The sequence below is a fragment of the Modicisalibacter sp. 'Wilcox' genome, assembly GCF_010993675.1.
GTDB classification, from domain to species: Bacteria; Pseudomonadota; Gammaproteobacteria; order Pseudomonadales; family Halomonadaceae; genus Modicisalibacter; species Modicisalibacter tunisiensis.
Genome location: NZ_WNXF01000008.1, coordinates 55,734 through 112,022, shown reverse-complemented (window position 1 = coordinate 112,022; position 56,289 = coordinate 55,734). Strand labels below are relative to the sequence as shown.

General features: G+C 67.2%; 50 protein-coding genes and 4 tRNA genes (2 of these 54 running past the window's edge). 18 read left to right on the top strand and 36 right to left on the bottom strand.

The window, feature by feature from the left end; all coding sequences use genetic code 11:
* Window positions 1-182 carry the beginning of an SRPBCC family protein gene (locus G7A98_RS09415; protein ID WP_163649410.1) on the bottom strand. 229 nt of this gene lie to the left of the window's left edge, so 182 of the gene's 411 nt are visible here — the first part of the coding sequence; the start codon lies at window positions 180-182; the stop codon falls past the left edge of the window.
* 376 nt (window positions 183-558) lie between these two features.
* Here G7A98_RS09415 and queC point away from each other — a divergent pair, with 376 nt between their 5' ends.
* Genes queC through G7A98_RS09395 form a run of 4 tightly spaced genes read left to right on the top strand, consistent with a single transcriptional unit; the run spans window position 559 to window position 3,093 of the window.
* The gene (gene queC, locus G7A98_RS09410; RefSeq protein ID WP_163649409.1) at window positions 559-1,254 is read left to right on the top strand and encodes a 7-cyano-7-deazaguanine synthase QueC; all 696 of its coding nucleotides are present in this window, start codon (window positions 559-561) and stop codon (window positions 1,252-1,254) included.
* A 2-nt stretch (window positions 1,255-1,256) separates the two neighbouring features.
* Window positions 1,257-1,907 (top strand): 7-carboxy-7-deazaguanine synthase, encoded by a 651-nt coding sequence (queE, locus tag G7A98_RS09405; protein WP_163649408.1) that lies wholly within the window; start codon window positions 1,257-1,259, stop codon window positions 1,905-1,907.
* A complete protein-coding gene (locus tag G7A98_RS09400; protein ID WP_163649407.1) occupies window positions 1,907-2,800 on the top strand; it encodes a 6-carboxytetrahydropterin synthase in 894 nt (297 codons plus the stop codon). The genes queE and G7A98_RS09400 overlap by 1 nt, the downstream gene beginning before the upstream one ends.
* A complete protein-coding gene (locus tag G7A98_RS09395; protein WP_163649406.1) occupies window positions 2,797-3,093 on the top strand; it encodes a YkgJ family cysteine cluster protein in 297 nt (98 codons plus the stop codon). The genes G7A98_RS09400 and G7A98_RS09395 overlap by 4 nt, the downstream gene beginning before the upstream one ends.
* Window positions 3,094-3,215: 122 nt before the next feature.
* On the opposite strand, the gene G7A98_RS09390 is transcribed toward G7A98_RS09395, so the two are convergent.
* The 10 genes from G7A98_RS09390 to G7A98_RS09345 all read right to left on the bottom strand — a co-directional run bounded on the left by G7A98_RS09390 (window position 3,216) and on the right by G7A98_RS09345 (window position 12,411).
* Window positions 3,216-5,051, bottom strand: coding sequence for a SurA N-terminal domain-containing protein (locus tag G7A98_RS09390; protein WP_163649405.1), 1,836 nt, complete (start codon window positions 5,049-5,051; stop codon window positions 3,216-3,218).
* Window positions 5,052-5,238: 187 nt separating this feature from the next.
* Entirely contained in the window at window positions 5,239-5,511 is a 273-nt protein-coding gene (gene hupB, locus G7A98_RS09385; protein WP_163649404.1) for a nucleoid-associated protein HU-beta, read from the bottom strand.
* Window positions 5,512-5,689: 178 nt separating this feature from the next.
* Window positions 5,690-8,098, bottom strand: a complete 2,409-nt coding sequence (gene lon / locus G7A98_RS09380; RefSeq protein WP_163649403.1) for an endopeptidase La — start codon at window positions 8,096-8,098, stop codon at window positions 5,690-5,692.
* A gap of 164 nt (window positions 8,099-8,262) precedes the next feature.
* On the bottom strand, window positions 8,263-9,540 hold the full coding sequence (gene clpX, locus G7A98_RS09375) for an ATP-dependent Clp protease ATP-binding subunit ClpX (protein ID WP_163649402.1): 1,278 nt from the start codon (window positions 9,538-9,540) through the stop codon (window positions 8,263-8,265).
* Window positions 9,541-9,607: 67 nt separating this feature from the next.
* Window positions 9,608-10,228: an ATP-dependent Clp endopeptidase proteolytic subunit ClpP gene (gene clpP / locus G7A98_RS09370; RefSeq protein ID WP_163649401.1), complete on the bottom strand. Its 621-nt coding sequence runs from the start codon at window positions 10,226-10,228 to the stop codon at window positions 9,608-9,610.
* A 112-nt stretch (window positions 10,229-10,340) separates the two neighbouring features.
* Window positions 10,341-11,693, bottom strand: coding sequence for a trigger factor (gene tig / locus G7A98_RS09365; protein WP_163649400.1), 1,353 nt, complete (start codon window positions 11,691-11,693; stop codon window positions 10,341-10,343).
* A gap of 250 nt (window positions 11,694-11,943) precedes the next feature.
* Window positions 11,944-12,018: transfer RNA gene (locus G7A98_RS09360), tRNA-His, on the bottom strand.
* A gap of 31 nt (window positions 12,019-12,049) precedes the next feature.
* Window positions 12,050-12,124, bottom strand: a tRNA-His gene (locus tag G7A98_RS09355).
* 58 nt (window positions 12,125-12,182) lie between these two features.
* A tRNA-Arg gene (locus G7A98_RS09350) sits at window positions 12,183-12,259 on the bottom strand.
* 75 nt (window positions 12,260-12,334) lie between these two features.
* Window positions 12,335-12,411 (bottom strand) — tRNA-Pro (locus G7A98_RS09345).
* Window positions 12,412-12,608: 197 nt separating this feature from the next.
* Between G7A98_RS09345 and folD the strand changes: the two genes are divergently transcribed.
* From folD to mtnN, 3 genes are read left to right on the top strand one after another with little or no spacing between them, the layout of a single operon-like run.
* Window positions 12,609-13,478, top strand: coding sequence for a bifunctional methylenetetrahydrofolate dehydrogenase/methenyltetrahydrofolate cyclohydrolase FolD (folD, locus tag G7A98_RS09340; RefSeq protein ID WP_163649399.1), 870 nt, complete (start codon window positions 12,609-12,611; stop codon window positions 13,476-13,478).
* 56 nt (window positions 13,479-13,534) lie between these two features.
* Window positions 13,535-14,002, top strand: coding sequence for an S-ribosylhomocysteine lyase (locus G7A98_RS09335; protein WP_163649398.1), 468 nt, complete (start codon window positions 13,535-13,537; stop codon window positions 14,000-14,002).
* A 25-nt stretch (window positions 14,003-14,027) separates the two neighbouring features.
* Window positions 14,028-14,753 carry a 5'-methylthioadenosine/S-adenosylhomocysteine nucleosidase gene (gene mtnN / locus G7A98_RS09330; protein WP_163649397.1) on the top strand — a complete coding sequence of 242 codons (726 nt, stop codon included), beginning with the start codon at window positions 14,028-14,030 and terminating at the stop codon, window positions 14,751-14,753.
* Between the two features lie 107 nt (window positions 14,754-14,860).
* On the opposite strand, the gene cysS is transcribed toward mtnN, so the two are convergent.
* Both cysS and G7A98_RS09320 read right to left on the bottom strand, forming a co-directional pair.
* Window positions 14,861-16,240, bottom strand: a complete 1,380-nt coding sequence (gene cysS, locus G7A98_RS09325) for a cysteine--tRNA ligase (RefSeq protein ID WP_163649396.1) — start codon at window positions 16,238-16,240, stop codon at window positions 14,861-14,863.
* Window positions 16,241-16,242: 2 nt separating this feature from the next.
* Entirely contained in the window at window positions 16,243-17,922 is a 1,680-nt protein-coding gene (locus tag G7A98_RS09320; RefSeq protein ID WP_163649395.1) for a glutamine--tRNA ligase/YqeY domain fusion protein, read from the bottom strand.
* A 144-nt stretch (window positions 17,923-18,066) separates the two neighbouring features.
* Between G7A98_RS09320 and G7A98_RS09315 the strand changes: the two genes are divergently transcribed.
* Complete coding sequence (locus tag G7A98_RS09315; protein WP_163649394.1) at window positions 18,067-18,561, top strand: peptidylprolyl isomerase; 495 nt, start codon at window positions 18,067-18,069, stop codon at window positions 18,559-18,561.
* Window positions 18,562-18,637: 76 nt separating this feature from the next.
* Window positions 18,638-19,372 carry a UDP-2,3-diacylglucosamine diphosphatase gene (locus G7A98_RS09310; RefSeq protein ID WP_163649393.1) on the top strand — a complete coding sequence of 245 codons (735 nt, stop codon included), beginning with the start codon at window positions 18,638-18,640 and terminating at the stop codon, window positions 19,370-19,372.
* Between the two features lie 24 nt (window positions 19,373-19,396).
* Here G7A98_RS09310 and G7A98_RS09305 read toward each other — a convergent pair whose 3' ends face one another.
* The 3 genes from G7A98_RS09305 to G7A98_RS09295 all read right to left on the bottom strand — a co-directional run bounded on the left by G7A98_RS09305 (window position 19,397) and on the right by G7A98_RS09295 (window position 24,449).
* On the bottom strand, window positions 19,397-23,299 hold the full coding sequence (locus G7A98_RS09305; protein ID WP_163649392.1) for an AAA family ATPase: 3,903 nt from the start codon (window positions 23,297-23,299) through the stop codon (window positions 19,397-19,399).
* A gap of 65 nt (window positions 23,300-23,364) precedes the next feature.
* Window positions 23,365-23,991: a tRNA-(ms[2]io[6]A)-hydroxylase gene (locus G7A98_RS09300; protein WP_163649391.1), complete on the bottom strand. Its 627-nt coding sequence runs from the start codon at window positions 23,989-23,991 to the stop codon at window positions 23,365-23,367.
* 5 nt (window positions 23,992-23,996) lie between these two features.
* Window positions 23,997-24,449: a DUF1289 domain-containing protein gene (locus G7A98_RS09295; protein WP_163649390.1), complete on the bottom strand. Its 453-nt coding sequence runs from the start codon at window positions 24,447-24,449 to the stop codon at window positions 23,997-23,999.
* Window positions 24,450-24,714: 265 nt separating this feature from the next.
* Between G7A98_RS09295 and acnB the strand changes: the two genes are divergently transcribed.
* The 3 genes from acnB (at window position 24,715) to G7A98_RS09280 (ending at window position 29,883) form a co-directional block, all read left to right on the top strand.
* Window positions 24,715-27,318 (top strand): bifunctional aconitate hydratase 2/2-methylisocitrate dehydratase, encoded by a 2,604-nt coding sequence (gene acnB, locus G7A98_RS09290; RefSeq protein ID WP_163649461.1) that lies wholly within the window; start codon window positions 24,715-24,717, stop codon window positions 27,316-27,318.
* 191 nt (window positions 27,319-27,509) lie between these two features.
* Complete coding sequence (gene rraA / locus G7A98_RS09285) at window positions 27,510-27,995, top strand: ribonuclease E activity regulator RraA (protein ID WP_163649389.1); 486 nt, start codon at window positions 27,510-27,512, stop codon at window positions 27,993-27,995.
* 55 nt (window positions 27,996-28,050) lie between these two features.
* Window positions 28,051-29,883, top strand: a complete 1,833-nt coding sequence (locus tag G7A98_RS09280; RefSeq protein WP_163649388.1) for a glycerophosphodiester phosphodiesterase family protein — start codon at window positions 28,051-28,053, stop codon at window positions 29,881-29,883.
* A gap of 205 nt (window positions 29,884-30,088) precedes the next feature.
* Here the strand turns inward: G7A98_RS09280 and ppsA are convergent, their stop codons facing one another.
* Window positions 30,089-32,461: a phosphoenolpyruvate synthase gene (gene ppsA / locus G7A98_RS09275; protein ID WP_163649387.1), complete on the bottom strand. Its 2,373-nt coding sequence runs from the start codon at window positions 32,459-32,461 to the stop codon at window positions 30,089-30,091.
* 238 nt (window positions 32,462-32,699) lie between these two features.
* On the opposite strand from ppsA, the gene G7A98_RS09270 reads away from it, so the two are divergent.
* Window positions 32,700-33,533: a pyruvate, water dikinase regulatory protein gene (locus tag G7A98_RS09270; RefSeq protein WP_163649386.1), complete on the top strand. Its 834-nt coding sequence runs from the start codon at window positions 32,700-32,702 to the stop codon at window positions 33,531-33,533.
* Here the strand turns inward: G7A98_RS09270 and G7A98_RS09265 are convergent.
* From G7A98_RS09265 to G7A98_RS09240, 6 genes are all read right to left on the bottom strand, one after another.
* Complete coding sequence (locus tag G7A98_RS09265) at window positions 33,520-34,902, bottom strand: MATE family efflux transporter (RefSeq protein ID WP_163649385.1); 1,383 nt, start codon at window positions 34,900-34,902, stop codon at window positions 33,520-33,522. The two genes, G7A98_RS09270 and G7A98_RS09265, sit on opposite strands and share 14 nt — an antisense overlap.
* Window positions 34,903-34,974: 72 nt before the next feature.
* Window positions 34,975-35,547 (bottom strand): DJ-1 family glyoxalase III, encoded by a 573-nt coding sequence (locus G7A98_RS09260; protein ID WP_163649384.1) that lies wholly within the window; start codon window positions 35,545-35,547, stop codon window positions 34,975-34,977.
* Between the two features lie 60 nt (window positions 35,548-35,607).
* Window positions 35,608-36,003 (bottom strand): rhodanese-like domain-containing protein, encoded by a 396-nt coding sequence (locus G7A98_RS09255; RefSeq protein WP_163649383.1) that lies wholly within the window; start codon window positions 36,001-36,003, stop codon window positions 35,608-35,610.
* The gene (mmsB, locus tag G7A98_RS09250) at window positions 36,000-36,902 is read right to left on the bottom strand and encodes a 3-hydroxyisobutyrate dehydrogenase (RefSeq protein WP_163649382.1); all 903 of its coding nucleotides are present in this window, start codon (window positions 36,900-36,902) and stop codon (window positions 36,000-36,002) included. Before mmsB ends, G7A98_RS09255 begins: the two co-directional genes overlap by 4 nt.
* 186 nt (window positions 36,903-37,088) lie before the next feature.
* Window positions 37,089-38,189: an enoyl-CoA hydratase/isomerase family protein gene (locus G7A98_RS09245; RefSeq protein ID WP_163649381.1), complete on the bottom strand. Its 1,101-nt coding sequence runs from the start codon at window positions 38,187-38,189 to the stop codon at window positions 37,089-37,091.
* 39 nt (window positions 38,190-38,228) lie between these two features.
* Window positions 38,229-39,395: an acyl-CoA dehydrogenase family protein gene (locus G7A98_RS09240; protein WP_163649380.1), complete on the bottom strand. Its 1,167-nt coding sequence runs from the start codon at window positions 39,393-39,395 to the stop codon at window positions 38,229-38,231.
* Window positions 39,396-39,557: 162 nt separating this feature from the next.
* Here G7A98_RS09240 and G7A98_RS09235 point away from each other — a divergent pair, with 162 nt between their 5' ends.
* Both G7A98_RS09235 and G7A98_RS09230 read left to right on the top strand, forming a co-directional pair.
* Window positions 39,558-39,992: a MerR family DNA-binding transcriptional regulator gene (locus G7A98_RS09235; RefSeq protein ID WP_163649379.1), complete on the top strand. Its 435-nt coding sequence runs from the start codon at window positions 39,558-39,560 to the stop codon at window positions 39,990-39,992.
* A gap of 43 nt (window positions 39,993-40,035) precedes the next feature.
* On the top strand, window positions 40,036-41,748 hold the full coding sequence (locus G7A98_RS09230; RefSeq protein WP_163649378.1) for an AMP-binding protein: 1,713 nt from the start codon (window positions 40,036-40,038) through the stop codon (window positions 41,746-41,748).
* 42 nt (window positions 41,749-41,790) lie between these two features.
* Here the strand turns inward: G7A98_RS09230 and G7A98_RS09225 are convergent, their stop codons facing one another.
* The 5 genes from G7A98_RS09225 to G7A98_RS09205 all read right to left on the bottom strand — a co-directional run bounded on the left by G7A98_RS09225 (window position 41,791) and on the right by G7A98_RS09205 (window position 45,885).
* Window positions 41,791-42,369 carry a hypoxanthine-guanine phosphoribosyltransferase gene (locus G7A98_RS09225; protein WP_163649377.1) on the bottom strand — a complete coding sequence of 193 codons (579 nt, stop codon included), beginning with the start codon at window positions 42,367-42,369 and terminating at the stop codon, window positions 41,791-41,793.
* Window positions 42,362-43,597 (bottom strand): mechanosensitive ion channel family protein, encoded by a 1,236-nt coding sequence (locus tag G7A98_RS09220; protein ID WP_163649376.1) that lies wholly within the window; start codon window positions 43,595-43,597, stop codon window positions 42,362-42,364. The genes G7A98_RS09225 and G7A98_RS09220 overlap by 8 nt, the downstream gene beginning before the upstream one ends.
* Window position 43,598: 1 nt before the next feature.
* On the bottom strand, window positions 43,599-44,633 hold the full coding sequence (nagZ, locus tag G7A98_RS09215; RefSeq protein WP_163649375.1) for a beta-N-acetylhexosaminidase: 1,035 nt from the start codon (window positions 44,631-44,633) through the stop codon (window positions 43,599-43,601).
* Window positions 44,634-44,704: 71 nt separating this feature from the next.
* The gene (locus tag G7A98_RS09210; RefSeq protein ID WP_163649374.1) at window positions 44,705-45,229 is read right to left on the bottom strand and encodes a L,D-transpeptidase; all 525 of its coding nucleotides are present in this window, start codon (window positions 45,227-45,229) and stop codon (window positions 44,705-44,707) included.
* A complete protein-coding gene (locus G7A98_RS09205) occupies window positions 45,226-45,885 on the bottom strand; it encodes a TetR/AcrR family transcriptional regulator (RefSeq protein ID WP_163649373.1) in 660 nt (219 codons plus the stop codon). Before G7A98_RS09205 ends, G7A98_RS09210 begins: the two co-directional genes overlap by 4 nt.
* Before the next feature lie 196 nt (window positions 45,886-46,081).
* On the opposite strand from G7A98_RS09205, the gene lexA reads away from it, so the two are divergent.
* Window positions 46,082-46,723: a transcriptional repressor LexA gene (gene lexA / locus G7A98_RS09200; protein WP_163649372.1), complete on the top strand. Its 642-nt coding sequence runs from the start codon at window positions 46,082-46,084 to the stop codon at window positions 46,721-46,723.
* Between the two features lie 16 nt (window positions 46,724-46,739).
* Window positions 46,740-47,786, top strand: a complete 1,047-nt coding sequence (gene dinB / locus G7A98_RS09195) for a DNA polymerase IV (protein WP_163649371.1) — start codon at window positions 46,740-46,742, stop codon at window positions 47,784-47,786.
* Between the two features lie 6 nt (window positions 47,787-47,792).
* Here the strand turns inward: dinB and purU are convergent, their stop codons facing one another.
* Complete coding sequence (gene purU, locus G7A98_RS09190) at window positions 47,793-48,644, bottom strand: formyltetrahydrofolate deformylase (protein ID WP_163649370.1); 852 nt, start codon at window positions 48,642-48,644, stop codon at window positions 47,793-47,795.
* Window positions 48,645-48,866: 222 nt separating this feature from the next.
* Here purU and G7A98_RS09185 point away from each other — a divergent pair, with 222 nt between their 5' ends.
* The gene (locus tag G7A98_RS09185; protein WP_163649460.1) at window positions 48,867-50,450 is read left to right on the top strand and encodes a ribonuclease J; all 1,584 of its coding nucleotides are present in this window, start codon (window positions 48,867-48,869) and stop codon (window positions 50,448-50,450) included.
* 157 nt (window positions 50,451-50,607) lie between these two features.
* On the opposite strand, the gene G7A98_RS09180 is transcribed toward G7A98_RS09185, so the two are convergent.
* From G7A98_RS09180 to ung, 7 genes are all read right to left on the bottom strand, one after another.
* Window positions 50,608-50,901 carry an H-NS histone family protein gene (locus tag G7A98_RS09180; protein ID WP_163649369.1) on the bottom strand — a complete coding sequence of 98 codons (294 nt, stop codon included), beginning with the start codon at window positions 50,899-50,901 and terminating at the stop codon, window positions 50,608-50,610.
* A 164-nt stretch (window positions 50,902-51,065) separates the two neighbouring features.
* Window positions 51,066-52,058, bottom strand: a complete 993-nt coding sequence (gene moaA, locus G7A98_RS09175) for a GTP 3',8-cyclase MoaA (RefSeq protein ID WP_163649368.1) — start codon at window positions 52,056-52,058, stop codon at window positions 51,066-51,068.
* Window positions 52,055-52,507 carry a molybdopterin synthase catalytic subunit MoaE gene (gene moaE / locus G7A98_RS09170; RefSeq protein ID WP_163649367.1) on the bottom strand — a complete coding sequence of 151 codons (453 nt, stop codon included), beginning with the start codon at window positions 52,505-52,507 and terminating at the stop codon, window positions 52,055-52,057. The genes moaA and moaE overlap by 4 nt, the downstream gene beginning before the upstream one ends.
* A gap of 2 nt (window positions 52,508-52,509) precedes the next feature.
* Window positions 52,510-53,316: a cyclic pyranopterin monophosphate synthase MoaC gene (gene moaC / locus G7A98_RS09165; protein ID WP_163649366.1), complete on the bottom strand. Its 807-nt coding sequence runs from the start codon at window positions 53,314-53,316 to the stop codon at window positions 52,510-52,512.
* A 165-nt stretch (window positions 53,317-53,481) separates the two neighbouring features.
* Window positions 53,482-54,726, bottom strand: a complete 1,245-nt coding sequence (locus tag G7A98_RS09160; protein ID WP_163649365.1) for a uracil-xanthine permease family protein — start codon at window positions 54,724-54,726, stop codon at window positions 53,482-53,484.
* 137 nt (window positions 54,727-54,863) lie between these two features.
* Entirely contained in the window at window positions 54,864-55,493 is a 630-nt protein-coding gene (gene upp / locus G7A98_RS09155; RefSeq protein ID WP_163649364.1) for a uracil phosphoribosyltransferase, read from the bottom strand.
* A gap of 121 nt (window positions 55,494-55,614) precedes the next feature.
* Window positions 55,615-56,289 carry the 3' portion of a uracil-DNA glycosylase gene (gene ung / locus G7A98_RS09150; protein WP_163649363.1) on the bottom strand. It continues 18 nt past the right edge of the window, so 675 of the gene's 693 nt are visible here — the last part of the coding sequence; the start codon falls outside the window, past its right edge; its stop codon occupies window positions 55,615-55,617.

The following is a 56,289-nucleotide window of genomic DNA, read 5'->3' as shown; positions in this document are numbered from 1 at the left end:
TGCACGTCGAATTGCCAGTCACGCCCGATGACGTGAAGCTGCCAGCGATAGCGGTCGTCGCCAAGCGGCTCGATCGCGGTGATCATGTCGGAATAGTCGACGAAGTTCTCGACCCGGGCGAGCAGCGGATAGACGCGCTCCGGCGGCGCCGGCAACACGGCGCTGTGTTCGATGATCGGCATGCCTGTCCCTGTTTCCGGTTGAAATCCTCGCCCGAGGGTACGCATTGCCGGTGGCCAGTGCCAGCCCGACGCCCACGGCTGCAAGGCTATCGCAGTTAGGCAGGGCGAGGAGCGCCGGGGGCAGGTCGAAGAGGGGGGCCGACGCCACGGATGGCGTCGGTAGCGCCCAGGGAGGGGTTCACAGCGCCTCCTCGCAGGCCTGCCCACGGGTCAGTCCCGAGCCGACGACGCTCTAACTGCGATAGCCCTGCCCACGGCTGGAGCCGCGAGCGCCCTGCCGTTACAATGCCGCCCTGCCGCCCCTGGGCGGCCCATCCGGACGCCCGGACCCCGGAACCGTGACTCACGGCCATAAATTCTCCGGCAGGACCCTCACATGACCCGAACCATCTCCTCGACGCCCGCCAGGGCCGTCGTCATCTATTCCGGCGGCATGGACTCCTACACCGTGCTGCACCACGCCCTGCGCCGCGGCTACGAACTTCACGCGCTCTCCTTCCACTACGGCCAGCGCCATGCCCGGGAGCTGGACGCGGCACGGCGCGTCTGCGAGCAGCTGGGCATCACCCACCAGGTCGTCGACATCCAGGCCATTCACCCGCTGATCGACAACTCGGCGCTGACCGATGCCGATCGCACCCTGCCCGATGGCGACTACGCCGAGGACAACCTGACCGCCACCGTGGTGCCCAACCGCAACATGATCCTGCTGTCGCTGGCCATCGCCAAGGCGGTCAACATCGGTGCCGAGGTGTGCTTCTACGGCGCCCACGGCGGCGATCACGTGCTCTACCCCGATTGCCGCCCCGAGTTCCTTCAGCGCATGAACGATGTCGCCGCCATCGCCAACTTCTCGCCGGTGACGATCGAGGCGCCCTACCTGCATGCCGGCAAGGCCGACATCCTCGCCGACGGGCTGGCCATGGGGCTGGACTACGCCGAGACCTGGACCTGCTACCAGGGTGGCGAGACGGCCTGCGGCGAGTGCGGCAGCTGCCGGGAACGCCTGGCGGCCTTCGCCGCGCACGGCCGGACCGACCCGCTGCCCTACGCCATCGCCGGGGAGCGCTGAGCATGTACAGCGTCAAGGAAGCCTTCTATTCGCTGCAGGGCGAAGGCGCCCGCACGGGGCGCCCCAGCGTGTTCTGCCGCTTCACCGGCTGCAACCTCTGGTCGGGGCGGGAGCGCGATCGCGCCGCCAGCCTCTGTCGCTTCTGCGACACCGACTTCATCGGTACCGACGGCCAGCACGGCGGGCGCTTTGCCGACGCCGAGCGCCTGGCGACGCACCTGGCCGAGCTGTGGCCCGGCGGCACCGAGCGTGCCGTGCCGTATGTCGTCTTCACCGGCGGCGAGCCGCTGCTGCAGCTCGATACCGCCCTGATCGCTGCCATGCACGCCCGGGGGTTCGAGGTCGCCGTGGAAACCAACGGCACCCTGCCGGCCCCCGAGGGCATCGACTGGCTGTGCGTCAGTCCCAAGGGCCGGGCCGAACTGACGATCACCCGGGGCGACGAGCTCAAGCTGGTCTATCCGCAGCCGGACGCGCCACCGGGGCGCTTCGCCGCCCTCGAGTTTCGCCACTTCTATCTGCAGCCAATGGATACCCGGCCTGCGGCCATCACGGATGGCGAGCCGCCGCTGGCGGCCAGCCTGGCCTTCTGCCTCGCCCATCCACAGTGGCATCTGTCGCTGCAGACTCACAAGCAACTGGGAATCGACTGATGACCCTGTTCGTCAACGGCCTGAGCCACCTGGATGCCTCGCTGTGGAGCCCCGAGCGCGGTCTGATCGGCGTCAGCTGGCACATCGACGCCGCCCTCCACGGCACGCTCGGCGAGGATGGCATGCTCTTCGACTTCGGCGCCGTCAAGCCCTGGATCAAGGCCGTCATCGATGATGGCCCCGACCATACCCTGCTGATACCGACCGCCGCCGCGGGCGTCACGGTGAGCGACTGCCGCGAGGGGCTCATGGTCCGCACCACCACGCCCTATCCGATGGAGATCCGCGCGCCGCGCCAGGCCTACACCCTGCTCCCCTGGGCCCGCATCGATCGCGAGCGACTGGCCGCCCACCTGAGTGAATACCTGACGCGACACGCCCCGCCCCGCGTCGACGGCGTGGAAATCACGCTGCGCGACGAGGCGATCGAGGCGGCCGGCGCCTACACCTACAGCCACGGGCTCAAGCACCACGACGGCAACTGCCAGCGCATCGCCCACGGCCATCGCTCGCGCCTGCACATCTGGTGCGACGGCCGGCGGCGCCCGGACCTGGAACGCCACTGGAGCGAACGCCTCGACGATCGCTACCTGCTGCATGCGGACGACCGCGAGCCCGACGACGCGCCGAACAGCGGGTCGAACGGCAAGCCAAATGGTGAGCCAATTGGCGAGCCCGAAACCACGGTGATCCGCTATACCTCGCGCCAGGGGCACTTTCGCCTGCGCCTGCCCGCCGAACGCTGCGAGATCCTGCCGACCCCGACCACCGTCGAGCATATCGCCCGCTGGCTGGCCGAGCAGGTCGCCCGGCATCATGCCCCCGGCCAGCGCGTGCGCGTGCAGGCCTTCGAGGGGATCGACAAGGGCGCCCTGGCGGAGGCCGGGCCTTGAGTCGCTCGACAGTCACAACGCCCGGCGAGCAGGCCGAGCGGAGCACCGGCTGTCGCCCCGGCTGCGGCGCCTGCTGCATCGCCCCGTCGATCAGCTCGCCGATCCCCGGCATGCCCGACGGCAAGCCGGCCGGGGTACGCTGCGTGCAGCTGGACGAGCACAACCTGTGCCGGCTGTTCGGCGACCCCCGGCGCCCGGCAGTCTGCCGGGACTTCGCCTTCGATGTCGACGTCTGCGGCAATGACCGCCGCGACGCCCTCGAGCGCATCACGTTACTGGAAACGCTCACCTGAGCACGCCCGCCAGCAAGAAGCCCATTCACAAAAAACCCCGGCGATAACGCCGGGGTCGAATGGTGGTCAGGCGCGAGCGAGCTCAGCGCACCGCCCGGGTGACGACGCGGACAGGGCGCCAATCAGAGACGCTCGACATCCGCCTTGCCCTGCAGGGATTCCAGCAGCCCCTGGATCGCCGCCTGGGCCCGCAGGCGCTCGGCCAGTCGCGCCGCCAGGGCGGACTGACGATCCGAGCTGTCCTGGCTCTCCGGCGTGGTCACCTGATCCAGGGCGATCAGTGCCACGTCCGAATCGAGCATCGCTCGACCATAGACAGGCTGGCCGGCCTCGCTCGGCCGCGGCAGGCGGAACGCCTGATCGATGATCGCCTGCGGCACTTCCCCCTTCCGGGGCTGGCGCGTCACCGCCTCGGCCTTCTGCCAGTCCAGCGCCGGTGCCTTGCCGGACTCGAGCGCACTCGCCAGCTGGGCGGCACGCTCGCTCAGGGCCTTGCGGGTCTTTTCCGCGGTCACCGCGCTGCGCACCTTGTCGCGAACGTCATCCAGCGGCAACGTCGTCGCCGGGCGGTGGTCGGTCACGCGCAGCACCAGGCGGCGCTGGTCGTCCAGCTCGATCACGTCGCTGTTGTAGCCCTGCTCGAGTACCTCGGGCTTGAAGGCCGCCTTCATCACGCCCGGCTCGGCCAGCACGCCATCGGCCGAATCGCGCGACACCCAGTCGCTGTGCTGCACCTCGAGCCCCAGATCCTTGGCCACGCCGGCCAGATCATCGGCGGAGAAGCTCTCGTCGATCAGCCGCTGGGCCTTGTCATTGAAGCGCTCCTCGGCCTTCTGCATGGCCAGCTTCTGGCGCAGCGAGTCACGCATCGACTCGAAGTCGGGGATATCGATGCCCGTCGCCTTGAGCAGGTGCAGGCCATTGTCCGTGGCCACGATGCCGGACACCTGCCCCGGCTTGAGGGAGAAGGCGGCATCCTCGAACGCCTTGCCGAAAATGCCGCGACTGATCACCCCCAGCTTGCCGCCCTTGTCGGCGGTGGTCTTGTCATCGGAGTACTCGGCGGCCAGCCTGGCGAAGCTCTCGCCCTGCTCGAGACGCTGACGCACCTTTTCCAGACGCGCCTTGGCCTCTTCTCGGGTACGCGCATCACCGAAGCTCACCATGATGTGCGCGATGCGACGCGGCGCCTCGCTCTTGCGCTGCTCGTAGGCCTGACGCAGCGCCTGGTCATCGACCTTGACGTCGTCGGCCAGCGCCGACTGGTCGAGCACGACATAGTTCAGCTGAACCTCCTCGGGACGCTTGAACTGCGCCTGATGCGCCTGGTAGTAATCCTCGACTTCCTGAGCGGTGACGGTCACCGGCTGCTCGAGATCATCGGGCGTGAGCGTCACGTAGCGGAAACTGCGCGTCTGGTTCTGCAGGGCGACCAGCTGACGGCGCTCCGACGGCAGCAGGAACTCGCTCTCGGCCAGCCCCTGCTGGATCTGCTGGCGTTGCAGGTCCTGCTTGAGCTGGCGGCGAAACGCCAGGGGCGTATAGCCGGCACTGGCCAGCCGGTTGCGGAACAGGTCGGCGGAAAACTTGCCGTCCTGATCCTGGAACTCGGGGCGATTGACGATGACCTGGTCGAGCTGTCCATCGGACAGGTAAAGGCCGCCATCGGCCGCGTACTGGTCGAGCAGCGACTGGCTGATGAGTTGCTCGATGACCTGCTTGCGTACCTCGCTTTCCTGGTCCGCCGGCACCTGGCCGGAGCGAATCGCGCGTTGCACCTCCGTCTCCACCGCCTGCCGGCTGATGCCTTCGCCATTGACCTCGGCGACATTGTCGGAGCCTTGCGTGAACAGGTTGACGAGGGACTCGATACCGAAGAGGGCGAGCGCGACGATGACGGCCCCGACGATGACCTTGGCGATCATGCTCTGTGAGCGGTCCCGGATTTGTTGCAGCATGCTGGCCTCGGATGCAGTGTTATTCGACAAGTTCACTAACGAAAAAGGCGCATCGCGGATGCGATACGCCTGACAACGGATACCGGGAAAGCACTTCGGGCCCAAGAGGGATGCTGAGCATCACGAATCAATCATCCGCGCACTGATCTGGCCGCTGTCCCCGGCGTCATTCCGTGGAAATCGCGACTCAGTTGACCGAGTCCTTGAGCGCCTTGCCCGCCTTGAAGCTGGGCACCTTGGCGGCGCTGATCTCGATCGGCTGACCGGTTTGCGGATTGCGACCGGTGCGCGCGGCACGCTCCTTGACGGTGAAGGTACCGAAGCCCACCAAGGCCACGGAGTCGCCTTTCTTCAGGGAGTCGGTCACGGTATCGATCATTGCATCCAGGGCACGACCGGCCGCCGCCTTGGGAATATCGGCGGAAGCAGCGATGGCTTCGATCAGCTCGGATTTATTCACACTTCACCCCTTGACTGTTTCGGAAATTACTGGAAATCGGCGCGATTTAGCGGGTGGCCTTGCACGATCACAGCAAAAAGCAATTTATAGCAACGTGCAGGAACGACTGTCAACCAACCTTCGGCGCCAAAGCCCGTCATACCGGGCTTTTCGCACCGGCATGACGGCTTAAATCGGCTTAATGCGTGCTTATCATGCTGCGGGTGGACGCGGTATCTTCGACCCGGCCTTCGTCGCCGTCACCACCGGACACATCGACCAGTGCAATGTCGAGAACTTCATCGATCCAGCGTACAGGCCGAATGTCCAAGGCATCCTTGACATTATCGGGAACTTCCTTGAGATCCCGACGATTCTCCTCTGGAATCAGCACGGTCTTTATACCACCGCGCCGTGCCGCCAGCAATTTCTCCTTGAGACCGCCGATCGGCATGACCTCGCCGCGCAGGTTCACTTCACCGGTCATTGCCACATCGCAACGGACCGGCCGCTCGGTGTAGGCGGAGACCATGGCCGTCACCATGGCGATGCCCGCACTCGGCCCGTCCTTGGGGGTCGCTCCCTCGGGCACGTGGATGTGCAGGTCTTCCTTCTCGAAGCGCTCCGGATCGATTCCCATGGGCACGGCCCGGGCACGGACCACGGTGTGCGCGGCGTCGACCGATTCCTTCATGACATCGCCCAGCGAACCGGTCTTGTTGATGCGGCCCTTGCCCGGCGTGACCACCGACTCGATATTGAGCAGCTCGCCCCCGACCGAGGTCCAGGCCAGCCCGGTGACACGCCCGACCTGGTTCTCCTGATCGGCCAGGCCGTAGCTGTAGCGACGCACCCCGGCGTAGGCCTCGATATCCGCGGCGGCCAGCAGCTGTGGCGCCTGCGCCCCTTCCTTGGCCTCCTTCTCGAGACGCTCGCGCAGTACCTTGCGGCAGACCTTGGCGATCTGGCGCTCGAGCTCGCGCACCCCGGCCTCGCGCGTGTGGTAGCGGATCAGCTCGAGCAACGCCTCGTCGGAGAACGTCAGCTCCTCGTCCTTGAGACCGTTGGCCTTGAGCTGCTTGGGGACCAGATAACGCTCGGCAATGGCCCGCTTCTCGTCCTCGGTATAACCCGGCAGGCGAATCACTTCCATGCGGTCGAGCAGCGGGCCGGGAATGTTCATCGAGTTGGCCGTGCAGATGAACATCACGTCCGAGAGGTCGTAGTCGAGCTCCAGGTAGTGATCGCTGAAGGTGTTGTTCTGCTCGGGGTCGAGCACCTCCAGTAGCGCCGATGAGGGGTCGCCACGATAGTCGGCACCCAGCTTGTCGACTTCGTCGAGCAGGAACAGCGGGTTGCGCACGCCGGCCTTGGTCATGCGCTGGACGACCTTGCCCGGCAGCGAGCCGATGTAGGTCCGCCGGTGGCCGCGGATCTCCGACTCGTCGCGCACGCCACCCAGTGCCAGACGCACATATTTGCGGTTGGTCGCCCGGGCGATCGACTGCCCCAGCGAGGTCTTGCCCACCCCGGGCGGGCCCACCAGGCAGAGTACCGGCCCCTTGAGCTTCTTGACCCGCTTCTGGACCGCCAGGTACTCGAGGATGCGCTCCTTGACTTCTTCCAGGCCGTAGTGGTCCTCGTCGAGCACCTTGACCGCATGGGCCAGGTCATGCTTGACACGGGTGCGCTTCTTCCACGGCACGGCCACCAGCCAGTCGAGGTAGGAGCGCACCACGGTAGCCTCGGCCGAGGTCGGCGCCATCATCTTGAGCTTGCCGAGCTCCTGATTGGCCTTCTCGGCGGCCTCGGCGGGCATGCCGGAGTCCTTGATCAGCTGCTCGTACTTCTCGGCCTCGTTGGGCACGTTCTCGAGCTCGCCCATCTCCTTCTGGATGGCCTTCATCTGCTCGTTGAGATAGTACTCGCGCTGGGACTTCTCCATCTGCTCCTTGACCCGGGAGCGGATGCGCTTCTCGACCTGCAGCAGATCGATCTCGGACTCGATGAGCGCCATCAGGTGCTCGATGCGATCCCGCACGCGATCCATCTCGAGCAGTTCCTGCTTGTCGCCGATCTTCAACGACAGGTGCGCGCAGATCGTGTCGACCAGCCGGCTCGGGTCCTCGATGCCCTGCAGCGAGCTCAGTACCTCGTTGGGCACCTTCTTGGAAAGCTTGACGTACTGCTCGAACTGGTTGAGCAGCACCCGCACCAGCGACTCCTGCTCACGCTCGGTCAGCGGCTGACTCTCGCGCAGAGTGATCTCGGCAATGCTGTAACCGCTTTCCGCCTGGCCGAGCTGGCGAATGTCGGCCCGGGAGGCCCCCTCGATCAGTACCTTGACGGTGCCGTCCGGCAGCTTGAGCAGCTGCATGATGTCGGCCACGGTCCCCACCGCAAACAGATCACCGGCATCCGGATCATCCTGCCCGGCCTCGCGCTGAGCGACCAGCAGGATCCGCTTGTCGGCTTCCATCGCCGCCTCGAGGGCCTGAATGGACTTCTCGCGACCGACGAAGAGCGGGATCACCATCTGCGGGTAGACAACCACATCCCGCAGCGGAAGAAGGGGCAGACTCTGTGTCTGTTCGGTGTTCTGCTGCATTGCAGGCAGTTCCTCACGAATCGGATGGTTGGGCCGCCTGAGCGGCTCATGGCTGGAATGAACAATGGGGGCGGCGCGACCACTTTGCAACCGGGACGGCGGCTGCCGGGACGCGGGAAACGAAAAGGGGGCCTGGCGGCCCCCCGTTCGGAAACAGCCTCGACTCAGCCGTCCTTGTTGGCGACCTTGCCTTCCTCGGAGGAGGAGTAGATGAGCAGCGGATCGCTCTCGCCGGCGATCACCGACTCGTCGATCACCACCTTGGTCACGCCTTCCAGCGAAGGTACCTCGTACATGGTATCAAGCAGCACGGACTCGAGAATCGAGCGCAGGCCCCGGGCGCCGGTCTTGCGCGCCATCGCCTTGCGAGCCACGGCACGCAGGGCGTCCTCGCGGAAGTCGAGCTCGACGTTCTCCATCTCGAAGAGCTTCGCGTACTGCTTGATCAGCGAGTTCTTCGGCTGGGTGAGGATCTGGATCAGGGCATCCTCGGTGAGCTCGGTGAGCGTCGCGATGACCGGCAGGCGCCCGACGAACTCGGGGATCAGGCCGAACTTGACCAGGTCCTCCGGCTCCACGCCGGTGAGGATGTCGCCGACCCCCTGATCGGAGTCCTTGCTCTTGACGGCGGCATTGAAGCCGATGCCGCCCTTCTCGGCCCGATCGCGGATCACCTTGTCCAGGCCGGCGAAGGCACCGCCGACGATAAACAGGATGTTGCCGGTATCGACCTGCAGGAACTCCTGCTGGGGATGCTTGCGCCCGCCCTGGGGCGGCACCGAGGCCGTCGTGCCCTCGATCAGCTTGAGCAGCGCCTGCTGAACCCCCTCGCCGGACACGTCACGGGTGATCGACGGGTTGTCCGACTTGCGGGAGATCTTGTCGATCTCGTCGATGTAGACGATGCCCTTCTGCGCCTTCTCGACATCGTAGTCGCACTTCTGCAGCAGCTTCTGGATGATGTTCTCGACATCTTCCCCGACGTAGCCCGCCTCGGTCAGCGTGGTGGCGTCGGCGATGGTGAAGGGCACGTTCAGCAGCCTCGCCATCGTCTCGGCGAGCAGCGTCTTGCCGCTGCCGGTCGGCCCGATCAGCAGGATGTTCGACTTGCCGAGCTCGACATCGTCGGACTTGCCGCCGGCCCGCAGCCGCTTGTAGTGATTGTAGACGGCCACGGAAAGCACCATCTTGGCGCGATCCTGACCGATCACGTAGTCATCGAGGGTGTCGCGGATCTCGCGCGGAGCCGGCAGGCGATCCTCGTCGCCCTCGGCGTCGGCCTCGAGGACTTCCTCGCGAATGATGTCGTTGCACAGATCGACACATTCGTCGCAGATGTAGACGGAGGGGCCAGCAATCAGCTTGCGTACCTCGTTCTGATTCTTGCCGCAGAACGAGCAGTACAGCAGCTTGCCCTCGTCCTTGCCTTTGCCGTCGGCCATTCGCGTACCTCTTTACGGCGACGGCCCCTGGCGGGCCGCCTGGATATGCAGGGTTGGATTTACGCTATCAGGATACCGGCCGCTTCTCCAGCATCTCGTCGATCAGGCCATAGGCCACCGCCTGCTCCCCGTCCATGAAATTGTCGCGGTCGGTATCCTTGGCGATGGTGTCGATGTCCTGACCGGTGTGATCCGCCAGAATGCGATTGAGCTTGTGACGGATATTGAGAATCTCCTTGGTGTGGATCTCGATATCCGAGGCCTGGCCCTGATAGCCGCCCAGCGGCTGGTGAATCATCATCCGCGAGTGCGGCAGGCAGAAACGCTTGCCCCTGGCGCCACCGGCGAGCAGCAGCGCCCCCATGCTGGCCGCCTGCCCCAGGCAGACGGTGGAAACGTCCGGCTTGATGAACTGCATGGTGTCGTAGATCGACAGCCCCGCGGTCACCGAGCCACCGGGCGAATTGATGTACAGGTGGATGTCCTTGTCCGGGTTCTCGGACTCGAGGAACAGCAGTTGTGCCACCACCAGATTCGCCATGTAGTCTTCCACCGGACCCACCAGGAAGATTACACGCTCCTTGAGCAGGCGGGAGTAGATGTCGTACGCCCGCTCGCCGCGCGCGCTCTGCTCGACCACCATGGGGACCAGGCCGCCGGCGTTTTGAATATCGAACTCATTGCCCATTGCGTGACACCCTTAACATCCGGTGATTGGGATAATCCTGGCTTGCCGACCGACAGTCGCAGTGACTAGAGACCCGGCACTCGGCCGGGTCCGTGCTGCCTGCTTGTCGGCCTCAAGCCTGGTCGTCGGCCTTCTCGTCATCGGCGTCGCCCTCGCCACCCTGCTGCTGGGCGGCCTGGAGTGCCTCTTCGTAGGACATTTCGACGTCTTTAACCTGTGCCTGCTCGAGCAGCTTGTCAACCGCCTTCTCCTCGAGCACGGCAGACTTGACCTGATTCTTCATCTGCTCGTCCTTGAGGTAGTACTCGATGACCTGCTCGGGCTGCTGGTACTGCTGGGCCAGCTCCTCGACCTTGGCCTTGATCTCGTCGTCGCTGGCCTCGAGGCCGTTGTCCTCGATGACCTGGCCGAGCAGCAGGCCGACCTGAACGCGGCTCTTGGCCTGATCGGCGAACAGCTCGTCGGGCAGCTGGGAGACGTCGAAGTCCTCGCCCAGGCCGAACTGCTGGGCCGCCTGGCGCTTGAGCGCGTCGGTTTCCTGGCTGATCAGCGAGGCCGGGACCGGGATGTCGTTGGCGCGCTGCAGCGCCTCGAGCACCTGCTGCTTGACCCGGTTGTCCACCGCCTGCTTGATCTCGCGCTCCATGTTCTTGCGGACCTCGGCCCGGAACGCCTCGAGATCGCCGCCCTCGACACCGAAGCGCGCGATGAAGTCGTCGTCGATCTCGGGCAGCTGCTGGGCGCTGACCTGATGGACCTTGACCTTGAAGGTCGCTTCCTTGCCGGCGAGGTGCTCGGCCTGGTAGTCCTCCGGGAAGGTGACCTTGATCTCGGGCTCGTCGCCGGCCTTGGCACCAATCAGCTGCTCCTCGAAACCGGGGATGAAGCTGTTGGAGCCCAGCACCAGATCATGACCCTCGGCCTGACCGCCCTCGAAGGCTTCGCCGTCGATGAAGCCCTGGAAGTCGATCTTGACCTGATCGCCCTCGGCGGCCTCGCGCTCAACGACCTCCCAGGAAGCGTTCTGCTTGCGCAGGGTGTCGATCATCTGATCGATGTCGGCGTCGGTCACCTCGGCGACCGGGCGCTCCACCTCGGTCCCCTCGATGCTGCTGAGCTCGACCTGCGGGTAGACCTCGAGCGTCGCCACGAACTCCAGATCCTTGCCAGCTTCGTCGACCGTCGGCTCGATGGAGGGATAGCCCGCCGGGTTGAGGCTGTGCTCGGTGATCGCGCGCACGTAGTGCTGGCGCATCACTTCGCCAACCACCTCGTTGCGCACGTCACGGCCATAGCGCTGCTTGACGACGGCCATCGGCACCCTGCCCTGACGGAAACCGTTCAGGCGCACCCGCTTGGCGGTGTCCTGAAGACGTTCGCTGACAGCCTGATCGACCTCCTCTGCCGGTACCTGTACCGTGACGCGGCGCTCGATCGGGGAAGTCGTTTCGACGGAAACTTGCATGAATGGTCCTCTACCGACTAGGGCTGTTTGGAGTACGTTCAAAAGAGATGGATTCTAAGAATCCCGGGGCGACCTGGCAAGTTCGCCCGCTTTCCCCGATACATGGGGGCTGTACCAAAGCTTTGCAAGGGGCTCGCCGACACTCCAGGCCACCTGACGACGAATCGCGACCGAAGCCGGAGAGAAACCGCCGGGGAAACGGAGAACATGCGAGGAACGAGCGAGACTGCAGGATCGGGAAGGAATGAAATGGGGTGGATGATGGGGATCGAACCCACGACCACCGGAGCCACAATCCGGGGCTCTACCACTGAGCTACATCCACCATTTCATGAACTGCATTGCCGACGTCGACGTGGGGTGGATGATGGGGATCGAACCCACGACCACCGGAGCCACAATCCGGGGCTCTACCACTGAGCTACATCCACCACTGTCGTGTCGACTCGCTTGACGCCCTGCCCGAGAGCCTGCCGCCGGACTGCAGCATGGCGCGCCCAGCAGGACTTGAACCTGCAACCCACGGCTTAGAAGGCCGTTGCTCTATCCGGTTGAGCTATGGGCGCCGAACTGTTACGGCCCAGCTACTGCCACAGCCGCGACGAGCAACGCAGCCCATCCGAGGCGTCGCAGCCTGCGGATGGTCGGGGTAGAGGGATTTGAACCCCCGACATCCTGCTCCCAAAGCAGGCGCGCTACCAGACTGCGCTATACCCCGCCGGCGAGACATACGGCCTTGACGCTTGCCTCCGGGCCTCGTCAAGCGCTGCATATTCTACGCAACTTCCTCCGCGAGTCAAGCCCTTAGCATCACCACCTCGCCCCCGGCGCTTTGACTGCGGGGTATTGCGTGCGAAAATCAACGCCACTTCTTTCCCCCGCATCACTGATTGCCGCGAAGCAAAGGAACTTTCGATGACCGCCCAATTGATCGATGGCAAGGCCATCGCCGCGCATGTCCGACAACAGGTCGCCCGCCAGGTAGAAGCTCGCCGCAGCAAGGGTGCCCGCATTCCCGGCCTTGCCGTGGTATTGGTCGGCAACGATCCGGCTTCCGAAGTCTATGTTCGCAACAAGCATCGCGCCTGCGAACAGGCCGGACTGCTCTCCTTTCGCCATTCGCTGCCGGCAGACACCTCTCAGGCCGAACTCGAGCAACTGGTCGACCGCCTCAACGACGATCCGGCGGTGGACGGCATCCTCGTCCAGCTGCCGCTGCCCGACCACCTCGACGCCCGGCCGATTCTCGAGCGCATCCGCCCGGACAAGGACGTCGACGGCTTTCACCCCTACAACCTCGGCCGGCTGGCCCAACGCCTGCCCGTGCTGCGGCCGTGTACGCCCAAGGGGGTGATGACCCTGCTCCAGGAATCGGGGATCCCGGTGCGCGGCCTCGACGCCACCATCGTCGGCGCTTCCAACATCGTGGGCCGGCCGATGGCGCTGGAACTGATGCTGGCCGGCTGCACCACCACCGTCTGTCATCGCTTCACCCGCGACCTGGAGTCTCATGTGCGCCGCGCCGACCTGCTCGTGGTCGCGGTCGGCGTTCCGGGTCTGGTCAAGGGCGAGTGGGTGAAGCCGGGTGCCATCGTCATCGACGTGGGAATCAACCGCCAGCCGGACGGCACCCTGGTCGGTGACGTCGAATACGCACCCGCCGCCGAGCGCGCCAGCTACATCACCCCGGTACCTGGCGGCGTGGGCCCGATGACGGTCGCCTCGCTGCTCGAGAACACCCTGTTCGCCGCCGAACTGCACGACGCCATGCACAGCGACGACTGAATCGATATAATGCGCGCCCTGCAACGCACCATTCAGCAACACATCAGGAGCCCTGAATGAGCGAGACGCCGATGAACGTCGAGAGCTTCAATCTCGACCACACCCGGGTCAAGGCCCCCTACGTGCGCCTGGCCGGCATCACGACCGGCGAGAACGGCGACAATATCCACAAGTACGACATGCGTATCTGCCAGCCCAACAAGGGACACATGGAGATGCCGGCCCTGCACTCGCTGGAACACCTGATGGCGGAGCTGTCGCGCAATCACAGCGACAAGGTCGTCGACATCAGCCCCATGGGCTGCCAGACCGGCTTCTACATCGCGATGATCAATCACGACGACTACGACGGCGTCCTGGATCTGATCGAAAAGACGCTGCAGGACATCCTTGTCGCCGAGGAGGTGCCGGCCTGCACCGAAATGCAGTGCGGCTGGGCCGCCAGCCACAGCCTGGAAGGCGCCCAGGCGCTCGCCCGGGATTTCCTCGCCAAGCGCGATGAATGGCACCAGGTCTTTGCCTGAGCCAGTAGAGAGGACGATTCGCCCCATGCACAAGATCGGCATCATCGGTGCCATGGAGGAAGAGGTCGCCCTGCTGGCCTCCCGCCTGGAGAACCGCCGGACCCGCCATCACGTCGGTTCGACCTTCCACACCGGGCGCCTGAACGGCGTCGAGGTGGTCATTCTGCAGTCCGGCATCGGCAAGGTGAACGCGGCTATCGGCACGACGCTCATGCTCGACATGTATCACCCCGAGGTCATCATCAATACCGGTTCCGCCGGCGGCTTCGGTGACGGGCTGGACGTGGGCGACGTGGTGATCTCGACCGAGGTGCGCCACCACGACGTGGATGCCGTGGTGTTCGGCTACGAGCATGGCCAGGTGCCGCAGATGCCGGCCGCCTACCTGCCCGACGACCGTCTGGTGCGCGTGGCCCGCGAGTGCGTCGAGAGCCTCGGCCACCTGCGCGTTCACGAGGGCCTGATCGCCACCGGCGACGCCTTCATGGCCTGCCCCGATGCCGTCCAGCGCACCCGCGAGCGTTTCCCGACGATGCTCGCCGCCGAGATGGAAGCCGCCGCGATCGCCCAGACCTGCCACCTCTACGGCTGCCCCTTCGTGGTGATCCGCGCCCTCTCGGACATCGCCGGCAAGGACTCCAACCTGTCCTTCACGGCCTTCATCGACCAGGCGGCCCGCCACTCCGCCGAGATGGTCGCGGCCATGGTGCAGCGGCTGGGCACCCCGCAGGCGACGCCGCAGGAAGCCTGAGCTCCTGCCCCGCCGTGGCAACGGCCGGAAAGCGGCCATGAAAAAGCCGCGCCCCTCGGGGCGCGGCGTTTTCGTTGCAACCCGTCCTGGCGAGCACTGGATGGCGCTCAGCGCTCCAGCACCCAGGTGGTGCCTTCCCGGGAATCCTTGAGCACGATGCCCAGCGCGGCCAGCTCGTCGCGGATGCGATCGGCCTCGGCAAAATCCCGGGCCTTCTTGGCGGCCGCCCGCGCGGCAATCCGCGCCTCGATTTCCGCCTCGGCCAGCGGCAGCGCCCGCCCGCCCTGGAGAAACGCTGCCGGCACCTGCTCGAGAAGCCCCAGCACCTGCCCCAGACGCTTGAGCTCGAAGGCCAGCGCCGCGGCGCGCCCGGCATCCTCGGCCTTGGCCCGGTTGAGCTCGCGGGCCAGTTCGAAGAGCACCGACAGCGCCTCGGGCGTATTGAAGTCATCGTCCATGGCTGCCGTGAAACGCGCGGCATAGCCGGCGTCGACATCGCCGGCCACCGGCTCGACGGCGTCGAGGGCATTGTAGAAGCGCTCCAGCGAGCGCCGTGCGTCGTCGAGCGCATCCGGGGCATAGTTGATCGGGCTGCGATAGTGGCTCGACACCAACAGGTAGCGCACCACTTCGGGGTCGTGCTCGGCCAGCACGTCGCGGATGGTGAAGAAGTTGCCCAGCGACTTGGACATCTTCTGCTGGTCGACCCGCACCGCGCCGGCATGCATCCAGGTGTTCACGTAGCGCTGCCCGGTCGCCGCCTCGCTCTGGGCGATCTCGTTCTCGTGGTGCGGGAACGTCAGGTCCGGACCGCCGCCGTGAATGTCGAACGTCTCGCCCAGGCAGCAGGTGGACATCGCCGAGCACTCGATGTGCCAGCCCGGACGCCCCTCGCCCCACGGCGATGGCCAGCTCGTCTCGCCCGGCTTGGCCGCCTTCCACAGCACGAAGTCGAGCGGGTCCTCCTTGTGGGTGTCGACTTCCACCCGTGCCCCGGAGCGCATCTCGTCCAGGTCGCGGTTGTTGAGCCTGCCGTAATCGGCGAAGCGCCGCACCCGGTAGTAGACATCGCCGTTGTCGGCCCGATAGGCGTAGCCCTTGTCGATCAGCGTGGCGATCATCGCCTGGATGTCGTCGATGTGCGCCGTGGCACGCGGCTCGAGGTCCGGGCGCAGCACGCCGAGCCGCGCCTCGTCCTCGTGCATCGCCGCGATCATCCGCTCGGTCAGCGCGGCAATGGGCTCGCCGTTTTCCTCGGCGCGCCGGAGGATCTTGTCGTCGATGTCGGTGATGTTGCGGACATAGGTCACCTCGAAGCCGCGCGAGCGCAGGTAGCGGGTGATCACGTCGAACGCCACCATGACCCGGGCATGGCCGATGTGGCAGTAGTCGTAGACGGTGATCCCGCAGACGTACATGCGGATCCTGCCCGGCTCGATCGGGACGAAGGTCTCCTTGGTGCGCGTCAGGGTGTTGTAGATCTGCATGATCAGCCCTTCTTCTGGATCTTGGCCCAGGTGTCCTTGAGACCGACGATGCGGTTGAAGACGCGCCGCCCCTCGGCGGCGGCATGGCGATCCGCGCAGAAATACCCCACCCGCTCGAACTGGTAACGGGTCTCCGGCGCGACCTCGGCCAGGCTCGGCTCGGCGCAGCCCTGCACCACCGTCAGCGAATCGCGGTTGAGGTGCTCGAGGAAGTCGACGTCCCGATCCCGATCGGGCGCCTCGACCTGGAACAGGTTGTCGTAGAGGCGCACCTCGACCGGCACGGCATGCGCCGCGCTGACCCAGTGGATCACGCCCTTGACCTTGCGTCCTTCCGGATTCCTGCCGAGGGTGTCGAAATCCACCGAACAGCGCAGCTCCTCGATCTCGCCGGCCGCGTTCTTGATCACCTCGTCGCAACGAATCACATAGGCGTTGCGCAGGCGCACCTCCTTGCCCGGCGCCAGGCGGAAGAACTTCTTGGGCGGCTCTTCCATGAAGTCATCGGCGTCGATCCAGATCTCGCGGGTGAACGGCAGGCGGCGCACGCCCATGTCGTCACGCGCCGGGTGGCCCGCCACCTCGAAGGCCTCGTCATGGTCCTCGGGAACGTTGGTCAGCACCACCTTGAGCGGCTTGAGCACGCACATCGCCCGCGGCGCGTTGTCCTCGAGGTCCGAGCGAATCGCATGATAGAGCATGGCGATATCCACCATGCCACCCTCGGCCCGAGTGACCCCGATCATCTCGCAGAACTTGCGAATCGAGGCCGGCGTGTAGCCGCGCCGGCGCATGCCGGAGATGGTCGGCATGCGCGGGTCGTCCCAGCCGTCGACCACCCCTTCGTCGACCAGCAGCTTGAGCTTGCGCTTGGAGGTCACGGTGTAGTTCAAGTTGAGCCGCGCGAACTCGATCTGGCGCGGCCGCGCCGGCACCGGCAGGTTGTCCAGGAACCATTCATAGAGCGGCCGATGGTCCTCAAACTCCAGGGTGCAGACCGAGTGGGTGACGCCCTCGATGGCATCGGACTGGCCGTGGGTGAAGTCGTAGGACGGATAGATCTTCCACTTGTCGCCGGTCTGGTGATGGGACGCATGGCGAATCCGGTAAAGAATCGGGTCGCGCAGGTTGATGTTCGGCGAGGCCATGTCGATTTTGGCGCGCAGCACCTTCTCGCCCTCGGCGAACTCGCCCCGGCGCATGCGCTCGAGCAGATCGAGGTTCTCCTCCGGCGAACGGTCGCGATACGGGCTCGGGCGCCCCGCCTCGGTCAGCGTCCCGCGATACTCGCGAATCTCGTCCGGCGACAGATCATCGACGTAGGCCTTGCCCTCGCGCACCAGGTGCTGCGCCCAGGCATACAGCTGGTCGAAGTAGTCGGAAGCAAAGCGCACCTTGCCGGCCCAGTGAAAGCCCAGCCATTCCACGTCGGCCTTGATGGCGTCGATGTAGGCCTGCTCCTCCCTGGCCGGGTTGGTGTCGTCGAAGCGCAGGTGACAGTCCCCGCCAAACTGCTCGGCCAGCCCGAAGTTCAGGCAGATCGACTTGGCATGGCCGATGTGCAGGAAGCCATTGGGCTCCGGCGGAAACCGGGTGACCACGGTATCGACCTTGCCCGCTTCGATCTCCTCGCGAATCTGGTTGCGGATGAAGTTCGGGGCGCTGCTGCTCTCGTTGGTCATGGGACGTCGGGGAACCTCTTGATGATCGGGTATCGCAGACGGCCAAGCCTATCGGCTTCGCCTGTCGCTGGAAAGCGGCTATTATAGCGTGACGCTCGCGCGCTACGCCAAGGCGCCCCCACCCAGACAGTCCGGAAGAATCCCATGATCGTTCTGCATACCAACTACGGCGAAATCCACCTGCAACTCGACCATGAAAAGGCCCCCGCGACGGCGGCCAACTTCGAGCAGTACGTCCGCGACGGCCATTACGACAACACCCTGTTCCACCGCGTGATCGACGGTTTCATGGTCCAGGGCGGCGGCTTCGACACCGACTTCGAACAGAAGCCGACCGGCGCGCCGATCGACAACGAGGCCGACAACGGCCTGAAGAACCGCAAGGGCGCCGTGGCCATGGCCCGCACCCAGGACCCGCACTCCGCCACCGCGCAGTTCTTCATCAACGTCGCCGACAACGACTTCCTCGATCATCGCGGCAAGACCCCGCAGGGCTGGGGCTACTGCGTGTTCGGCGAGGTGGTCGCCGGCATGGACGTGGTCGAGAAGATCAAGGGCGTGCCCACCACCCGCCGCGGCATGCACGCCGACGTGCCGGCCGAGGACGTGATTCTCGAGCGCGCCGAGATCCGCGACTGAGCCACTCGATCCGACGCCCGCCGGCCATTGCCGGCGGGCGTCGTCGTTTCACTCACCCACCGATGCGCCCCTTGCCATGACCACGCTGTTGATTTCCGACTTGCACCTGCACCCCGGCGCCCCCGAAGTCGCCGACGGCTTCCTGCGCTACCTGGATGGCCCGGCGCGCCAGGCCGAGTGTCTGTACCTGCTGGGTGACATCTTCGAGGCCTGGATCGGCGACGATCATCGCGGCGAGTTCGAGACGGGGATTCTCGAGGCCCTGCGCCGGCTGAGCGACGCGGGCACGGCCCTGTACTTCATGCACGGCAACCGTGACTTCCTGGTCGGCGAGGGCTTCGCCGAGGCGACCGGCGCCACCCTGCTGGGCGACCCGAGCGTCGTCGAGCTGGGCGGCGAACGCGTCTTGCTGATGCACGGCGACAGTCTCTGCACCCGTGACGAGGCCTACATGGCCTTTCGCGCCAAGGCCCGTGACTTCCAGTGGCAGGCCCAGATCCTCGCACTGCCGGTCGAGCAGCGCCTGGCCCTGGCCCGCGACCTGCGCCGCCAGTCCGGCGAAGCCAATTCCACCAAGGCCGAGGACATCATGGATGTCACCCCGAGCGAGGTGGAGCGTGTGATGGCCGAGCATGGCGTGCGCACGCTGATCCACGGCCACACCCATCGCCCCGCCGTGCACGAGCTGGAGGTCGACGGTCAGCCGGCACGCCGCATCGTGCTCGGCGACTGGCAGCCGAACCGCGGCTGGGAGGTCCGCGTCGCCCCCGGCCTGCCGCCGCAGCTGCGCGACTTTCCGCTCAGCCCCTGAGGCCGTCCGCTCGGGACGGCCCTGTCAGGGGGCGCAGGTCGTCGAGCGCGACAGCGACTGATCGAGCAGCGTCCGCCAGCGCAGCAGCACCGGGGCATCGGTCTGCGTCACCTCGCCCAGCAACTGGCGCAGCGCTTCCGCGGCCTGCTCGTCCTCCGGCGCCAGTACCTCGAGCCACAGCTCCAGCGCATAGAGCTGGTGATGCGGATTCTCGTGTTCCCGCGCCTGCTCCAGCGCCTGTTCCAGCAGCACACGCACCACCTCGGGCGAGCGCCCCAGCCGATGATGGACCCGCGCCAGATGCACGCAGAGCTCTGGCACGAAGAGCGAGCCGCGTTCGCGGGCCATCATCAGGCACTGGTCCAGGTAATCCTCGGCGCGAGTCAGCTCGTCGAGCGCCATGCAGGCATCGATGTACCACAGCATGGGGCGCTGATGCCGGTCGCGCCCGACCAGCTCGGTGAACTCGTCCAGCCCGGCCTCGATCATCGCCAGCCCCGCGCGGTCCCCGGTCAGGGCACGATGCCAGCCCAGCGCGCACTGCGCCGTCATGTGCCAGAGATGCAGGTCGGGCGTGCGGGTCAGCTCGAAGGCGCGCTCGGCCCGTGCCCCGGCCAGATGGACATGCCCCAGCTGCCGATACAACGCCGCCGCGCTCATCAGGGCCAGCGCCAGCGACCCCGGGTGGTTGAGCGTCTCGGCCAGGCGAACCGCCGCCTCGACCTGCTGCTCGGCCCGCCGGTAATCCCCGCGCAGGCACAGCGCCCAACCCTGATAGCAGGCCGCCGCCACCTGCGGATGGTCGGAGAACGGCAGCCACTCCATCATCATCGGTTGATGGAGCGGGTCGATCTCCTCGAGATGATCCAGCGCCTGACGCACGCGCCCCGCCCAGTATTCGCAATGCGCCCGGGCATAGGCCGCCAGGCGCCGATAGCGGGGGTCGGGCAGCTGCTCGGCCAGCGACGCCATCCCCGAGGCCAGCGAGAAGGCATCCGCCTGGGCAAAACGCTGACTGCACCCCACCCAGAGCCCCCACTTGACCAGAAAGCGCTGCTCCAGCTCGGTTTCCTCGTCGGCGCAGCGGGCCCCCTCGAGCAGCTCGCGTGCCTTGACGAAACTTTCGTGTGCCGTGGGCGAACCATGCCCCTCCAGCGCAAAGGCGGCCTGGCCACGCACCGTGAGCAGGCTGATCTCCCGCTCCACCTGCCCCTCGATCTGGCGCAGGCTGGCCAGCCCCAGGTCGGCCATGTGCAACGCCGTGCGATTGGCACTGACCTTGAGCGCCTCGCGGGCGGCCAGCTCGAAATAGCGCGCCCCGCGGGCATAGTGCCCGCTGCGCCGCAGATGCGTGGCGAAGTCACCCGGGTGGCGGCTGATCCACATCGGGAAGCGCTCCTCGATCAGCCCGACCACCTGCTGGTGGATGCGCGTGCGCACGTCCCGCGGGCAGGACAGGTAGGCGGCCTCCTGCAGCAACGGATGGGTGAACTGGTACTCGTACTCGCTGTGGGCATCGCAGCGCTCGATGATCTCGAGCCGCTGCATGTGGTCGAGCGCCTGCTTCAGGCGCTCGGGGTCGAGCTGGCTGCATTCGCGCAGGAAGTCCAGGCGGAACTGGCGACCGAGCACCGCCGCCACGTGCGTCACGTGGCGATCGCTGTCGAGCTGGTCGATGCGGCTGGCCAGCAGCCCGAGCAGGCCGCGCGGCAGCTCGTCGACCTGGATGCTGCGCCCTTCGCGGCGGTCCATGTCGAGACGCCGGCAGATCTCCTGAAGGTAGAGCGGCACGCCGTCGCAGCGCTCGATCAGCTGGCCGCGAAGACGCGGGCTGAGATGCAGGCGGTAGCGCCGTGCCAGCTGCGACAGCAGCCGCGACGACTGCATGGCGTCGAGCTTGTCGAGCAGCAGCTGCTGATCCCAGTGGAGGCGAACCGGCAGTGGCTCGCGGCCGTGATGGCTGGCCACCAGCAGAAAGGCGGTATTGATCGGCAGCCGCGCCTGCAGGCCGGCCAGCAGCTTGAGGGAGGGCTCGTCGATCCACTGCAGGTCGTCGACCAGCAGCACCAGCGGCTTGCGCACCGCGGCGCGCTCGATCATGCGATGCAGCACCCCGACCAGCAGCTCGACCGCCTCGCCGCTCTGGGCGGCGGCCAGCGAGTCATCGACCTCGGCCAGCCCCAGGGCCTGCTGCAGCAGCTGCCAGGAAGTGGGTGCCTGCAACAGCGCCTCGTCGCCCTGCGCGCTCAGCAGTTCCGCCAGGCTCGCCTCGTCGAGGCACTCGTCACAGCGCCAGCGCAGCATCAGCCGCGCCAGCCCGAACGGCTCCTGCATCGACATGCGCGTGGTCGACTGCCAGCACAGCGCGACGTCCTCGCTCTGCACCAGCTGTCGAAAGCTCACCATCAGTGCCGACTTGCCCATCCCGGACGCCCCCTGCACCAGCAGGCTCTGGCGCAGCCCCAGCCCGGCGCGGGCCAGGGCATCGCGCAGCTTGCGCAGGGCGCTCTCGCGACCGATCAGGCTCGGCGGCACCGCGCTGCGCCCGCTCTCGTTGACGCCCAGCACCAGGGCGCGCAGCCGTACCTTGCCGTCGCTGGCCAGCAGGCGCGTCGACAGGCGCGGCTGCAGGTCCAGCGCCGGCGGCATGTGCTGGCTGGCCTCCTGGGAGATCACCAGTTCGCTGCCCTCGGCGGCGCTCATCAACTCCAGCGAACGCTGGGTCACCTGACCCAACGGGTCGACCAGCTGCCGCTCCGGCAGATAGAGCACACGGCCGCTGTCCAGCCCGGCGGCCAGATCGAAGCGCGGCATCTCGCCATGGCCGCTCCAGAGTCGCGCCGCCTCCTCGGGCAGGGCGCGGCGGCAGTGTTCGTAGAGCGCCACCAGTTCCGCCAGCTGGTGTGCCGGCCCGTGGGTACCGAAGCAGGCCAGGCCGAGCCCGCCCGTGGCTCCCGGCAGCCAGAATCCGCCGAGATGGTGGCACTGGCGCTCCAGCCAGCGCAGCAGCTCGATCTGCAGCGCCAGGCAGGCCCGGGCCTCGCCACGCTCGTCCCACTCGCCCCGCAGGCGCAGGCGGATGGCCATCACCGACAGCTGGCGATGCTCGATCTCGTCATCGCTCAACGGCTGGCTGTCCGCCGCCAGGGTCCGCGAGTAGGCCCCCTGGGGCGTCACCGGGGGCGGGGTGTCGCCGCGTCCGTCCGACCAGTAACGGGCCAGCTGCAGGATGCTCGGTTCGGGCTGCTGGCCGGACAGGGCCAGCAGCTGGAGATAGGCGTTGTACTCTTCGTGGGCCGCGGCGGACTGCCCCTGCTCGATCAGCTGCCGGATCAGCCGCTCGTGGAACGGCGCATAGCCGGAAAAGCGGCTGACCAGCGTGCGCAGCAGGGCATCGGGCAGCTCCTGCCGCCCTTCGAGCACCTGCTCGGCATAGCTCAGCACCCGCTGGCGCCACTCGCCGCGCATGCGGACCAGCCAGCGTTGATAATCCGCACATTGCGCGAGTTGCAGGTCCTCGACGAGGTCGCCACGATAGACGGCCAGCACCTGCTCGAGCCCCGCCGCATCCGGCGTCCGGTCGAGCAGGGTCTCGAGCTGCTTGAGATCGAAGCGCCAGTTGCCGGGCAGCGCGAAGGCGATGGTCTGACGCGATACCTCGAGGGTGCGTTCGGCCTCGTCGCCCAGGCTCTGGCGCAGGCAATGCAGCGCGTGACGCAGATTGGTCCGACCGGAGGACAGCCCCTGGTCGGGCCACAGCAGTTCGGCCAGCGCCGCGCGGTTGGCCGGCTGCTCCATCAGCAGCAGATAGACCAGCAGCGCCTTGACCTTGTCGTAACTGAACTGGGTGAGCGTATCCTCGCCCAGGGAGAGCGAGAAGTGACCGAACAGCGTCAACTGCGTGTTGCCGGAAGAAGACCGTGCCATTGTTATCAGTTCCTGCGTTGTTCGTCAGCGAGGGCGAATACGCCACCCGGACCGCGGCACGCGTGTCAGGCCGCCGCCGGCAGGCCGCTGTGAAAGCGGAAGGTGGCATCGGGTGACTCGATCAACTCTCGCTCGCGTTCGGCGAAGAAGGCGATGCGTGTGTCGATGCTCGATGCCGAGAAGCGCCTGGCCAACATCAGGTAGTCCTCATAATGCCGCCCTTCCGACTTAACCAGAGTGCGATAGAACTTGGCAAGCTCCGCATCCAGGTGCGGGATGAGGGCCGCGAAGCGCTCGCACGAGCGCGCCTCGATGAAAGCGCCCACGATAAGGATATCGACCAGCCGCTCGGGATCTTCAGTGCGCACATGCCGACGCAGTCCCTCGGCATAGCGCGAGGCCGCGATATGCCGGTACTCGACGCCGCGCGATTCCATCAGCCTGACCACCTGCTCGAAGTGCAGCAGTTCCTCGCGGGCGAGTTGCGACATCTTGGTCAACAGCAGGGGCCGGTCGACATAGCGATACATCAGGCTCATCGCGGTGGAGGCCGCCTTCTTCTCGCACTGGGCGTGATCGATCAGCAGCAGCGCCTGATTGGCCAGCGCGGCGGCGACCCAGGCCTCGGGCGTCGCGCACGGCAGGAAGGCCAGCAGGTCGGGGGACAACAGGGTTTCTCGGGTATCAGGCATGGGATTCACGTCGTGGGTTCATCGGGGTCGCGGACGTCCCGGCAGGCTTCGGCGCGTGCCAGCAGGGTCGTCGAGATCGCCTCGTGAAGCTGCACCGGCGACAGGCCGGCACCCGCCGCCCGCGGCGCGAGCCCGTAGCGGCGAATGTCGCGCATGCGCTCGCGCCCTACCCGCAGCAGCTCCACCGCGCGCGACAGCGCCGGCTGCTCGGCACGAAAGCGAATGCCGTGCCGCTCGAGCTGGGCCTGGAGTCGATCCGCATCCGTCACCTGCAGATAGCGGCCGGCCACCGCCACGCGCCAGCCGTCCAGGCGCTGCATCACCGCCTGGCGCGTGGCGTGATCGTAGCCGAACCAGTCACGTATCTCGTGATCGCTGCGCTGGCAGCCCCGACAGACGGTGTCGCCGACGGTGGTGGAACACAGTCCGACGCAGGGGGAAACGATTCGTCGACTCATGGGACCTCCCGGTTGGCTTCCCATGGTAACGCGCCGTACGCCGGCCGACGAGATGGCCATGCCGGCCCCTTCCGCGACGACCAGCGCCATGCGACCAAAAGCGGGCTATCGCGCCTCGTCCTCGACTTAACATTGTCGACAGTTTCGCGTAAAATGCGCTCGCTCTAGTCAGGGCATTAAAAAGCAGGACTTGTGCGATTTTCAGCGACGTTCGCTGCCATTTTTTGCACCTGCTGGATTCCGAAAATCGATGAGGGTCCCCAACGTGCTTGAAGCCTACCGTCAACATGTCGAGGAACGCGCTGCCGAGGGCGTACCGCCGAAGCCGCTGACCGCCGAGCAGACCGCCGAACTGGTCGAGCTGCTCAAGAATCCGCCGGCCGGCGAGGAACAGTTTCTGCTCGAGCTGATCACCGATCGCGTTCCCCCCGGTGTCGACGAAGCCGCCTACGTCAAGGCCGGCTTCCTGACCGCCGTCGCCAGGGGCGACGCCGAATCACCGCTGATCGACAAGGTGCACGCGGTCAAGCTGCTGGGGACCATGCAGGGCGGCTACAACATCGCCACCCTGGTCGAGCTGCTCGATGACGAGAGCCTCGCCAAGGAGGCCGGCGAACAGCTCAAGCATACCCTGCTGATGTTCGACGCCTTCCATGACGTCGCCGAGCGCGCCAAGGCCGGCAACAGCGTCGCCCAGGCCGTGCTGCAGTCCTGGGCCGATGCCGAGTGGTTCCTGGCCAGGCCGGCGCTGGCCGAGAAGATCACCCTGGCGGTGTTCAAGGTGCCCGGCGAGACCAATACCGACGACCTCTCCCCGGCGCCGGATGCCTGGTCGCGTCCGGACATCCCGCTGCACGCCAATGCCATGCTCAAGAACCCGCGCGAGGGCATCGAGCCGGAAGTGCCGGGCAGCAAGGGCCCGCTGGCGCAGATCAATGACGTCAAGAACCAGGGCTACCCGGTCGCCTACGTCGGCGACGTGGTGGGCACCGGCTCCTCACGCAAGTCCGCCACCAACTCGGTGCTGTGGTTCTTCGGCGACGACATCCCCCACGTGCCCAACAAGCGCGCCGGCGGCTTCGTGTTCGGCGGCAAGATCGCCCCGATCTTCTTCAACACCATGGAAGACGCCGGTGCCCTGCCCATCGAGATGGACGTCGAGAAGCTCGAGATGGGCGATCTCATCGACGTCTACCCCTACGAGGGCAAGGTCTGCCGGCACGGCACCGACGAGGTGCTCTCCACCTTCGAACTCAAGACCCGGGTGATCCTCGACGAGGTGCGTGCCGGCGGCCGCATTCCGCTGATCATCGGTCGCGGCCTGACCGAGAAGGCCCGCAACGAGCTGGGCCTGGCGCCCTCCGACGTCTTCAAGACCCCGGAACAGCCGGCCGACAGCGGCAAGGGCTTCACCCTGGCGCAGAAGATGGTCGGCAAGGCCTGCGGCATGGACGGCGTGCGTCCGGGCATGTACTGCGAACCGAAGATGACCACCGTCGGCTCCCAGGACACCACCGGCCCGATGACCCGCGACGAGCTCAAGGATCTGGCGTGCCTGGGCTTCCAGGCCGACCTGGTGATGCAGTCATTCTGCCACACCGCCGCCTATCCCAAGCCGGTCGACGTGGAGATGCAGCACACCCTGCCCGACTTCATCATGAACCGCGGCGGCGTCTCGCTGCGTCCGGGCGACGGCATCATCCACAGCTGGCTCAACCGCATGCTGCTGCCCGACACCGTGGGCACCGGCGGCGACTCCCACACCCGCTTCCCGATGGGCATCTCCTTCCCCGCGGGCTCCGGTCTGGTGGCCTTCGCCGCCGCCACCGGCGTGATGCCGCTGGACATGCCGGAATCCGTGCTGGTGCGCTTCAAGGGCGAGCGCCAGCCGGGCATCACCCTGCGTGATCTGGTCCACGCCATCCCTTACCAGGCCATCCAGCAGGGCCTGCTGACCGTCGAGAAGTCCGGCAAGAAGAACGCCTTCTCCGGTCGCGTGCTGGAGATCGAAGGGCTCGAGGACCTCACCGTCGAACAGGCCTTCGAACTCTCCGACGCCTCCGCCGAGCGCAGCGCCGCCGGCTGCACCATCACCCTCTCCGAGGACAGCGTCAGCGAGTACCTGACGTCCAACATCACCCTGCTCAAGTGGATGATCGACCAGGGCTACGGTGACCGCCGCACCCTGGAGCGTCGCATCGCGGGCATGGAGGAGTGGCTCGCCAACCCCAGCCTGATGCGCGCCGACGCCGACGCCGAGTACGCCGAGGTGATCGAGATCGACCTCAACGAACTCACCGAGCCGGTACTCTGCGCCCCGAACGATCCGGACGACGCCCGCCTGCTCTCCGAGGTGGCCGGCGAGACCATCGACGAGGTGTTCATCGGCTCGTGCATGACCAACATCGGCCACTTCCGCGCCGCCGGCAAGCTGCTCGAGAAACAGCCCGCCGGCAGCCTGAAGACCAAGCTGTGGCTGGCGCCGCCGACCAAGATGGACCAGCACCAGCTCACCGAGGAAGGCTACTACGGCATCTACGGCCGCGCCGGCGCGCGCATGGAGATGCCGGGCTGCTCGCTGTGCATGGGCAACCAGGCCCGCGTGGCGCCCAAGTCCACCGTGGTCTCCACCTCGACCCGCAACTTCCCCAACCGCCTGGGCGACGGCGCCAACGTCTACCTGGCCTCCGCCGAGCTGGCCGCGGTCGCCGCCGTGGTCGGCCGCCTGCCCAGCGTGGAGGAGTACAAGGGCTACATGGGCGAATTCAACGCCATGGCCGGCGAGATCTATCGCTACATGAACTTCCACGAGATCGAGGAGTTCCAGAAGGCCGCCTCCAACGTGATTCCCCTCGCCGAGGAAGCCTGATCCTTCGATTCCGATGCTCGCAACATCGTCAATCGATGACCGAAGCGCCCCGCCCCGAGCGGGGCGCTTTTTATTGCACAGGACCATACAGTGCCGGGCGCGAGCCCGGCGTTTTCCGCTCGACTTTCCGCCCCGCCCGCGGCGTTTCCGTGGCATCCTGTCGATCCACCCCTGCGATGTGGAGAGATGCCATGCCCCCTGTCGTCACCCCCGATATCTGCGACGCCCATCCCGAGGTCCGGGTGCTCGACCCGGTGTTCATCAACTTCGGTGGACGCGAGGCCTTCTCGGGGCCGGTGCGTACCATCAAGTGCTTCGAGGACAACTCCCGCCTCAAGGAGGCCGTCGCCGAGCCCGGCGAGGGCGGCGTGCTCGTCGTGGATGCCGGCGGGTCGCTGCGCTGCGCGCTGCTCGGCGATCGCCTGGCCGATCAGGCGGCACGCAACGGCTGGGCGGGCATCGTGCTCTACGGCTGCGTCCGCGATGTGGACGTGCTGGCCGATGTCGACCTGGGCATCCAGGCGCTGGGCGTTCATCCCCGGCGCAGCCACAAGCACGGCGAAGGCCAGCGCGACCTGACCGTCACCGTCGCCGGCGTCAGCCTGCGCCCCGGCGACTGGCTCTACGCCGACAACAACGGCATCGTGGTGGCCGACGCCCGGCTGCCGATCGACTGAACCACGACCTCACGCGGCCTGTCGGGCGCCGCGCCCGGCATGCTAGCGTGTAGGCATGCCTGAATCACCGGCCACGACACTCGCCCCGCACGCTCTCGGCGTCGCGGCACTGCGCTCGCTGCGCGAGCACTGGCGGCCGCTGGTCGCCTACCAGCTGTTCTTCACCCTGCTGTCGGCCACGCTGCTGCTGCCGGCCGGCGCCAGTACCCTGGCCGCCCTGCTGCGCGAGCTGGGTCGCCCGCCGCTGACCGGCACACAGCTGCTCGACGTCGCCCTCACGCCATGGGGCGCCCTCTGGCTGCTGACCGCGATCGCCCTGAGCGCCCTGCTGCTCGCCCTGCAACAGGCCGGCATGCTGCTGGTCGTGACCCGACCGGAGGCCCATCGCTACCGTCAGGCGCTCGTGGCGCTCTGGAACGTCGGCCGACGCCTGCCCGGCATCGCCGTGCTGACCCTGCTGCAGACCACGGCCCAGCTGGCGATCGCCCTGGTTCCACTGCTGCTTCTGGAAGGCCTGTATGGCTGGCTGCTGGGCGACATGGAAAGCTATGTGGTGCTGCAGACCCGCCCCGCGGCCCTGGGCTGGTTCCTGCTCGCCGCCGCGGCGCCGCTCGCGCTGTGGCTGTGGGCCGCCGCGGCCCTGTATCTGCGCTGGGTGCTCGCCCTGCCGGTACTGGTGCTCGAGGATCGCCCGCTCGGCGACGCCCTGCGACGCAGCCGGGCCCTGACCCGCGGCCACGGCCGCCGGCTGCTGCTGCCGGTGGCGCTGCCGGTGCCGCTGATCGTGCTGCTGCCGCTGGGGACCAGCATGGCCTTCGATGCGCTGGTCACGCCCCTGCTGGGCTGGCTGCCCGAACGCACCACCTGGCTGATCCCCGCCATGCTCGCCTACCTGACGCTCTACGGCCTGCTGACCCTGGCGGCGACGTTCATCGGCGTGGCCATCAACAGCCTGGTAACCGGGTGTCTCTACCTGCGCCTGGCCCATCACCGGCCGCGACCGCCATCGCCCACCCGGCGCGACCACCCGGCCTGGGTGGCCTGGGGCGCCGAAGCCCTGGTGCTGCTGATCGCGGCCGGGCAGGCCTTCACCGAGCTCAACCGCTTCACCCTGCAGGACACGGTCACCATCACCGCCCATCGCGGCAGCTCGATCGAGGCGCCGGAGAATACCCTCGCCGCCTTCGAGCGCGCCATCGCCGACGGCGCCGACTATATCGAGTTCGACGCCCGCCTCAGCGCGGACGGCCAGGTAGTAATCTCCCACGATGACAGCCTGCGGCGTCTGCTCGGCCGTGACGAGCGCATCAGCGAACTCGACTGGCCGGCGCTGCGGGAGATCGACGTGGGCAGCTGGTTCGCTCCGGCCTATCGCGGGGAGCGCATTCCCCGCCTCGAGTCGGTGCTGCGCCTGACCCGCCACCGGATTCGGCTGTACATCGAGCTCAAGCCCACCGGCGACAACGCCGCCGCACTGGTGGACGCCGTCCTTGCCCGGCTGCCCCGCGAGCGCCGTGACCGGGTGGTGATCGCCTCGCTGTCGCCGGCGGTCATCCGCGAGGTGGAGCGTCGCGCCCCGCAGCTGCACACCACCCTGTTCGCGCAGTTCATGGTGCGTGGCGGACTGGCGCTGGGCGACATCGACGCCCTGGGGCTGCGCCATGTGCGCATCGATGCCGCCACCGTCGCCGCGGTCCATGCCCGGGGCTATGCCCTGCACGCCTGGACGGTCAACGATCGCCGGCAGATGGCGCGGCTGATCGATCTGGGCGTGGACAACATCATCACCGACCGCCCGGCGCGGCTGGCCGAGTTGCTGGCCGAGCGTGCCACCCTGAGCGACGGGGAGCTGCTGCTGCTAAAGCTGCGCAGCTGGCTGCACGCCTGATCGGGCATTTTCAAAAAGTCTGCGCTCGGCAATACTGCGTTGAAATTAAACTCAAAATGCTCATTTACATCTGTAAACTGCGCTTTTTCGCTCAATTTCGCCTTGTCTTGCCTTCGCTCGCCATTTTTGAAAAACACCCTCTACTCTCGATAAAAAGCCCGGCCTCTCGCGAGACCGGGCAGGGGGAAGTATTCCGTTGAGAGACTCAGCCGAGGGTTTCGCCCGCCAGCATGAACCAGGTCTCGAGCACCGCGTCCGGGTTCAGCGACACCGAATCGATGCCCTGCTCCATCAGCCACTTGGCCAGCTCGGGATGATCCGACGGCCCCTGGCCGCAGATGCCCACGTACTTGCCCTGGGCCTTGCAGGCCTGGATGGCCATGCTGAGCAGCTTCTTCACGGCCGGGTTCCGCTCGTCGAACAGGTGGGCGACGATGCCGGAGTCACGGTCCAGGCCCAGCGTGAGCTGCGTGAGGTCGTTGGAACCGATCGAGAAGCCGTCGAAGTGCTCGAGGAACTCGTCGGCCAGCAGGGCGTTGGCCGGCAGCTCGCACATCATGATGACCTTGAGGCCGTTGTCGCCGCGCTCGAGGCCGTTGGCGGCCATCAGCTCGACCACCTCGCGGCCCTCGTCCGGCGTGCGCACGAACGGCACCATGACCTCGACGTTGTCCAGCCCCATCTCGTCGCGCACCCGCTTGAGCGCCCGGCACTCCAGTTCGAAGCAGGGCCGGAAGGCCTCGGAGATGTAGCGCGAGGCGCCGCGGAAGCCGAGCATCGGGTTCTCCTCGCCCGGCTCGTAGAGCTTGCCGCCGATCAGGTTCTCGTACTCGTTGGACTTGAAGTCCGACATGCGCACTATCACCCGCTTGGGATAGAACGACGCCGCCAGGGTCGAGATGCCCTCCACCAGCTTGTCGACGTAGAAGGACACGGGGTCATCGTAACCGGCGGTGCGCACGTCGATGATCTGCTGGAGATCCGTGGGCAGCTTGGCATAGTCGAGCAGCGCCTTGGGATGCACGCCGATCATGCGGTTGATGATGAACTCCAGGCGCGCCAGGCCGACCCCGGCGTTGGGCAGCCCGGCGAAGGCGAAGGCGCGATCAGGGTTGCCGACGTTCATCATGATCTTGAACGGCAGGTCCGGCATGCTGTCGACGCTGGTGGTCTGGCAGTCGAACTCCAGCAGCCCGTCGTAGACGTGGCCGGTATCGCCCTCGGCGCAGGACACGGTGACCTCGCGGCCGTCCTCGAGCACCTCGGTGGCATCGCCACAGCCGACCACCGCCGGGATGCCCAGTTCGCGGGCGATGATCGCCGCGTGGCAGGTGCGCCCACCGCGGTTGGTGACGATCGCCGAGGCGCGCTTCATCACCGGCTCCCAGTCCGGGTCGGTCATGTCGGTGACCAGCACGTCGCCGGCATGGATCTTGTCCATCTGCTCGGTGGACTCGACCACCTTCACCGCGCCGCGGCCGATGCGCTGGCCGATGGCCCGGCCGTTGACCAGCTGGCGCCCCTTCTCCTTGAGCTGGAAGCGCTCGAGCTTGCCGCCCTCCTGGTTGGAGACCACCGTCTCGGGCCGTGCCTGGACGATGTAGAGCTTGCCGTCGTCGCCGTCGCGGGCCCACTCGATGTCCATCGGCCGCCCGTAGTGCTGCTCGATGATCACCGCCTGGCGAGCCAGCGCCATGACGTCGTCGTCGTCGATGCAGAAGCGCGCGCGATCCGCCGGCGAGACGTCGACGGTCTGCACCGACTTGCCCGCCGAGGCGTCGTCGGTGTAGGTCATCTTGATCAGCTTGGAGCCCAGGGTGCGGCGCAGCACGGCCGGGCGGCCCGCGGCCAGGGTCGGCTTGTGGACGTAGAACTCGTCGGGGTTCACCGCGCCCTGCACCACGGTCTCGCCCAGGCCCCAGGAACCGGTGACGAACACCGCGTCGCGATAGCCCGACTCGGTGTCGAGGGTGAACATCACGCCCGCCGCCCCGGTCTCGGAACGCACCATCTTCTGGATGCCCGCGGACAGCGCGACCTGGGCATGATCGAAGCCGCGATGCACGCGGTAGGAGATGGCCCGGTCGTTGAACAGCGAGGCGAACACCTCATGCACGGCACGCTTGACGTTGTCGAAGCCTTCGATGTTGAGGAAGGTCTCCTGCTGGCCGGCGAAGGAGGCGTCCGGCAGGTCCTCGGCGGTCGCCGAGGAGCGCACCGCCACCTTGAGGTTGGCGTGGCGCGACTCCAGCTCGCGGTAGGCCTCGCGCAGCGCGGCCTCGAATTCGGGCGGCAGCGGCGTGTCGATGACCCACTGGCGGATCTCGCGGCCTACCCGGGTCAACTCGGCGACATCATCGACATCCAGCCGCGCCAGCGCGCTGTTGATGCGCTCGTTGAGCCCCTCGTGAGCGAGGAACTGGCGGTAGGCATGCGCGGTGGTGGCGAAGCCGCCCGGCACGGTGACGCCGGCATCGGCCAGGTTGGAGATCATCTCGCCCAACGACGCATTCTTGCCGCCGACACGATCGACGTCATCCATGCCCAGGCGATCGAACCATTCGATATACTGTTCCAAGGGGTCCCCCTTTTATCCAATGCGGTGTCGGCGCCGGACGCGCCTACTGGCAATCGAAGGCCAAGGTAACAAGCCGCCGCCCTATTAGCCATTAGTCTAATAGCGAAGTCACTGGAGTATTTTTACAACAATCGTCGATTGTCGGCGTTTCCTGTAGTCGGACGCGGGCGCCCCGCCATGGCTTGTCGCTGACACCCCGAACCGGGACAATGCGAAAAACCCTCGCGAGAGTTCCCGCATGTCCCGCACCGCGTTCTTCATCTCCGACGGCACCGGCATCACCGCCGAGACCCTGGGCCGCAGCCTGCTCGCGCAGTTCGAAAGCCTGGAGATCCGGATGGTCACCAAGCCGTACATCGACTCCACGGAAAAGGCCCAGCAACTGGCCGACGTGATTCAGGCCACCGCGGCGCGTGACGGCGAGACCCCGATCATCATCGACACCATCGTCGACCAGACGATCCGCGAGATCATCAGCCAGGCGCCGGGCTTCAAGGTGGATGTCTTCACCACCTTCCTCGCCCCCCTCGAGGAGGAGCTGAAGGTGCACTCGTCCTACTCCGTGGGGCGCACCCACTCCATCGGCCAGGACGAGGTCTACATGCACCGCATCGACTCGGTGCACTTCGCCCTGGACAACGACGACGGCGCCCGGGTCAGCCAGTACGATACCGCCGACGTCATCCTGGTGGGCGTGTCACGCTGCGGCAAGACGCCCACCTCGCTCTACCTGGCGCTGCAGTTCGGCATCCGCGCGGCCAACTATCCGCTGACCGAGGACGACCTCGACGAGGACGGCAACCTGAAGATGCCCCGCGCCCTGGCGCCGCACCGCCACAAGCTGTTCGGCCTGACCATCGATCCGCGCCGCCTGGCGGCCATCCGCACCGAACGGCGCCCCAACAGCCGCTACTGCTCGATCGATCAGTGCCTGCAGGAAGTCCAGCAGGCCGAGGCGCTCTATCGGCGCTTCCACATCCCCTACATCGACACCACCCGCTTCTCGATCGAGGAAATCTCCACCCGGCTGATCGCCGAGACCGGCCTGCAGCGCCGCTTCAGCCCGCGCTGAGGCGACCGGTCCGTGCCCCGAAGCGCCGGGCGAGATGCCGGCGCATTCGCCAGGCCGAGAGCATCGCCATCAGCAGGTTCGCCCCCAGCATGCCGGCGAAGATGCCCACCGGCCCGGCGAGGCGTCCCCCCAGCCAGGCCAGCGGCACGGTCAGCACGAACAGCCGCACGACCGACAGCACCAGGGCGTGGCGCGGGCGATGCAGGGCATTGAACGAGGAATTGGTGAGGATCACCACGCCCTGGGCGCCCAGCCCCAGCGGCACGAGCCAGAGATACCAGCGCAGCGTCTCCGCCACCTCGGGGCCCTCGGCGTAACCGGCGATCAGCCAGGGCGCCAGCCCCTGCAGCACGCCCCACACGAGCAGCTGCCAGGCCAGCACGAAGCCGAAGCAGCCGAAGATCGCCCGCCGGACCCGGTCAGGCCGATCGGCGCCGTGGTTCTGACTGACGAACGGTGACAACGTCATCGACAGCGTCAGCACCACCAGCTGGGCGATGGCCTCGACCCGGGAGCCCACGCCGAAGGCCGCGACCGCCGTGGTGCCCTGTCCCGCCACGATGCGCGTCACAAGCCCCATGGCGATCGGCGTGAACACGCTGGTCACCGCCGCTGGCAGGGCAATCTTCCCCAGCTCCCGCCAGGAAGCGACCAGCCCGGCGAGCCGCCAGCCCTTCCAGTCCAGGCTGGCGCGCAGCACGGGCAGGCCCAGCAGCCCCACGGTCATCGCGCCCCAGCTGATCAGCGTCGCCAGGGCCGCCCCCCGCACCCCCATCGCCGGCAACGGTCCGGCGCCGAAGATCAGCAGCGGGTCGAGCAGGGCATTGAGCAGTGCCGCCGCCGCCATCATCAACCCCGGCACCAGGGTATTGCCCTGCGCCCGGAGCACGCTGTTCATCACGCGCGGGGCGATCAGCAGCCCCGCGCCCCAGTACCAGACGCCCATGTAGGCGTCGATGAACGGCATCAGCTCCCGGTCGGCGCCCAGGAAACGAAACAGCGGCTCGAGCGTGGCCAGGCCCGCGGCCGTCACCAGACCGCCGACGCCCACCGCCAGCAGCAGGGCATCCGTGGCCCGGCGCCGCAGCAGCGCCTGCTCGCCCTGGCCCAGCCGCCGGGCCACCACCGCGGAGGTGCCGATGCCCAGGCCGATCGCCAGACTGATCGCGGTGAAGGTGACCGGAAAGGTGAAGGCCACCGCCGCCAGGGGGCGCGTGCCCAGCCCGGCGATGAACCAGGTATCCACCAGATTGAACAGCATCATCGCCACCATGCCGAGCATCACCGGCAGCGACTTGCGCGCCAGTGTCGCGGCGATGGGGCCATGCAGAAAGGGAGAAGCGGCAGGCGAGCGAGTCGATGGGGGCATGCGGGCGTCCCGGGCAGACAAAGGGGCTCATTCTGCCCAAGGCTGCCGCGCAACCCAAGCGTGAGACAGAGCTCAGAACCCCATCACATCGGTCAGCAGGCCCTCGGCAATGCGCCGCTCGGTGGTCTCGTCCACCAGTATCCTGACCAAGTGCAGGGCGAAGGCCATCGCCGTGGCCGGCCCCTGGCTGGTCACCAGCTTGCCGTCCTCCACCACCGGCTGGCGGGAGAGATGACCGCCGGCCTCGACCAGCGCGGCCTGAAAGGCGGGATAGCCGGTCACCACGTAGCCCTGGACCAGATCCAGCGGCGCCAGCACCACCCCCGGCGCGGCACAGAGCGCACCGATCCAGCCATCCTCGCGTCGCTGCCGATGCAGCCGTTCGGCGAGGTCGAGCGAGTCGCGCAGATGCTCCGCGCCCGGCATGCCGCCGGGCAGCACGATCATCTCGAAGGCATGTTCCGGAGCGACTTCTGCCAGACATGTGTCGGCGGTCAGCCGCGTCCCGCGCGCCAGGGTCACCGTCGGCTGCGACATGACCGAGGCCACCGTGACCTGTACATCCGCACGCCGCAGCACATCGATCAGCGTGACAGTCTCGATATCCTCGCTGCCGTCAGCGACGGGCAACAGCACCTGAGTCATATTCAACCTCCCGAAGTACGCGGACTGCGTCCGATCAGCATAGAAGCCCCTGCCGCCGCTTCAATCCTCTCGCGAGACAGGCCCCTGCGCCTCGCACCAGGCGCTGAAGCCGCCGCCGATATGGCAGACCGGTCCGAACCCCATGCGCTGCAACTGCTGCGTGGCCAGCGCCGAACGCTGCCCCTTGGCACAGAACAGCACGAAGCGATCCGGACGCGCGAAGGCAGCCTGGTGATAGGGCGAGGCCGGGTCCACCCAGAATTCGAGCAGCCCGCGCGGGGCATGCAGCGCGCCGGGGATACCGCCCTCGCGCTGCAGCTCGCGCACGTCGCGAATATCGACGAAGGTCACGCCCGGCTGACCATGCAGGGCCAGCGCCTGAGCCGGCGTGAGCGTCTCGATTTCCCGCTCGGCCTCGGCCACCAGCTCGGCCACGCCCTTGATCAAGTTCGTCATGAGGTGTCACCGCCACGATAGAAGCGCTGGATGCTGGAGAAGTCCAGCCGCCCGTTGCCCCCGCCGGCGTGCAGGGCGTAGAGATTGCGCGCCTGGGCCCCCATGGGGATCGGCGAGCGGGAGGTGAGCGCCAGCGAGGTCGCCAGCCCCAGGTCCTTGCTCATCAGATCGACCAGGAAGCCGCCCTGATAGTCATTGGAGGCCGGCGCCTGGGGCATCACCCCCGGCCAGGGGTTGTAGACATTGAGCGCCCAGTTACCGCCACTGCTCTGCTTCATGATCTCGGATAGCACCGCCGGGTCCAGGCCATTCTCGACCCCCAGCGCCAGCGCCTCGGCGGTGCCGCTCATGAGAATGCCCAGCAGCATGTTGTTGCAGATCTTGGCCACCTGCCCCGCCCCACTGTCCCCGGCATGAAAGACGTTGCGCCCCATGGCCTCCAGCATCGGCCTGGCGGTGTTGAAGCCCGCCTCGCTGCCGCCGACGATGAACGTCAGGGTGCCCGCCCGGGCGCCACCCACGCCGCCCGACACCGGTGCGTCCAAGCAGGTCAGGCCGTGACGGGCGGCGGCACCGGCCACCTCTCGCGCGTCCTCCGGGGCGATGGTGGAGGCATCGATGATCAGCGGCTGCCCGCTCAGCGCCTCCAGCAGCCCGGGCTGATCGTCGCCGCCCAGATACAGCGATTTCACATGAGCACCGGCCGGCAGCATCGAGATCACCACGTCGGCACCGTCCGCCGCGTCCCGCGCCGAGCCCGCGGGCGTAGCGCCCTCGGCGGCCAGGGCCTGCATGGCCCCCTCCACGAGGTCGAAGACGCGGACGCGGTAACCGGCCTTGACCAGATTGGCGGCCATCGGCGCGCCCATGTTACCCAGACCTATGAAGGCGATTTGCATGGCTTGCTCCTTGAATTGTCGTTGTCGTGGAACCTGGAACGGTACGCCAGGTGGGCTCTTCCGACGACAAGCCTCGCGGGGGCGCTGTAAACCCCTCCCTGGGCGCTACCTTTGCCATCCATGGCAAAGGACCCCCGCTTTGCCTTGTCCCCGGCGCCCACTATTGCAGGGGATTGGAAATAAACTCTAAAGGTCCTGCAGAGGGTGCTCCCGGGCCGGCCACAGCGGCGCCAGAAATGCCTCGACGTCGTGGCGCGGCACACTGGCCACGTCACGGTGCGACCAGCGGGGTTGCTTGTCCTTGTCGATCAGCAGCGCGCGAACGCCCTCGGCCAGGTCCGCATGCCGGGCGCACTGTACCGCCAGGTTCAGCTCGTCACGCAGCGCATCGGCCAGGCTCGTGTGGCGGTGGCGCGCCTGCATCTCCCACACCAGATGCGCGGTGATCGGGCAGCCGCCGGCCAGGCGCTCGCGGTTGGCCGCCAGCCAAGGGTCGTCGCCCGTGTCCGCGAGGATGCGCTCGACGGCGGTGGCGACATCGGCCACCTGAGTCATCGCCTGTAATCGGTCGAGATGCGCCAGCACGAGGCTTTCCGGGGCCGTCTCGCGGGCCTCGAAGCGGGCCAGCACCTCGGCCACCGCCTCCGCAGGGTGTGTCAGATCCGCCGCCTGCAGGGCGGCCAGCACGTCCTCCTGCTGGTCGCCGGGAATATAGCGATCGGCCAGCCCCAGCAGCAGCGCATCACGAGCGTTGAGCTGGGCTCCGGTCAGCCCCAGGTAGCGACCGATGCCGCTGGGCATGCGGTTGAAGAACCAGCTCGCCCCCACATCGGGGTAAAGGCCGATGGTGATTTCCGGCATGGCCAGGCGCGAGGTCTCGGTGACCACGCGCTCACCCGCCCCGGCCAGCAGCCCCAGGCCGCCGCCCATGACGATGCCGCCGCCCCAGGCGATCAGGGGCTTGGTGAAGGTATGCAAGCGGTGGTCGAGCCGATACTCGGCAGTGAAATAGGTGGTGGCAAAGGCGGCACCCCGCTCGACATCGGTCATCGCGCGATACAGTGCTACCACATCCCCACCGGCGCAAAACGCCTTGCCACCGGCGCCGTCGAGCCACACCGCGGCGATGCCGGGATCCTGCTCCCAGGCCGCCAGGCGGGCCGTGAGTGTCTCGATCATCGCCAGGGACAGGGCGTTGAGCGAGCGCGGGGCGTTGAGCGTCGCGCGGCCGATGCGTGCGCCGTCGCGGCCGGCGAGTTCGGTGAAGCGAACGAGCGGTTCGGTCATGAAACGGCAGTCTCCCGTGCAGCGTGCGTGTATCCTGCGTTATATCAGGTTTTCGAGGGCATCGGGTTCGAACAGCCGTCGAGCCACGATCACGCGCATGATTTCATTGGTTCCTTCGAGGATCTGGTGGACCCGAGTATCACGCACCAGCCGCTCGAGCGGATACTCCTTGATGTAGCCATAACCGCCATGCAACTGCAGTGCTTCATTGCACACGTTGAAGCCGATATCCGTCGCCAGTCGCTTGGCCATGGCGCAGTGCGCGCTGGCCGCGGGGTCGTCGTGGTCGAGCCGCCAGGCGGCATGACGCACCATCAGGCGCGCGCTCACAAGCTCGGTGGCCATGTCGGCGAAGCGGAACTGCAGGGCCTGGAACGCCGCCAGCTCACGACCGAACTGACGTCGCTGATGCAGGTAGTCCCGCGCCAGGGTCAGCGCCAGTTGTGCGGCCCCGAGCGAGCAGCTGGCAATATTCAACCGCCCACCATCCAGGCCCTTCATGGCCAGCTTGAAACCCTCGCCCTCCTCGCCCAGCCGCTGCCCGGCCGGTACCCGCACGCCATCGAAGCTGACCAGACGGGTCGGCTGGCTCTTCCAGCCCATCTTGTCCTCGTTCTTGCCGTAATGAACCCCCGCGGCGTCCGCCGGCACCAGAAAGGCGGAAATGCCGGCCGCACCGCTGTCGGGCACGCCCGTGCGGGCCATCACCACCAGAGCGTCCGTGGATCCGGCGCCCGAGATGAACATCTTGCTGCCGTCGATCACGTAGTCGTCACCCTCGCGCACCGCACGGGTACGCAGACTGGCGGCGTCCGAGCCGGCACCGGGTTCGGTCAGGCAGTAGGAAGCCAGCTGCCGCCCGCTGACCAGCGCCGGCATCCAGGCCTCGCGCACGGCCTCGCTGCCCCACTTCGCCACCATCCAGGTCGCCATGTTGTGAATGGTCAGGTAGGCGGTGGTCGACACGCAGCCCTGGGCGAGCTGCTCGAAGATCAGCGAGGCCTCGAGGCGTGACAGCCCCAGTCCGCCCTGCGCCTCGTCAACATAGAGGGCCAGGAACCCGGCCTCGCCGGCACGCCGGATGACCTCCACCGGGAAGAACGCGGATGCATCCCAGTCGGCCGCATGCGGGGCCAGTTCCACCCGGGCGAAATCCGCCGCCGCCTGCTGCAGGGCACGCTGGTCGTCACTCAGGGCAAAGTCCACGGCAGTCTCCGGAATCGTGCGGGTATCTCAGGCAAAATTAGCAGCCCCCGGCGCCGCGGCAAGGTGACACTTGGTCTACTTTACGTAAACGTCAAGCTCATCTAGCCTTGGCTTCGGGTGAGTCGACAATCGCGTCACCACCCCAAGCATGAGGATCGCCCGATGTCCGAGACTCTTTCCCCGGCGCCGTCCCGTGAACGCCGGACCTACTCGATCGGCGAGCTGGCCCGGCGCTTCGAGGTCACCCCGCGCACCATCCGCTTCTACGAGCAGGAGGGCCTGCTGGACCCGGAACGGCGCGGGCAGACCCGCGTCTATCACGAGAAGGACCGGGTGCGCCTGTCGCTGACGCTGCGGGGCAAGCGGCTGGGCTTTTCCCTGGCGGAAATCCGCGAGGTCATCCAGCTCTACGACCACGCCCCGGATGGCGACGAGCGGCAGCTGCGCCGCATGCTGGACATCCTCGCCGAGAAGCGCCGGGGGCTCGAACGCCAGCTCGAGGACATCCGTGCCCTGCAGCACGAACTCGATGACGTCGAGGATCGCTGTCGCGACTCGCTCGACGCCCTGCTGGCACGCCACTCGCGCGACACCTGACATCCGATTCCCCTTCGCCACAACAACAAGCAGGAATCCAACGATGACACCCCACACCGATACCGCGAGCGCCACGGCGCCGACGCCGCGCTACAGCTACGTCAGCGGCATCAGCCACCAGCCGCTGAAGGGCGAGACCATCGGCGACTGCTTCGACGCCATCGTCGACAGTCATCCCGAACGAGACGCGCTGATCAGCCGCCACCAGCGCCAGCGCTATACCTGGCGCGAGCTTCAGGACATCGTCGACCGTACCGCCCGCGCCTACATGGCGATCGGCGTGGAAAAGGGCGACCGGGTCGGCATCTGGGCCACCAACCGCAGCGAATGGGCCATCACCCAGTTCGCCACGGCGAAGATCGGCGCGATCCTGGTCAACATCAATCCCAGCTACCGCACCCACGAGCTGGAGTACGCCCTGCGCCAGTCGGGCACCTCGACTCTGGTGCTGCAGGGGGCCTTCAAGACCTCGCGCTACGCCGACATGATTGCCGAGCTGGTCCCGTCGCTCGGCGAGGTCGACACGCCCCTGGCCAGTGAGCGGCTTCCCGCGCTCAAGCAGGTAATCTGCCTCGACGAAGACTGGGCCCTGCCCGGCATGCTCACCTGGGACGGCCTGCTCTCCCGCGCCGATGCCGTCAGCGCGGCGGCGCTGGCCGAACGTCAGGCGACACTGCAGTTCGACGAGCCGATCAACATCCAGTACACCTCCGGCACCACCGGCGCGCCCAAGGGGGCCACCCTCTCCCACCACAACATTCTCAACAACGGCTACTTCGTCGCCGAGCGCATCGGCCTCGCCGATACCGACCGCATGGTCATCCCGGTGCCGCTCTACCACTGCTTCGGCATGGTGATGGGCAATCTGGGCTGCATGACCCACGGTGCGGCGATGATCTATCCGAGCGAGGGCTTCGACCCGCTGGCGACGCTGACCGCCGTCGCCGAGGAGCGTGCCACGGCCCTGTACGGCGTGCCGACCATGTTCATCGCCGAGCTCGAGCACCCCGAGTTCCCCACCTTCGATCTGAGCTCGTTGCGTACGGGTATCATGGCGGGCTCCATCTGCCCCATCGAGGTCATGCGCCAGGTCATCGACAAGCTGCACATGAAGGAAGTCAGTATCTGCTACGGCATGACCGAGACCAGCCCCGTCAGCCTGCAGACCCAGACCGATGCACCGCTCGACAAGCGGGTCACCACGGTGGGCACCATCCATCCGCATCAGGAGGTCAAGCTGGTCGACCCGGCGACCGGCCGCCTCGTCCCCCGGGGCGAGCGCGGTGAACTCTGCACCCGCGGTTACAGCGTGATGCTGGGCTACTGGGAGAATCCGGAAGCCACCGCGAAATCGATCGACGCCGCCGGCTGGATGCACACCGGTGACCTGGCACAGATGGACGACGAGGGCTATGTCGCGATCACCGGGCGCATCAAGGACATGATCATTCGCGGTGGCGAGAACATCTATCCGCGCGAGATCGAGGATTTCCTCTATACCCACCCGGCCATTTCCGATGTGCAGGTCATCGGGGTGCCCGACGAGAAGTACGGCGAGGAAGTGATGGCCTGGGTCAAGCTGATCGAGGGCGAAAGCCTCGATGAAGAAGGGCTCAGGGTGTTCTGCCAGGGGCGCATCGCCCACTACAAGGTCCCGCGCTACGTGAAGTTCGTCGACGTCTTTCCGATGACGGTGACCGGCAAGATTCAGAAGTACAAGATGCGCGAGGTGGCGAGCCAGGAACTGGGGCTCTAGGGCTTTCGGCCCGCCCGGCCTTGCGCCGGGCGGGCCGTCGTCTCACATCCCCTTGGGCGCGAAGATCCCCGGCGCATTGCGCCAGTAGCCCTTGTAGTCCATGCCGAAGCCGAACACGTAACGGTCCTCGACCTCGAGACCGCAATAATCCGCCTTGAGCCCCGGCACGGCCTTGCGATCGTGGCGCTTGTCCACCAGCACGGCCGTGGACACGCTGGCCGCCTGCGCCTCGCGGCAATATTCGAGAATGGCTGCCAGGGTGGCGCCTTCATCGAGGATGTCGTCGACGATCACCACATGCCGGCCGGCCATGGGAATCTCCGGCGACACCCGCCAGAACAGCTCGCCGCCCCGCGTGCGCCCGCGATAGCGGGTGGCATGCAGATAGTCCACCTCGAGCGGGAAGCCCAACCGCGTCAGCAGGTGGCCGGTGGTAATCAGGCCGCCGTTCATCACGCAGTAGAAGACCGGCAGCTTGTCGCCCAGACGCTCGGTCATGGCCTCGGCCATGCGATCCAGCGCCGCCTCGACCTCGCTCTGACTGATCAGGCAATCGGCATTGTCCATGATCTCGCGCATGGAGTGCAGGGAGTCGTGGTGTTGGGTATCGAGTTCAGACATCGGAATCCTGATCAGTGTCTCTGTCGTGGGAATCGCGGGGGGATGGCGTGCCCCGGCGCGAGGAAGGTGACGACGAGGATGGCTCGTCGTGAGGCCGGGAGGCCGTGGTCTCGGCGACCGACTCCGGCGCGTCGGTGCGGCGTTCGGCGACGTGCAGTTCGCGGGCGGGAATCGCCACGACCGCCCCCGCCTCGGCGGCCAGGTCGGCACAGTGCAGCAGCACCTCCTGCTGGATGGCCTGATGCGTCGCCCAGTCGGTGGTCCGGGTGTAGGCATGAATCAGGATCTCCAGGGTGGAGTCGCCGAAATGCTGGAAGTAGGCCATGCACAGATCGTCGGCCTCGATGTCGTCGTGCTGCTCGAGGTAGTCGCGGATACGCCGGGTCACTGACGCCACCCTGTCGAGGTCGGCATAGCGCAGGCCGATCCGCTCCTTGATGCGACGGTTGTGCATGCGCGAGGGATTCACCACCACCATCGCGCCGAACATCATGTTGGGCACGTACAGCGGGCGGGTGTCGAAGCCGCGGATGCGCGTCAGGCGCCAGCCGATGTCCTCGACGACGCCCTCGATGTCGCGATCCGGCGAACGGATCCAGTCGCCCACCTTGAAGGGGTTGTCGAGATGGATCGCCAGCCCGCCGAAGAAGTTGGCCAGCACGTTGCGTGCGGCAAAGCCCACCACCAGCCCGCCGACGCCGCCGAAGGCCAGCAGGCCGGAGGGCGACATGCCCAGCGCCTGCAACGCCGCCAGCACCACCAGGGTCAGGATCAGTGCACCGACCAGCTTGCTGATCGCCGAGGCCATGGAGGCGTCGAGCGGCCGGGCAGGATGCCGGGGCGGCGGAAACACCAGACGCCGTTCCACCTCGCGGGTCAGGCGGATGCCGAACCAGCCGAGCATGACCAGCGTGAACAGCCACAGCGCGGTGGGCGCCCGGGTGGCCACCCAGGTCAGCGACAACCGCTGGCCGATCAGCCCCGCCAGGGCGATCAGCGCCACGCCCCAGATGCCCACCCACAGCGGCCGGCGTATCGCCCACAGGGCGACATCGTCCCAGCGGCTGCGGGTGCGTGACAGCCAACGGGCCGCCCGCCAGATCACCAGCCGTGTGAAGCCGTCGACCAGCAGCGCCGTGGCGAGAATCACCAGCGGCGTCACCAGCGCGGCCGGCAGCGACACATGGCGGCTCACCCACTGCTCGAGCGGCGCCAGCACCTCCAGCACGTCAGTCCTCCCGCGGGGCCGGGTCGGTCTCGATCAGCCCTTCCAGCCGGGCATGAATGCGTCGCCAGCGCGACAGCGCCGGCAACGAGGCCAGATCGGGGCGCGCCCGGCTGTAGCGCAGCCGGGCCGGCCGCTTGGTGGTACGGCCGACACAGGCGTCGAGCACCGCCTGGGCGGCCGGGCGGTCGTTGCAGACCAGCACCATGTCGCAGCCGGCATCCAGCGCCTCGCGGGCCCGTTCGGCGGGGCCGCCGGCCACGTGCGCGCCGGCCATCGACAGGTCGTCGGAGAAGATCGTGCCCTTGAAGCCCAGATCCTCGCGCAGCATGCCCAGCCAGCTCGGCGAGAAGCCCGCCGGGCGCGCATCGAAGGCCGAATAGACCACATGGGCAGGCATGACGCCCTCGAGACGCCCGGCCAGGGCCGCGAAGGGGATCAGGTCGTGCTCGCGCAGTGCCTGCAGCGAACGCGGGTCTTCAGGCAGCTCGTGATGCGAATCGGCGGCAACCCCGCCATGTCCCGGAAAGTGCTTGCCCACGGCCACCATGCCGGCCTCGTGCAGCCCGTCGACGAAGGCGCCCGCCATGGCCGCCACCGCCCGGGGATCGCGGGAGAAGCTGCGATCGCCGATCACGCTGGACACGCCCGCATCGACATCGAGCACCGGGGCGAAGGTCAGGTCCAGCCCGCACGCCGCCATTTCCAGGCCGATCAGCCACCCCGCATCGTGGCAGAACTGCCGCGCCCGCTCCGGGTCGTCAACATAGCAGCGTCCCAGCCGGCCCATCGACGGCAGCCGGGTGACGCCCTCACACAACCGCTGCACGCGCCCGCCCTCCTGGTCGATGGCCAGCAGCAGATCGCCACGCAGGCGACGGATCGCGTCGCACAGCCTGCGCACCTGGGCGGCATCGACGATATTGCGCGCAAAGAGGATGACGCCTCCGACCTCGGGACGTTGCAGCAGTTCGCGCTCCTCGCGCGTCAGGGTGGTGCCTTCGAGATCCAGCATCACCGGACCGATGGGTTGGGTCATAAGCGATGTCCTTGCCCGTGAAGGGGGCCGATTCTAGAGCAATGGCGTGGTCGACGACAGCATCCGGGCACTCAGGCGTGAAGCCACACCGGCGTGCCGGACGGCGCCAGTTCGCCCAGCCTCAGCAGGGTCGCGTCCCGCAGCCGGATGCAGCCGTGCGAGGCGGGACGCCCCATCGGCTCGCTTTCCGGCGTGCCGTGCAGATAAATATAGCGGCGCTGGGAATCGACGCTGCCACCCCGGTTGAGGCCCCGCTCGAGGCCGCAGAGCCAGAAGATGCGCGTCAGGATCCAGTCGCGTTCGGGGTAGTCGGCGGCCAGCGCCGGCGAATAGACCTCGCCGGTGGGTCGGCGGCCGCGAAACACGCTGCCCGACGGCATGCCGGCACCGATCACCGCACGGATATAGTGCCAGCCCAGCGGCGTGCCCCCGCTGCCCTCGGCCTGGCCGACGCCGGCGGCGGCCGTGGACGCCGGGTGCGTCTCCAGGCACTCGCGGCCGCGCCAGACGTGCAGCACCTGGCGTGCCACATCGACCTCCAGCCAGACACCATCCTCGGGCGGCAGCGCCTCCAGACGCGGCGTCACCGGGCTCATACCGCCACCGCCCGGGGCGGTTCCGGCAGCGGCGCATTCATGCCGGCCACCACCACCGGGCGCAGGCGGCGAACCAGGTCGCGCACGCTGACGTGCTCGCCGTAGTCCTTCTCGGCGATGTCGCGCAGCGCGTCCAGTCCCGACAGCGTGAAGATCACCGTGCCCAGCATGAAGTGCAGCCGCCAGAAGCGCTCGGCGTCCGGCAGCTCCGGCGTGGCCCGGCGCACCAGCTCGGTGAAGCGGGTGAAGACGCTACCGTAATGCTGCTGGATGTAGCCACGCAGGTGCCCCTGGGCCTGGGTGTAGGCCAGCCCCAGAAGGCGCATGAAGACCTTGAGGCTGTTGCGCTCGGCGGGCACCTCCAGCACGGTCCGGGCCATGTTCTCCAGCAGCACCTCGAGCGGGATCGGCCGGCCCTCGTACTCCCTCTCGAGCGCGTCCAGGGTCGCGTGGAAGCGCTCGGTGAAGGGATCCAGATAGCGGGCGAAAACGGCCTGGATCAGCGCCTTCTTGGAGCCGAAGTGATAGTTCACGGCAGCCAGGTTGACCTTGGCCTTGCTGGTGATGGTGCGCAGCGACGTCTCGGCAAAGCCGCGCTCGGCGAACAACACTTCGGCGGTGTCGAGAATGCGGGTCACCGTGTCGGTCTGAGCCATGCTATATCCCTGCCTGCTGATAAACGGCTGTTTGAAACGTTATGGAAATTCTACGCGGCTTACCGAAAGACAACAATCCGTCGCGTTTCAAACACACCCGATCAGCCCTGATGACCACGGGCAGCGATTACTGGATACAATGCCATGCTGTATACTTAGCCACATACCCACATCGCCAGCGACCAGCGGAGGCCGCATGAGCCGCTCTCTTACCCCGCGCCAGCAGAATGTCTACGACTTCATCGTCAAGACCATGAACGAGCTGGGCTATCCGCCGACCCGCGCCGAGATCGCCCGGGGCCTGGGCTTCCGCTCGCCCAACGCCGCCGAGGAGCATCTGCGCGCGCTCAAGCGCAAGGGGGTGATTCGCATGATCCCGGGCACCTCACGAGGCATTCGTCTGCCGCCGCAGGAGGCGGAGTGCGCCCCGGACGGCGAGCCGGGCCTGCCCGTGATCGGCGAGGTCGCCGCCGGCAGCCCGATCCTCGCGGCCGCCCACATCGACCGCTACTGTCCGCTGTCCCCCGATTTCTTCTCGCCGCGTGCCGACTACCTGCTGCGCGTGCGCGGCCTGTCGATGCGCGACGTGGGTATCCTCGAGGGTGACCTGCTCGCGGTGCATCGCACCAACCGGGTTCGCGACGGCCAGATCGTGGTCGCCCGGCTGGAGGACGAGGTTACCGTCAAGCGCTTCCAGCGCCGGGGCCGTCACGTGACCCTGCTGCCCGAAAACGAAGACTTCGCCCCGATCGAGCTCGACCTGCGCCAGGACGCGCTGGAGATCGAGGGCATCGGGGTCGGCGTCATCCGTGGTGGCAACGGCCAGGCACTCAACTGAGGCGCGAGCCCCGCGCATGCGCAAGATCCTGCATGCCGACTGCGACTGCTTCTATGCCGCGATCGAGATGCGCGACAACCCGGCGCTGCGCGACATCCCGCTGGCGATCGGCGGCACGGCGGCCCAGCGGGGCGTCATCGCCACCTGCAACTACCCGGCGCGCGCCTTCGGCATCCATTCGGCGATGCCCACCGCGCGCGCCCTGCGCCTGTGCCCGCACCTGACCCTGCTGCCACCGGACTTTCCCCGCTACCGCGACGTGTCCGCACGCATTCAGGCGATCTTCCGCGAGCTGACGCCACGGATCGAGCCGCTCTCGCTCGACGAGGCCTATCTCGACGTCAGCGAGGTACGCCGCTTCCGGGGCAGCGCCACCTGGATGGCCCGCTGGCTCAAGGAGGAGACACACCGGCGCACCGGCATCACGCTCTCGGTGGGGGTGGCGCCCAGCAAGTTTCTCGCCAAGATCGCCAGTGACTGGGACAAGCCCGACGGCCTGACGGTCATTCCGCCGGAGGCCGTCGAGGCCTTCATCACCGAGCTGCCGGTGGACCGGCTCCACGGCGTGGGGCCGGCCACCGCCGCCCGGCTGGCGGCACTGGACATCGCCACCTGTGCCGACCTGCGCCGCTGGTCGCGGGAGGCACTCGTCGAGCACTTCGGCAAGTTCGGCCAGCGCCTTTTCGAACTCGCCCGCGGCATCGACGACCGCCCCGTGCAGACCGAGCGCGAACGCAAGTCGGTCAGCGCCGAGACCACCTTCCATCAGGACCTGCCCGACCTCGCGGCCTGCCGGGCGGCCCTGCCGGCGCTGGTCGAGCGGCTGCGAAGCCGCCTGGCCCGCCATGGCGACCCGCCGCTCAAGGGCAGCTTCATCAAGGTCCGCTTCGACGACTTCACGCTGACCACCCTCGAGGCCGGCGGCGCCCGGGTGGACGCCGATCAGTTCCTGGCACTGCTCGAGGCGGCCTGGCAGCGCGGCGCCCGCCCGGTGCGCCTGCTGGGGGTCGGGGCGAGGCTGAAACCGGCGGCGGATGCCCGCCAGCTCACGCTCTTCACCTGACCCGGCTCAGGCGAACACGACGGTCTTGTTGCCGTGGATCAGCACCCGGTCCTCCAGGTGCCAGCGCAGCCCGCGGGCCAGCACGGCCTTTTCGATATCGCGCCCGAAACGCACCAGATCCTGTGCCGTGTGGCAGTGCGAGATGCGGTGCACGTCCTGCTCGATGATGGGGCCGGCATCCAGTTCCTGGGTGACATAGTGGCAGGTGGCGCCGATCAGCTTGACGCCGCGCTCGTAGGCCTGATGATACGGCCGCGCGCCGGCGAACGAGGGCAGAAAGCTGTGGTGAATGTTGATGACCCGACCGGCATAGTGCTCGCACAAGGCCGGTGGCAGGATCTGCATGTAGCGTGCCAGCACCACGGCATCGGCCCGCGCCGCCTCGATCCGCCGGCGAGTCTCCTCGAAGGCGTGCGTCTTGTCCGTCGTCGGTACCGGGACATGATGAAAGTCGATACCGTGCCACTCGACGAGATCGCGCAGATCCTCGTGGTTGGAAATCACGCAGGGAATCTCGCAGTCGAGTTCGTCGGCCTTCCAGCGATAGAGCAGGTCCACCAGGCAGTGCGAGGCGCGGGATACCATCAGCACGATGCGCTTGCGTCGCTGGGTATCGTGGAACGCCCAGTCCATGGAAAAGGTCTCGGCGATGGGTGCGAAGGCGATCCGCAGAATCTCGTCATCCACGGAAGACGCAAAGCGAATCTCGTAGCGCATGAAGAAACGCCCGGTGGCCAGATCCGAGTGCTGATTGGCCTCGGTGATGGAGCCGCCCTGGGCGGCGATGAAGCCGGAAACCCGGGAAACGATCCCGACCTGGTCGGGGCAGGAAACGACGAGACGATACGAATGAGCCATGAAAGGTCCGCTGTGGTCGCAAGGAAAGGCACTGAAGGCCAACTATTCTAACCAAATCGCGGCCCTGCGCTAACGCGCGTTGTGAGCCCCGGGAGCCATCCCGTATAGTGGGGCTCCCCTGACAATGCCGTGTCGATGATGTTGCACTCTCGCGTCCAGATCCGCCCTCGCCGCAAGCCACCGCTGTCCTTCCTGCCCCTGGGCGGCAGCGGGGAGATCGGCATGAACCTCAATCTCTACGGCTATCGACACGACTGGCTGGCGATCGACTGCGGCATGATGATCCGTCAGGACCTGCCCGGAGGCCCTCTGCAGGTGCCGGATATCGAGCGTCTTCCCGAGCAGGGCATCCGTCCCCGGGCGCTGTTCATCACCCATGGCCACGAGGATCACATCGGCGCCGCCGCCTGGCTGTGGCCGCACTGGGGCTGCGACATCTACGCCACGCCGCTGGCCGCCGGCCTGCTGCGCGCCAAGTTCGCCGAACGCGGCCTGCCCGACACCGCGATCCGGGTGGTCGCGCCGGGCGAGGCGCTGGAATGCGGCGGCTTCACGCTGCGCTATCTGCCGCTGACCCACTCGATTCCCGAGAGCTGCGCCCTGCTGGTCACCACGCCCCACCATCGGGTGCTGCACACCGGCGACTGGAAGCTCGACCCCGAGCCGCTGATCGGCGAGCCGGCGGACCCCGAGCTCTATCGCGCCATCGCCCCCGTCGACCTGGTCGTCGGCGACTCCACCAATGCCTGCGTCCCCGGCACGTCGCGCAGCGAGGGCGAGGTCGCCCGGGCCCTGGAACGCACGGTCGCCGAATGCGAAGGGCGGGTGATCGTCTCCTGCTTCGCCAGCAACCTGGCACGCATCCTGGCGCTGGGCCGCGCCGCACAGCGCTGCGGCCGGCGCGTCGCCCTGGTGGGCCGCTCGATGCAGCGCATGGTCAGCGTGGCCCGCGGTCTCGGCTATCTGGACGACTTTCCGCCGCTGGTCCCGATCCGCGATGTCGGCTACCTGCCCGCCGAAGAAGTCATGATCATCGCCACCGGCAGCCAGGGTGAATCGCGGGCCGCGCTGTCACGGCTCGCCCGGGGCGGCCACCCCGACCTCGCCCTGCAGGCGGATGACACGGTGATCTTCTCGGCCAAGGCCATTCCCGGCAACGAACGGCTGATCGAGCGGCTGCAGGCCGCCCTCGCCCGCCTCGGCGTGCGGGTGCTGGAAGAAGGCGGTCACCCCGATCTCCACGCTTCCGGCCATCCCGCCCGGGCGGAACTGCGCATGCTCTACGAATGGGTCCGGCCCCGCCGACTGCTGCCGGTACACGGCGAACTCCGTCATCAGGAGGCACACCAGGCGCTGGCCCGCGAACTGGGTATCGACGCCCCCTTGATCCCCGGCAACGGCGACTGGATCCAGCTGGATGCGGACGGCCTCGCCCTCGAGCGGCGCCTGCCACTGACCCCGCGTATCGTGCACGAGGACAGCGTGCGTGACCTCGCCGGGCTGGAGCCTCACCCCCGGGCCCGCCATGAACGGGAGGGCGAGTTCGCCCTGCTGCTGCCCGTGACACTCACCGCCTCGGGGTGGCAACGCGTGGGGCGCCTGCTGCTGGACTACACCGGGCCATCGCCCCTGGACGATACCGCCTTTGCGGACTGGCTCGATGACACCCTGACTCGACTGAATGCCGAGACACCGGCCGCGCTGCGCACCCAGCTGCAGGGGCCGCTGCATCAATGGCTGGCCGACCACCTGCGTCGCCCGCCGACTCTTCACCTGCAGATCTCGGCGGCGGAAGCGCTTCAGTAGCCACCCGAGTCATCGCGTCACTCTGGCAAGCACCCACGAAAAAAGCGGGCGATTTCTCGCCCGCTTTTCCCGCTGCATTGATCATCGGGGTACGCCGCTCGACATCGCCCGACCCCGGCCCCTGCAGCCGAGCGAGTCTACCGCCATGCCGTCAAACTCAGCTGTCGGCCTGCTTGTTCTTCGGCGGCCGGCCGCGGCGGCGACGAGGCTGCTCGCCGACCAGATCATCCAGGGACAACCCGGCATCGTTGATCGCCTCGCGGATCTCCTCGAGCTTGCGCGCCTTGACCGACTCTTCCTCCTGACGGCGACGCTCTTCTTCCTGCTTCTGCTCGATGACCTCGTTGATCACGTCGGCCAGCTTGTTGAGCTGTTCCATGCTCAACTGACGTGCGGCGGCGCGTGCCACGTTCTTGTTGCGAGCGATCTTTTCCAGGGACTCGGCTGACATCGTCCTCCTCCATACCAGGCTGCGAAATACCGAAAACGGCATGAGTGTGTAAAAAGTATATGGTCAGGGAGGGAATTGGCAAGAAAAGACGGCGCCGATGCCGAGGAAAACCCCGGCACCGGCACGTCCATCAGGGAAGGAATGACGTCGACATGTCGCGCTGACTAGCCGCCCGTCATGTTCATGAAGCGGACGATCTGGACATCGCCGTCGGTCGAGAAATGATGGCGCTCGGGCTTGAGCGGCATGGCATCGATGATGCGCTGCTTGAGGGGTTCGATCTCGCCGGGATGACGACGCAGCACCTCACGCAGATCCACCGAATGCTCGTTGCCCAGACACAGCAGAAGACGCCCTTCCGCCGTGACACGAACCCGGTTGCAGGTATCGCAAAAATTGTGGCTATGCGGAGAAATGAATCCGACGCGGACCGGACTGTCCGGCATCACGAAATAGCGGGACGGCCCCAGGGTCGTCTCGGTAGTTGGCGTCAGTGAATAGGCGGTTTCGATCCAGCGCTGCACGTCATCGCTGGAACAATAGGTTTCCCCCCGCGAGTGATCCGAGACATCACCCAGCGGCATCTCCTCGATGAAGCTGATGTCCAGCCGCTCGCGACGCGCGAAGTTGACCAGGTCGAGCACCTCGTCATCATTGCGCCCCCGGAGGATCACGGCATTGAGCTTGATGCGCTCGAAACCGGCGTCCTGCGCGGCATGGATGCCATCGATGACCCGCTGGAGATCACCGGTCCGCGTCAGGCGCCGGAAGCGCTCGGGATCGAGGGAGTCCAGGCTGATGTTGAGCCGGTTCAGGCCCCCCGCGTGCAGCGCGCGCGCATGCTTGCCCAGCCCGGCACCGTTGGTGGTCATGGCGAAATCGGTCAGGCCGTCGAGCCCGCCGATATCCGCCACCAGCTTTTCGATGCCGCGCCTGACCAGCGGCTCGCCGCCGGTCAGACGAATCTTTTCGACTCCCAGCTCGGTGAAGGCACGGGCCACCAGGGCCAGCTCCTCGAGCGTCAGCACCTGCGAGCGCGGCAGGAACGTCATGTCCTCGCTCATGCAGTAGACGCAGCGGAAGTCGCAGCGATCGGTGATCGAGAGCCGCACGTAGCGCACCGTGCGCTGAAAGTTGTCGACCAGCTGTTGCGTCATGAAGCCTCCCAGCGACGGGCCGCGTCGTGGTCCGTGGTCCGTTCGGCGACCCAGTAGTCGCCCCGGGCGGTGTGTTCCTTCTTCCAGAACGGCGCCCGCGTCTTCAGATAGTCCATGATGAAATGGCAGGCCTCGAAGGCCGCCAGTCGATGGGCGCTGGCCACCGCCACCAGCACGATCGGATCGCCCGGCGCCAGCCGACCGACCCGATGGATCAGGCGCACGCCGTCAAGCGGCCATCGCGATTCGGCCTCGGCGACGATGTCGGCCAGGGCCTTCTCGGTCATGCCCGGATAGTGCTCCAGCGTCAGGGCCGACACCTCGGGGCGCTCGTTGAAATCGCGCACCAGTCCCGTGAAACACACCACCGCGCCGATATCCCGGCGCTGCGCGGTCAATGCTGCCTGTTCGGCACCGGCATCGAAGGGCGCCGTCTGGACCCGAATCATGTTCAGCCTCCCGTTACCGGCGGAAAGAACGCCACTTCATCGCCGTCGGTCAATTGCGCCTGCTCGCCGCTCATCACCTGGTTGACGGCACACAGCACCCGCTGCTCGGCGAGCAGGGCGAAACGTGGATCCCGCGCCGTCAGTGCGGCCTTGAGGCCGGCGACATCGTTGGACGGCAGCTCGTCGACGAGCACCGCCACCTCCCCCACCCCGAGCCGTTCGCGCAGCTCGGCCAGGCACTTGACCTGAATGCACGGCTGCGCGGAGCGCGCCGCCATGCCGATGCCATGGCCGGCGGCCTCGGCGGTGACCAGCGGCGACGGGGCTTCCTCGGCCTCGGGACGACGATAATCGCCGGACTTGCCGCCGCGCTTGCTTTCCAGGCGGATATCCCCGATCACCATATCCTTGTCGACCGCCTTGCACATGTCATAGAGCGTCAGGCACGCCACGGAGGTCGCGGTCAGCGCCTCCATCTCCACGCCGGTGCGCCCGGCGAGACGACACAGCGCCCGCACCTCGACGCAGCCGGCCGCCGCATCCAGATGAAAGTCGATGCTGACCTTGGTCAGCGCCAGGGCATGACACAGGGGGATCAGCTCGTGGGTGCGCTTGGCGGCCTGGATGCCGGCGATCCGCGCCGTGGCCAGGACATCGCCCTTGGGCATGCCGCCCGCCTCGAGCCGGGCCAGGGTCGCGGCCTGCATGTAGATGCGCCCGCTGGCCACCGCCTCGCGCTGGCTGACGGGCTTGTCGCCGACGTCGACCATGTGGGCCTCGCCGCGGGCATTGAGATGGGTCAGGCTCATGTCAGCTCACCGAAGAATTGAAAGATCGGGGGCCTCGCTCCCCGGCCGCCGCCCGGTCGGCGGTGAGGCCGACCGGACGTTCGCGCCGGAGGAAACGAGACGTCATCCCGCCATGATGCCGCCTTGCCCCCGCCGGCGGCAATGCGCGGCGACGTCTCGCGCGCCTCAGGACTCCTCCTCCCGGGCCGGCGGCAGCAGCAGGTTGAGGACGATGCCGACCAGCGCCGAGAGGCTCACGCCCTGCAGCGAGAATTCCCCGCTGCCGATCTGCATGCCGCCGATGCCGAACACCAGGATCAGCGAGACGATGACCAGGTTGCGCGAGGCGGTCAGCGCCTGCCCGGCGCGCACCAGGGTGTTCATGCCGACCACCGCGATGGAGCCGAACAGCAGCGTCATGATGCCGCCCATCACCGGCGCCGGGATGCTCTGCAGCAGCGCCCCCAGCTTGGCGACGAAGGCCAGCACGACCGCCACGCAGGCGGCCACGATCATCACCCGCGGGTTGAAGTTGCGCGTCAGCGTCACCGCGCCGGTCACTTCGGAATAGGTGGTGTTGGGCGGGCCACCGAACAGGGCCGCCGTGGAGGTCGCCAGACCGTCGCCGAGCAGCGTGCGATGCAGCCCCGGCTTGACCAGATAGTCGCGGCGGGTCACCGACCCGATGGCGATCATGTCGCCGATGTGCTCCACCGCCGGGGCGATGGCCACGGGCAGCATGAACAGCACGGCGGACAGGTTGAAGGTGGGCGCGACGAACGACGGCATCTCCAGCCAGGGCGCGGCCCTGACCTGGCTGAGATCGACCACGCCCATGCCCAGCGACAGCAGGTAGCCGACCAGGATGCCGCCCATGATCGGAATCAGGCGCAGCAGGCCACGGCCGAACACCGCCAGCACCAGGGTCACCAGCAGGCTGATCATCGACAGGGTGATGGCCTGGCCATAGGCGATGTGCTCGCTGTTCCTGCCGGTCGCCATGTCCACCGCCACCGGCGCCAGCGCCAGCCCGATGACCATGATCACCGGCCCCACCACGACCGGCGGCAGCAGCCGGTGCAGCCAGCCGGTGCCCTTGAGGCGGATCGCCTGCGAGATCGCCACATAGACCAGTCCCGAGGCGAACAGCCCGCCCAGCGTCGCCGGGATGCCGTAGCTGGCCACCGAGCCCTGGATGGGCGCGATGAAGGCGAACGACGAGGCCAGGAACACCGGCACGCTCTGCCGGGTCACGGAATGAAAGACCAGGGTGCCGGCACCGGCGGTGAACAGCGCCACGCTGGGGTCCAGGCCGGTCAGCAGCGGCACCAGCACCAGCGCGCCGAACGCCACGAACAGCATCTGCGCGCCGGTCACCAGCGTACGCAAAGGAGAGTCGGCGCGAGGCGCCGTGGTTACCGTATCAGTCATTGGAATCAAGCTCCCGTTGTTGTCGGACCGCTCGCTTGCGGGACGGGGCGCGGCCGGGTTCCCGCCGGGGCCGCGCGAAAAAACGCCCCGGGCGTCAGCGTCACCGGGGCGATGGCATGACGGCCGGGAAAGACCGGTCAGCGCGTACCGAAGATCTTGTCGCCGGCATCGCCCAGGCCGGGCACGATGTAGCCGTTCTCGTCGAGCCGCTCGTCGATGGAGGCGGTATAGATCTCGACATCCGGATGCGCCTGCTGCACGCGCTGGAGCCCTTCCGGCGCGGCCACCAGCACGATCACCTTGATCAGCGGGCAGCCCCGTGCCTTGAGCATGTCCAGGGTGGCGACCATCGAGCCGCCGGTGGCCAGCATCGGGTCGATGACGATCGCCAGGCGCTCGTCCAGGTCGTTGGTGAACTTCTCGAAATAGGGCACCGGCTCGAGGGTCTCCTCGTTGCGGTAGAGCCCCACGACACTGATGCGGGCGCTGGGGATCAGGTCGGTCACCCCGTCCAGCATGCCCAGCCCGGCACGCAGGATCGGCACGATGGTGACCTTCTTGCCCTTGAGCTGCTCGACGTCGATCGGCTGACCGCTCCAGCCCCGGATGGTCTGCGGCTCCAGCTCGAGATCCTGGGTGGCCTCGTAGGTCAGCAGCTTGGCGACCTCGCCGGCCAGTTCACGGAAGCTCTTGGTGCTGATGTCGGCGGTGCGCATCAGGCCAAGCTTGTGCTTGACCAGCGGGTGTTGGATGGCATGAACGCTCATGGCGGGGTCCTTGCGAGGCGAATTGGGCGGATCGAGGCCCGGGGCCCCGAAAAATCGCGCGCCATTCTAGCGCGCCGGAGCCGGCGGGTTAAGTCAAACCCGCCGACCGCCCGTCAACGCCTCACGCCCCGACCTCGGCGGGCAGCTGCCAGTCGATGGGCGAAGATCCCCGCTCGGCCAGGAAGGCATTGGCGCGGGAAAAGTGCCGCTGGCCGAAGAAGCCGCGATGCGCCGACAGCGGTGACGGATGCGGCGCGTGCAGCACCAGGTGCCGGTCGCGATCGACGAAGGCGGCCTTCTTCTGGGCATAGCTGCCCCACAGCAGGAACACCACGCCGTCGCACTGCTCGTTGACCACCTGGATCGCCCGATCGGTGAAGGTCTCCCAGCCCTGGTTGCGGTGCGCGCCGGCATTGCCGCGCTCGACGGTCAGCACGCTGTTGAGCAGCAGCACGCCCTGCTCGGCCCAGCTCTCGAGGAAGCCGTGGTTGACCGGCGTGGTGCCCACGTCGGTCGCCAGCTCCTTGTAGATGTTCTGCAACGACGGCGGCACGGGCACGCCCGGGCGCACCGAGAAGCACAGGCCATGCGCCTGACCGGGGCCGTGGTAGGGGTCCTGTCCGAGCACCACGACCTTCACCCGGTCAAGCGGCGTGAGGGCGAAGGCCCGAAACCAGTTCGCGGAGTGGGGGTAGATGACCTTGCGCGCCGCCTTCTCGCGGGCCAGGAAGTCACGCAGGGCCTGCATGTACGGTGCGGTGAATTCACCCCCCAGATGGCGGGCCCAGCTGTCGGG

What these genes read in the sequence shown, in the direction of transcription:
- folD (WP_163649399.1), top strand. Translation starts at nt 12,609, where the DNA reads ATGACCGCCCAATTGATCGATGGCAAGGCCATCGCCGCGCATGTCCGA.
- G7A98_RS09270 (WP_163649386.1), top strand. Translation starts at nt 32,700, where the DNA reads ATGTCCCGCACCGCGTTCTTCATCTCCGACGGCACCGGCATCACCGCC.
- moaA (WP_163649368.1), bottom strand. Translation starts at nt 52,058, where the DNA reads ATGACGCAACAGCTGGTCGACAACTTTCAGCGCACGGTGCGCTACGTG.
- cysS (WP_163649396.1), bottom strand. Translation starts at nt 16,240, where the DNA reads ATGCAGATCTACAACACCCTGACGCGCACCAAGGAGACCTTCGTCCCG.
- G7A98_RS09265 (WP_163649385.1), bottom strand. Translation starts at nt 34,902, where the DNA reads ATGCCCCCATCGACTCGCTCGCCTGCCGCTTCTCCCTTTCTGCATGGC.
- G7A98_RS09295 (WP_163649390.1), bottom strand. Translation starts at nt 24,449, where the DNA reads ATGAGTCGACGAATCGTTTCCCCCTGCGTCGGACTGTGTTCCACCACC.
- G7A98_RS09320 (WP_163649395.1), bottom strand. Translation starts at nt 17,922, where the DNA reads ATGACCAACGAGAGCAGCAGCGCCCCGAACTTCATCCGCAACCAGATT.
- G7A98_RS09210 (WP_163649374.1), bottom strand. Translation starts at nt 45,229, where the DNA reads ATGAGCCCGGTGACGCCGCGTCTGGAGGCGCTGCCGCCCGAGGATGGT.
- lexA (WP_163649372.1), top strand. Translation starts at nt 46,082, where the DNA reads ATGAGCCGCTCTCTTACCCCGCGCCAGCAGAATGTCTACGACTTCATC.
- nagZ (WP_163649375.1), bottom strand. Translation starts at nt 44,633, where the DNA reads ATGACCCAACCCATCGGTCCGGTGATGCTGGATCTCGAAGGCACCACC.
- G7A98_RS09280 (WP_163649388.1), top strand. Translation starts at nt 28,051, where the DNA reads ATGCCTGAATCACCGGCCACGACACTCGCCCCGCACGCTCTCGGCGTC.
- purU (WP_163649370.1), bottom strand. Translation starts at nt 48,644, where the DNA reads ATGGCTCATTCGTATCGTCTCGTCGTTTCCTGCCCCGACCAGGTCGGG.
- G7A98_RS09180 (WP_163649369.1), bottom strand. Translation starts at nt 50,901, where the DNA reads ATGTCAGCCGAGTCCCTGGAAAAGATCGCTCGCAACAAGAACGTGGCA.
- clpP (WP_163649401.1), bottom strand. Translation starts at nt 10,228, where the DNA reads ATGGGCAATGAGTTCGATATTCAAAACGCCGGCGGCCTGGTCCCCATG.
- queC (WP_163649409.1), top strand. Translation starts at nt 559, where the DNA reads ATGACCCGAACCATCTCCTCGACGCCCGCCAGGGCCGTCGTCATCTAT.
- mtnN (WP_163649397.1), top strand. Translation starts at nt 14,028, where the DNA reads ATGCACAAGATCGGCATCATCGGTGCCATGGAGGAAGAGGTCGCCCTG.
- rraA (WP_163649389.1), top strand. Translation starts at nt 27,510, where the DNA reads ATGCCCCCTGTCGTCACCCCCGATATCTGCGACGCCCATCCCGAGGTC.
- G7A98_RS09260 (WP_163649384.1), bottom strand. Translation starts at nt 35,547, where the DNA reads ATGACTCAGGTGCTGTTGCCCGTCGCTGACGGCAGCGAGGATATCGAG.
- G7A98_RS09245 (WP_163649381.1), bottom strand. Translation starts at nt 38,189, where the DNA reads ATGACCGAACCGCTCGTTCGCTTCACCGAACTCGCCGGCCGCGACGGC.
- dinB (WP_163649371.1), top strand. Translation starts at nt 46,740, where the DNA reads ATGCGCAAGATCCTGCATGCCGACTGCGACTGCTTCTATGCCGCGATC.
- G7A98_RS09400 (WP_163649407.1), top strand. Translation starts at nt 1,907, where the DNA reads ATGACCCTGTTCGTCAACGGCCTGAGCCACCTGGATGCCTCGCTGTGG.
- G7A98_RS09305 (WP_163649392.1), bottom strand. Translation starts at nt 23,299, where the DNA reads ATGGCACGGTCTTCTTCCGGCAACACGCAGTTGACGCTGTTCGGTCAC.
- moaC (WP_163649366.1), bottom strand. Translation starts at nt 53,316, where the DNA reads ATGAGCCTGACCCATCTCAATGCCCGCGGCGAGGCCCACATGGTCGAC.
- G7A98_RS09225 (WP_163649377.1), bottom strand. Translation starts at nt 42,369, where the DNA reads ATGTCTGAACTCGATACCCAACACCACGACTCCCTGCACTCCATGCGC.
- G7A98_RS09310 (WP_163649393.1), top strand. Translation starts at nt 18,638, where the DNA reads ATGACCACGCTGTTGATTTCCGACTTGCACCTGCACCCCGGCGCCCCC.
- G7A98_RS09300 (WP_163649391.1), bottom strand. Translation starts at nt 23,991, where the DNA reads ATGCCTGATACCCGAGAAACCCTGTTGTCCCCCGACCTGCTGGCCTTC.
- G7A98_RS09335 (WP_163649398.1), top strand. Translation starts at nt 13,535, where the DNA reads ATGAGCGAGACGCCGATGAACGTCGAGAGCTTCAATCTCGACCACACC.
- G7A98_RS09185 (WP_163649460.1), top strand. Translation starts at nt 48,867, where the DNA reads ATGAACCTCAATCTCTACGGCTATCGACACGACTGGCTGGCGATCGAC.
- tig (WP_163649400.1), bottom strand. Translation starts at nt 11,693, where the DNA reads ATGCAAGTTTCCGTCGAAACGACTTCCCCGATCGAGCGCCGCGTCACG.
- G7A98_RS09160 (WP_163649365.1), bottom strand. Translation starts at nt 54,726, where the DNA reads ATGACTGATACGGTAACCACGGCGCCTCGCGCCGACTCTCCTTTGCGT.
- G7A98_RS09230 (WP_163649378.1), top strand. Translation starts at nt 40,036, where the DNA reads ATGACACCCCACACCGATACCGCGAGCGCCACGGCGCCGACGCCGCGC.
- upp (WP_163649364.1), bottom strand. Translation starts at nt 55,493, where the DNA reads ATGAGCGTTCATGCCATCCAACACCCGCTGGTCAAGCACAAGCTTGGC.
- moaE (WP_163649367.1), bottom strand. Translation starts at nt 52,507, where the DNA reads ATGATTCGGGTCCAGACGGCGCCCTTCGATGCCGGTGCCGAACAGGCA.
- lon (WP_163649403.1), bottom strand. Translation starts at nt 8,098, where the DNA reads ATGCAGCAGAACACCGAACAGACACAGAGTCTGCCCCTTCTTCCGCTG.
- G7A98_RS09390 (WP_163649405.1), bottom strand. Translation starts at nt 5,051, where the DNA reads ATGCTGCAACAAATCCGGGACCGCTCACAGAGCATGATCGCCAAGGTC.
- G7A98_RS09235 (WP_163649379.1), top strand. Translation starts at nt 39,558, where the DNA reads ATGTCCGAGACTCTTTCCCCGGCGCCGTCCCGTGAACGCCGGACCTAC.
- mmsB (WP_163649382.1), bottom strand. Translation starts at nt 36,902, where the DNA reads ATGCAAATCGCCTTCATAGGTCTGGGTAACATGGGCGCGCCGATGGCC.
- queE (WP_163649408.1), top strand. Translation starts at nt 1,257, where the DNA reads ATGTACAGCGTCAAGGAAGCCTTCTATTCGCTGCAGGGCGAAGGCGCC.
- G7A98_RS09205 (WP_163649373.1), bottom strand. Translation starts at nt 45,885, where the DNA reads ATGGCTCAGACCGACACGGTGACCCGCATTCTCGACACCGCCGAAGTG.
- G7A98_RS09315 (WP_163649394.1), top strand. Translation starts at nt 18,067, where the DNA reads ATGATCGTTCTGCATACCAACTACGGCGAAATCCACCTGCAACTCGAC.
- clpX (WP_163649402.1), bottom strand. Translation starts at nt 9,540, where the DNA reads ATGGCCGACGGCAAAGGCAAGGACGAGGGCAAGCTGCTGTACTGCTCG.
- G7A98_RS09255 (WP_163649383.1), bottom strand. Translation starts at nt 36,003, where the DNA reads ATGACGAACTTGATCAAGGGCGTGGCCGAGCTGGTGGCCGAGGCCGAG.